At 36.7% G+C, this 57671-nt stretch carries 49 protein-coding genes (1 of these 49 running past the window's edge); 35 read left to right on the top strand and 14 right to left on the bottom strand.

The features are described 5' to 3' along the window. The first annotated feature begins 967 nt into the window (after positions 1–967). From Q5N69_RS15070 to Q5N69_RS15080, 3 genes are read left to right on the top strand one after another with little or no spacing between them, the layout of a single operon-like run. Positions 968–1231 carry an OadG family protein gene (locus Q5N69_RS15070; protein ID WP_304369916.1) on the top strand — a complete coding sequence of 88 codons (264 nt, stop codon included), beginning with the start codon at positions 968–970 and terminating at the stop codon, positions 1229–1231. Between the two features lie 21 nt (positions 1232–1252). Continuing rightward, on the top strand, positions 1253–3025 hold the full coding sequence (gene oadA / locus Q5N69_RS15075) for a sodium-extruding oxaloacetate decarboxylase subunit alpha (protein ID WP_304369917.1): 1773 nt from the start codon (positions 1253–1255) through the stop codon (positions 3023–3025). An 8-nt stretch (positions 3026–3033) separates the two neighbouring features. Continuing rightward, positions 3034–4164: a sodium ion-translocating decarboxylase subunit beta gene (locus Q5N69_RS15080; protein WP_304369918.1), complete on the top strand. Its 1131-nt coding sequence runs from the start codon at positions 3034–3036 to the stop codon at positions 4162–4164. Between the two features lie 167 nt (positions 4165–4331). Here Q5N69_RS15080 and pdxH read toward each other — a convergent pair whose 3' ends face one another. Both pdxH and Q5N69_RS15090 read right to left on the bottom strand, forming a co-directional pair. Next, positions 4332–4988, bottom strand: a complete 657-nt coding sequence (gene pdxH, locus Q5N69_RS15085) for a pyridoxamine 5'-phosphate oxidase (protein WP_304369919.1) — start codon at positions 4986–4988, stop codon at positions 4332–4334. Positions 4989–5108: 120 nt separating this feature from the next. Beyond that, positions 5109–5288 carry a PA3496 family putative envelope integrity protein gene (locus tag Q5N69_RS15090; protein WP_304369920.1) on the bottom strand — a complete coding sequence of 60 codons (180 nt, stop codon included), beginning with the start codon at positions 5286–5288 and terminating at the stop codon, positions 5109–5111. A 161-nt stretch (positions 5289–5449) separates the two neighbouring features. Here Q5N69_RS15090 and Q5N69_RS15095 point away from each other — a divergent pair, with 161 nt between their 5' ends. The 4 genes from Q5N69_RS15095 to Q5N69_RS15110 all read left to right on the top strand — a co-directional run bounded on the left by Q5N69_RS15095 (position 5450) and on the right by Q5N69_RS15110 (position 10230). Further along, positions 5450–7651 carry a GNAT family N-acetyltransferase gene (locus Q5N69_RS15095; protein WP_304369921.1) on the top strand — a complete coding sequence of 734 codons (2202 nt, stop codon included), beginning with the start codon at positions 5450–5452 and terminating at the stop codon, positions 7649–7651. A gap of 45 nt (positions 7652–7696) precedes the next feature. Further along, a complete protein-coding gene (locus Q5N69_RS15100; RefSeq protein WP_304369922.1) occupies positions 7697–8578 on the top strand; it encodes an ABC transporter ATP-binding protein in 882 nt (293 codons plus the stop codon). Positions 8579–8581: 3 nt separating this feature from the next. After that, the gene (locus Q5N69_RS15105) at positions 8582–9586 is read left to right on the top strand and encodes an ABC transporter permease (RefSeq protein ID WP_304369923.1); all 1005 of its coding nucleotides are present in this window, start codon (positions 8582–8584) and stop codon (positions 9584–9586) included. Between the two features lie 260 nt (positions 9587–9846). Continuing rightward, a complete protein-coding gene (locus Q5N69_RS15110) occupies positions 9847–10230 on the top strand; it encodes a YbaN family protein (protein ID WP_304369924.1) in 384 nt (127 codons plus the stop codon). Between the two features lie 38 nt (positions 10231–10268). On the opposite strand, the gene Q5N69_RS15115 is transcribed toward Q5N69_RS15110, so the two are convergent. Next, positions 10269–10853: a DUF4202 domain-containing protein gene (locus Q5N69_RS15115; RefSeq protein ID WP_304369925.1), complete on the bottom strand. Its 585-nt coding sequence runs from the start codon at positions 10851–10853 to the stop codon at positions 10269–10271. A gap of 454 nt (positions 10854–11307) precedes the next feature. Here Q5N69_RS15115 and Q5N69_RS15120 point away from each other — a divergent pair, with 454 nt between their 5' ends. Continuing rightward, positions 11308–12945 carry a CTP synthase gene (locus Q5N69_RS15120; RefSeq protein WP_304369926.1) on the top strand — a complete coding sequence of 546 codons (1638 nt, stop codon included), beginning with the start codon at positions 11308–11310 and terminating at the stop codon, positions 12943–12945. Between the two features lie 171 nt (positions 12946–13116). Then, positions 13117–14415 carry a phosphopyruvate hydratase gene (gene eno / locus Q5N69_RS15125; protein ID WP_304369927.1) on the top strand — a complete coding sequence of 433 codons (1299 nt, stop codon included), beginning with the start codon at positions 13117–13119 and terminating at the stop codon, positions 14413–14415. Between the two features lie 140 nt (positions 14416–14555). Here the strand turns inward: eno and Q5N69_RS15130 are convergent, their stop codons facing one another. Genes Q5N69_RS15130 through Q5N69_RS15145 form a run of 4 tightly spaced genes read right to left on the bottom strand, consistent with a single transcriptional unit; the run spans position 14556 to position 18198 of the window. Then, positions 14556–15296 carry a membrane integrity-associated transporter subunit PqiC gene (locus Q5N69_RS15130; RefSeq protein ID WP_304369928.1) on the bottom strand — a complete coding sequence of 247 codons (741 nt, stop codon included), beginning with the start codon at positions 15294–15296 and terminating at the stop codon, positions 14556–14558. A 25-nt stretch (positions 15297–15321) separates the two neighbouring features. Further along, a complete protein-coding gene (pqiB, locus tag Q5N69_RS15135) occupies positions 15322–16965 on the bottom strand; it encodes an intermembrane transport protein PqiB (protein ID WP_304369929.1) in 1644 nt (547 codons plus the stop codon). Continuing rightward, positions 16949–17572 (bottom strand): paraquat-inducible protein A, encoded by a 624-nt coding sequence (locus Q5N69_RS15140; RefSeq protein WP_304369930.1) that lies wholly within the window; start codon positions 17570–17572, stop codon positions 16949–16951. Before Q5N69_RS15140 ends, pqiB begins: the two co-directional genes overlap by 17 nt. Continuing rightward, positions 17569–18198 (bottom strand): paraquat-inducible protein A, encoded by a 630-nt coding sequence (locus Q5N69_RS15145; RefSeq protein ID WP_304369931.1) that lies wholly within the window; start codon positions 18196–18198, stop codon positions 17569–17571. Before Q5N69_RS15145 ends, Q5N69_RS15140 begins: the two co-directional genes overlap by 4 nt. Positions 18199–18467: 269 nt before the next feature. Here Q5N69_RS15145 and Q5N69_RS15150 point away from each other — a divergent pair, with 269 nt between their 5' ends. The 10 genes from Q5N69_RS15150 (at position 18468) to rpoS (ending at position 25812) form a co-directional block, all read left to right on the top strand. Further along, entirely contained in the window at positions 18468–19088 is a 621-nt protein-coding gene (locus Q5N69_RS15150) for a hypothetical protein (RefSeq protein ID WP_304369932.1), read from the top strand. A 192-nt stretch (positions 19089–19280) separates the two neighbouring features. Next, on the top strand, positions 19281–19565 hold the full coding sequence (gene ftsB, locus Q5N69_RS15155; protein WP_304369933.1) for a cell division protein FtsB: 285 nt from the start codon (positions 19281–19283) through the stop codon (positions 19563–19565). Between the two features lie 2 nt (positions 19566–19567). Next, positions 19568–20350 (top strand): 2-C-methyl-D-erythritol 4-phosphate cytidylyltransferase, encoded by a 783-nt coding sequence (ispD, locus tag Q5N69_RS15160; RefSeq protein ID WP_304369934.1) that lies wholly within the window; start codon positions 19568–19570, stop codon positions 20348–20350. Further along, entirely contained in the window at positions 20350–20832 is a 483-nt protein-coding gene (gene ispF / locus Q5N69_RS15165; protein ID WP_304369935.1) for a 2-C-methyl-D-erythritol 2,4-cyclodiphosphate synthase, read from the top strand. The genes ispD and ispF overlap by 1 nt, the downstream gene beginning before the upstream one ends. A gap of 29 nt (positions 20833–20861) precedes the next feature. Beyond that, the gene (gene truD, locus Q5N69_RS15170) at positions 20862–21920 is read left to right on the top strand and encodes a tRNA pseudouridine(13) synthase TruD (RefSeq protein ID WP_304369936.1); all 1059 of its coding nucleotides are present in this window, start codon (positions 20862–20864) and stop codon (positions 21918–21920) included. Further along, complete coding sequence (gene surE, locus Q5N69_RS15175) at positions 21920–22666, top strand: 5'/3'-nucleotidase SurE (RefSeq protein ID WP_304369937.1); 747 nt, start codon at positions 21920–21922, stop codon at positions 22664–22666. The genes truD and surE overlap by 1 nt, the downstream gene beginning before the upstream one ends. Positions 22667–22727: 61 nt before the next feature. Beyond that, complete coding sequence (locus Q5N69_RS15180) at positions 22728–23390, top strand: protein-L-isoaspartate(D-aspartate) O-methyltransferase (RefSeq protein WP_304369938.1); 663 nt, start codon at positions 22728–22730, stop codon at positions 23388–23390. After that, entirely contained in the window at positions 23390–23968 is a 579-nt protein-coding gene (locus Q5N69_RS15185; RefSeq protein ID WP_304369939.1) for a YqaA family protein, read from the top strand. Before Q5N69_RS15180 ends, Q5N69_RS15185 begins: the two co-directional genes overlap by 1 nt. A 54-nt stretch (positions 23969–24022) precedes the next feature. Next, complete coding sequence (locus tag Q5N69_RS15190; RefSeq protein ID WP_304369940.1) at positions 24023–24832, top strand: peptidoglycan DD-metalloendopeptidase family protein; 810 nt, start codon at positions 24023–24025, stop codon at positions 24830–24832. A 74-nt stretch (positions 24833–24906) separates the two neighbouring features. Then, positions 24907–25812, top strand: coding sequence for an RNA polymerase sigma factor RpoS (gene rpoS / locus Q5N69_RS15195; protein ID WP_304369941.1), 906 nt, complete (start codon positions 24907–24909; stop codon positions 25810–25812). 152 nt (positions 25813–25964) lie between these two features. Here rpoS and Q5N69_RS15200 read toward each other — a convergent pair whose 3' ends face one another. From Q5N69_RS15200 to mutS, 7 genes are all read right to left on the bottom strand, one after another. Next, positions 25965–27296 (bottom strand): NCS2 family permease, encoded by a 1332-nt coding sequence (locus Q5N69_RS15200; protein WP_304369942.1) that lies wholly within the window; start codon positions 27294–27296, stop codon positions 25965–25967. Between the two features lie 95 nt (positions 27297–27391). Further along, positions 27392–28483, bottom strand: a complete 1092-nt coding sequence (locus tag Q5N69_RS15205; protein WP_304369943.1) for a purine nucleoside permease — start codon at positions 28481–28483, stop codon at positions 27392–27394. Positions 28484–28599: 116 nt separating this feature from the next. Beyond that, on the bottom strand, positions 28600–31005 hold the full coding sequence (locus tag Q5N69_RS15210; protein WP_304369944.1) for a TonB-dependent siderophore receptor: 2406 nt from the start codon (positions 31003–31005) through the stop codon (positions 28600–28602). Between the two features lie 333 nt (positions 31006–31338). Next, positions 31339–32718: a uracil-xanthine permease family protein gene (locus Q5N69_RS15215; RefSeq protein WP_304369945.1), complete on the bottom strand. Its 1380-nt coding sequence runs from the start codon at positions 32716–32718 to the stop codon at positions 31339–31341. 16 nt (positions 32719–32734) lie between these two features. After that, positions 32735–33754 (bottom strand): hypothetical protein, encoded by a 1020-nt coding sequence (locus Q5N69_RS15220; protein WP_304369946.1) that lies wholly within the window; start codon positions 33752–33754, stop codon positions 32735–32737. Between the two features lies 1 nt (position 33755). Then, positions 33756–35243 (bottom strand): adenosine deaminase, encoded by a 1488-nt coding sequence (locus tag Q5N69_RS15225; protein ID WP_304369947.1) that lies wholly within the window; start codon positions 35241–35243, stop codon positions 33756–33758. Positions 35244–35783: 540 nt separating this feature from the next. Next, complete coding sequence (mutS, locus tag Q5N69_RS15230) at positions 35784–38408, bottom strand: DNA mismatch repair protein MutS (RefSeq protein WP_304369948.1); 2625 nt, start codon at positions 38406–38408, stop codon at positions 35784–35786. Positions 38409–38883: 475 nt separating this feature from the next. Between mutS and Q5N69_RS15235 the strand changes: the two genes are divergently transcribed. From Q5N69_RS15235 to puuE, 16 genes are all read left to right on the top strand, one after another. Then, entirely contained in the window at positions 38884–39525 is a 642-nt protein-coding gene (locus tag Q5N69_RS15235) for a TetR family transcriptional regulator C-terminal domain-containing protein (protein WP_304369949.1), read from the top strand. Positions 39526–39538: 13 nt separating this feature from the next. After that, a complete protein-coding gene (locus tag Q5N69_RS15240) occupies positions 39539–40021 on the top strand; it encodes a putative 4-hydroxy-4-methyl-2-oxoglutarate aldolase (RefSeq protein WP_304369950.1) in 483 nt (160 codons plus the stop codon). Between the two features lie 471 nt (positions 40022–40492). Further along, positions 40493–41698: an amidase gene (locus Q5N69_RS15245; RefSeq protein ID WP_304369951.1), complete on the top strand. Its 1206-nt coding sequence runs from the start codon at positions 40493–40495 to the stop codon at positions 41696–41698. Continuing rightward, positions 41691–43277 (top strand): gamma-glutamyltransferase family protein, encoded by a 1587-nt coding sequence (locus Q5N69_RS15250; RefSeq protein WP_304369952.1) that lies wholly within the window; start codon positions 41691–41693, stop codon positions 43275–43277. Before Q5N69_RS15245 ends, Q5N69_RS15250 begins: the two co-directional genes overlap by 8 nt. A 118-nt stretch (positions 43278–43395) precedes the next feature. Next, on the top strand, positions 43396–44220 hold the full coding sequence (locus tag Q5N69_RS15255; protein ID WP_304369953.1) for a sulfite exporter TauE/SafE family protein: 825 nt from the start codon (positions 43396–43398) through the stop codon (positions 44218–44220). A gap of 3 nt (positions 44221–44223) precedes the next feature. Beyond that, a complete protein-coding gene (locus Q5N69_RS15260) occupies positions 44224–45453 on the top strand; it encodes an alanine--glyoxylate aminotransferase family protein (RefSeq protein WP_304369954.1) in 1230 nt (409 codons plus the stop codon). Between the two features lie 9 nt (positions 45454–45462). Then, positions 45463–46722, top strand: coding sequence for an allantoate amidohydrolase (locus tag Q5N69_RS15265; RefSeq protein ID WP_304369955.1), 1260 nt, complete (start codon positions 45463–45465; stop codon positions 46720–46722). 149 nt (positions 46723–46871) lie between these two features. After that, positions 46872–48230: an 8-oxoguanine deaminase gene (locus Q5N69_RS15270; RefSeq protein WP_304369956.1), complete on the top strand. Its 1359-nt coding sequence runs from the start codon at positions 46872–46874 to the stop codon at positions 48228–48230. Between the two features lie 244 nt (positions 48231–48474). Further along, positions 48475–49977, top strand: coding sequence for a xanthine dehydrogenase small subunit (xdhA, locus tag Q5N69_RS15275; RefSeq protein ID WP_304369957.1), 1503 nt, complete (start codon positions 48475–48477; stop codon positions 49975–49977). Next, positions 49964–52339, top strand: coding sequence for a xanthine dehydrogenase molybdopterin binding subunit (xdhB, locus tag Q5N69_RS15280; RefSeq protein WP_304369958.1), 2376 nt, complete (start codon positions 49964–49966; stop codon positions 52337–52339). The genes xdhA and xdhB overlap by 14 nt, the downstream gene beginning before the upstream one ends. Then, positions 52332–53306 (top strand): xanthine dehydrogenase accessory protein XdhC, encoded by a 975-nt coding sequence (xdhC, locus tag Q5N69_RS15285; protein WP_304369959.1) that lies wholly within the window; start codon positions 52332–52334, stop codon positions 53304–53306. Before xdhB ends, xdhC begins: the two co-directional genes overlap by 8 nt. Next, on the top strand, positions 53303–53812 hold the full coding sequence (uraD, locus tag Q5N69_RS15290) for a 2-oxo-4-hydroxy-4-carboxy-5-ureidoimidazoline decarboxylase (protein WP_304369960.1): 510 nt from the start codon (positions 53303–53305) through the stop codon (positions 53810–53812). Before xdhC ends, uraD begins: the two co-directional genes overlap by 4 nt. After that, positions 53809–54153: a hydroxyisourate hydrolase gene (uraH, locus tag Q5N69_RS15295; protein ID WP_304369961.1), complete on the top strand. Its 345-nt coding sequence runs from the start codon at positions 53809–53811 to the stop codon at positions 54151–54153. The genes uraD and uraH overlap by 4 nt, the downstream gene beginning before the upstream one ends. Positions 54154–54155: 2 nt before the next feature. Then, positions 54156–55526 carry a guanine deaminase gene (gene guaD, locus Q5N69_RS15300; protein ID WP_304369962.1) on the top strand — a complete coding sequence of 457 codons (1371 nt, stop codon included), beginning with the start codon at positions 54156–54158 and terminating at the stop codon, positions 55524–55526. A 14-nt stretch (positions 55527–55540) separates the two neighbouring features. Continuing rightward, the gene (locus Q5N69_RS15305) at positions 55541–56758 is read left to right on the top strand and encodes a urate hydroxylase PuuD (RefSeq protein ID WP_304369963.1); all 1218 of its coding nucleotides are present in this window, start codon (positions 55541–55543) and stop codon (positions 56756–56758) included. Position 56759: 1 nt separating this feature from the next. After that, positions 56760–57671, top strand: partial view of an allantoinase PuuE gene (gene puuE / locus Q5N69_RS15310; protein WP_304369964.1) — the 5' portion only. 36 nt of this gene lie beyond the right edge of the window; only the first 912 of its 948 coding nucleotides appear in the window; its start codon is at positions 56760–56762; its stop codon lies off the right edge, out of view.

The following is a 57671-nucleotide window of genomic DNA, read 5'->3' on the forward strand; positions in this document are numbered from 1 at the left end:
GCGTAGCTCAGCTGGATAGAGTACCTGGCTACGAACCAGGCGGTCGCAGGTTCGACTCCTGCCGCGCCCACCACTTTAAAAAGAAAAACCAGTCTTCGGACTGGTTTTTTTTCGTCTAAAATTCTTCAATTATAATCTACAAAGGTTTAAAACCGTTTAATTTATTACACCTCACAAAAGTTTGTTTGATTTAACCTTAACTCGAGATATTGAATGTCACAACATTCAATAAAAATAGTTCATTGAGTTACTTTGCTTATCAAGAAATCAGGTTATTCACCAAGCTAAACAAAATCATCTAGTGCTCCTTCAATAAAAGACTTATTTCATATTTTATTTACAGAATATTTTTCTTTGCGGTAGATCTTAACCCGTGCTCAATGTGAAGGGACGCCCGTTGTTTTTAATTTAATTACAAGTACAAAAAGTTTTTTGATGCTATCTTGATTAAAAGTAATGATACTTTTATGCATTAATTGTGTTTCTTTGAATGGAACAAATTGTTCTAAGGTTATACATTGTAGTTCGTAGGCTAGGCTTGATTTTTTATTTGAGCTTATACAAATAACATTACTGAATTTGTGGTGTTAATGAATAAGTGTGAGTGTGGTTTATAGGGAGTTTATCTCAATAGTTATGAGAGTTATTTATAGAAGAAATTTTAGCTATTAATAATCAGTTTTCTACTTATCTTAATAATATGAATAATTATATTAAAAATACCTTTGTTTCGATATTGTATACAGTAATTTATTTAGGCCTCTAAATATAAGTCTTAATGACTTTAAGGATTGTATACAATTTTGTTTTTCTTATAATATGTTCTGAATAATTATTAATATAAGTGAATATAAATTGATATAAACTATTGACAAAAACTATTTTTCTGAAACGCACAAAAACAAATTGTTTTTAGTAATTGGAGTCTTTATTCTAATTACACTTTAGAGTGACCTGAGGTTCTAAAATGGAACATCTAAACGAGTTATTTATTGAAGCAGGCACATTGATGCTTGCGGGTATGGTTTTTGTTTTTGCATTTCTTGGCTTGTTAGTAATTTTTATTAACGCTGTATTAGCTAAGTTAGCTATCAGATATCCTGATGCTAAACCACAAACTAAATCGCCGAGAGCTGCAAAAGCCTCAACAAATTCTGCAGGTAGTGTTTCGCCAAGTGTAGTTGCCGCTATATCTTCAGCTGTTTCACAATACCGTAGCAAACATAATTAAAAAAAACATAGGAGCATTTCCATGTCAAAGCCATTAGGTATCACTGAGGTCGTCTTACGTGACGGTCATCAATCACTACTAGCAACAAGGTTACGCCTTGAAGATATGCTACCCATTGCATCAACATTAGATGATATTGGGTATTGGTCAATTGAATCATGGGGTGGAGCAACATTCGACTCGTGTATTCGTTATTTAGGTGAAGATCCTTGGGAACGTATCCGTGCTCTTAAGAAAGCTATGCCTAAAACGAAACAACAAATGTTATTTCGCGGACAAAACATTTTAGGCTACCGTCATTATGCTGATGACGTAGTAGAAAAGTTTGTAGAACGTGCTCATGTAAATGGTGTTGACGTTTTCCGTATTTTTGATGCAATGAATGATGTACGTAACTTAGAAACATCAATCAAAGCCGCTGTTAAAGTGGGTGCACATGCTCAAGGTACTTTAAGTTATACCGAAAGCCCTGTACATACTCTTGGAGGCTGGTTAACTATGGCTAAGCAACTTGAAGATATGGGCGCACATTCTTTATGTATTAAAGATATGTCTGGTTTACTTAAACCCTATTTTGCGGCTGAACTTATCGGCAAGTTAAAAGAAACGGTTGCTTTACCTATTGCATTGCATTGTCATGCTACAACAGGTTTAAGTGTTGCAACACATATGAAAGCGATTGATGCAGGTATCGATGTAATTGATACTTCAATCTCTTCAATGAGCCAAACATATGGTCACTCGCCAACAGAAACTATTGCTTCTATTGTTGATGGCACACCACGCGACTCTGGTTTAGACGTAGTTAAAATGGCTGAAGTTGCGGCTTACTTTAGAGATGTTCGTGAGAAATACGCTAAATTTGAAGGTAGTTTAAAAGGCGTTGATGCTCGTATTCTATTAGCTCAAGTTCCTGGTGGCATGTTAACTAACATGGAAAGCCAACTTAAAGAGCAGGGTGCTTCAGACAAATTTGATGAAGTATTAAAAGAGATCCCTCGTGTACGTAAAGAATTAGGTAATATTCCTCTAGTTACACCAACATCTCAAATTGTAGGTACGCAATCAGTATTAAACGTATTAACAGGCGAGCGTTACAAATCTATTACTAAAGAAACTGCTGGCATCCTAAAAGGTGAATATGGCGCTACAGCTTCTCCAGTTGATGCAGAACTTCAAGCAAGAGTGTTAGATGGCGCAGAAGCCATTACATGCCGTCCTGCTGATTTAATTGAACCTGAATTAGATAACTTATCAGTAGAGCTAACTGGTTTAGCTAAAGAAAAATCAATAACACTTGCTGACGATGTAATTGACGATGTATTAACGTATGCGTTATTCCCTCAAATTGGTTTGAAATTCTTAGAGAATCGTAATAATCCATCAGCATTTGAGCCTGTTCCAACTAAAGAGTCTGCTAAGTCAGCTCCTAAGTCGGAATCAAACACAGCCACTGAGAACTATGCAGTGAGTGTTGACGGTAAGGTTTATGATGTTGTTGTTGCTCCTGGTGGAAGTCTTGAAAGTGTTGCACATGCCCCAGGCGGTGAAGTACTTAAGCAATCAACTTCAGTAAGTGCTGCAGAAACATTGAATGCACCTTTAGCGGGTAACATTTTTAAAGTGTTAGTCAATGAAGGCGATACTGTAGAAGCTGGTGAAGTTGTAATTGTTATGGAAGCAATGAAAATGGAAACAGAAATTCGTGCAGTAAGCGCAGGCGAAATTGTTGCTATACATGTTAGAGAGGGTGACTCTGTAACAGTTGGTGACACCTTACTTAGCTTAGCATAGGTGAAATAATGGAAGCATTACATACATTATGGTTGTCTACTGGCTTAGCTAACTTTGAAGCTGGTCAAGTTGTAATGATGTTGGTTGGTTGTGGGTTATTGTATTTAGCAATAGCACGTAACTTTGAACCATTATTATTACTTCCTATGGGGTTTGGTGCGATATTAACCAATATTCCTGTTGCTGGTTTTTCTGAAGTAGGCGGACTATTACATTACATATATTACGCAGGTATCGATACTGGCATATTCCCATTAATTATATTTATGGGTGTAGGTGCTATGACAGATTTTGGGGCGCTTATCGCTAACCCTAAAATGTTGTTTTTAGGGGCCGCAGCTCAGTTTGGTATATTTGCTACTTTATTTGGCGCTATTGCTTTGAATGCAGTTCCAGGTATTGAATTTACTCTAAAAGATGCTTCAGCTATTGCGATTATTGGTGGTGCCGATGGCCCTACAGCAATATTTTTAGCCTCTAAGCTGGCTCCTGAATTATTAGGTGCTATCGCTGTTGCTGCATACTCATACATGGCACTTGTTCCTATTATCCAACCACCAATTATGCGTGCTTTAACAAGCGTTGATGAACGTAAAATTGAAATGGCACAGTTACGTCACGTTACTAAAATAGAAAAAATTATATTCCCATTAGGCGTATTGCTAATGACGATATTCTTTTTACCATCAGCCACTCCGCTAGTAGGTATGTTCTGTTTAGGTAACTTAATGCGTGAGTCTGGTGTTGTAGATCGTTTAAGTACAACAGCTCAAAACGAATTAATTAACATTACTACAATATTCTTAGGTTTAGGTGTAGGTTCTAAGTTGAGCTCTCATGCATTCTTAAATGTGGAAACTTTAGGTATTTTAGGCTTAGGAGCTGTTGCTTTCTCTATTGGTACCGCATCAGGTGTATTGATGGCTAAGTTTATGAATAAAGTGAGTAAAGACCCTATCAACCCATTAATTGGTGCTGCTGGTGTTTCTGCTGTACCTATGGCGGCTCGTGTAGCAAACAAGGTTGGCTTAGAAGCTAACCCGCATAACTTCTTGTTAATGCATGCTATGGGTCCTAATGTTGCCGGTGTATTAGGTTCAGCTGTTGCTGCAGGTATTTTGTTAGCCCTAGTTGGCTGATAATAATTTATAACACGTTAAAAGTTTATTAACGTGTTATGAAAAAAAAACGCAAACAGTAATGTTTGCGTTTTTTATTGTCCTAAGATTATTATCTTAGTTCTTGTTTAAGTATGTAAAAACTCAAAAAACTCAAAAAACTCAAAAAACTCAAAAAACTCAAATAACTATGGGTGACGTTTGAAGTGAGTCCATTCGTTGTCATGTTTTTCAAAACAGATTCTATCGTGTAATCTACTCGCTCTGCCTTGCCAGAATTCAATATAAGTCGGCTTAACATTCCAGCCACCCCAAAACTCAGGGTAAGGGATTTCAGCTAAACCAGCGAACTTCTTCTTGTAATAAGCTTCACGTTCTTTTAATTCATCAGATGATGTTAACTTAGTGCTTTGTTTAGAAGCCCAAGCACCAATTTGACTGCCTCTATCTCTACTATGAAAGTATCGTTTAGATTGTTCTGCTGAAGTTTTTGATACTTCACCTTCTATACGAATTTGACGTTGCAAAACATTCCAATGAAAAAGAATAGATATCTTGTTATTTGCTTCTAATTCTTGGCTTTTACTGCTGCCATAATTAGTGTAAAAAACAAAGCCATCAGCATTGTATTCTTTCAGTAAAACCATTCTAGAACGAGGCTGACCATTTTGGTTACATGTACTAATGGACATAGATTCAGGGAGTAAAATACCTGATTTTTTTGCATCATCAAACCATTGCTCAAATAGAGTTATAGGATCTGTTTCAGAAGAAATATCAGGTAAAGGTAGAGCAACTCCTTGACCAAATGTGAGTAAACATTTTATTTTTTCGATGAAGTTCATTAAATTGATTCAAGTGGAGTTTTTATTATTTTATCAGTTTTAATTGCTGAGGATAATAAAATAATGGGTGTATCTAAATTATGCTGTTAGATAGCGAATTAAAGTAAAGTTATCTAGTGACTATAACTCCCAATCATCGCTATCATCCAAAAGCTCTTTCAAACGCTTTCTTTCTAGCATATCTTCAATGCGTTGCCTTACTTGGCTGTTGCGTTCTGCCTTATCTCCTTTGGCCAGATCATCGTCGTAAGAAGTACTATCATCATTGATATCTTCAACGCTATTTATATCATCACTCATTTAACACCTATGTTTTCTTAAACCTGAGGAGACCTACTCTGAATATAGGAAAAAATTATAACTTTACCAATTTGTTTTTCAATATTTTATTTATGTTTGTTTCGATATTTTTCATTGCTTGGTAAACTCAGCTTTGATTTTATACATAAAACAGACAAAAAATGACTTCTGCCAACTTTCACCGATGCATAACCGAGCTTTCTAAAAATGCTTTAAAGCGTTTTCATCGACAGATAGTTATTCTGCAAGGAAGCCAATCTTGGGCAAATACCCTTTTTCAGGAAGTCACATCACATCCTTTTTCCGACAAAAAAATCCTAGATAGTGAAATTACGACTAGCTCGGCTTCAGATAAAAGTCAGTGGTATATCTATAGTGACGATATGGCTATCTGCGGAAATGTAAATAAACAAACCTTCAGGAATAAACTCGGAACAGAAAGTCAGTTTGTTGTTTTTTATCATGAGCAATTAAATATTGATGCTTTGGCGGCGTTGTCAGGTACTTTAGTTTCAGGTGGAATACTTTTTATTGTAATGCCTGAAAATATTGAAAGTTCAGATTTTTATCGAGGCAGTTTCTTTAACCAACGTTTAGCCGATAAAATTTTACATGATGAAGCCATTGCAATAATAAAGGAAGCTGATGGTGTTACTAACCCGAAAGTTTTTCATGGTTCGGTTGTTCGCTCAGGCTTAGATTTTGAAAGGTCTGCCAACAAAACATTACTCGAAATGAACTGTTTAACTCAAGAACAATTGAGGGCAGTAAAACAGGTTATTCAAGTGGTAAAAGGTCATCGCAATCGTCCTCTTGTATTAACAGCGGATAGAGGAAGAGGCAAGTCTTCTGCTTTAGCGATAGCCTGTGCAGAATTACTCAAAAATGCACAAACACAAATAAATATAGCCATAACCGCAACTCATAGAAAATCAATTGATGTGTTTTTTACGCAATTGACTCAAAGTTTAAAGGGAGAACAAACAGCTGCAGATATTAATATTTCTGCTAGTAACCGATTAGAACATAAAAATGGCTCAGTGCAGTTTATTGCCGTAGATGAACTCATTAAAACTAAAACCACTTTTAACTTATTGTTAGTGGATGAAGCTGCTTCGATACCTTTGTATTTTTTAAATCAATTATTAGCAAAACATCATCGAATGGTGTTTGCGAGTACGGTTCACGGATACGAAGGGGCTGGAAGAAGCTTTACCTTAAAATTTCAGAAGAACGTAGCGCAAAAATATCCAGAAAGTAAAACCTTAAATATTAGCCAGCCAATTAGATGGGCAGAAAATGATCCTGTAGAAGCTTTTATTTATGATCTTTGTTTGTTGAATGCAGAAACGCCTAAGTTACCTAAAGGTTTTTCATTATCTTCCTCATTACTTGAGTTTGAACAAGTAAACACTGAAGCTTTAATGTTGGATGAATTACTTTTACAGAAAGTTTTTGCTGTACTTGTTACTGCACATTATCAAACGTCACCGAATGATCTTAGGTTATTACTTGATAATCCAAACATAACACTTGTAACTTTGTCTTCTCAAAAGCAATTACTGGGTGTCGCCTTATTATTAAAAGAAGGTGCAACTGAAGATGAACAGTTAAAAGGCTTAATTCAGAGTAATCAGCGTCGCTTAAAAGATCAATTTATTCCACAATCGTTATTAACGCACTGTGGCGAAGAAAACAGTTTTAACTATTCTTATTTAAGAGTGATGCGTATTGCTATTCTTCCTGAGTTACAAGATAAGGGCTTAGGTAGTGTGTTCTTATCCTATATTGAGAGTTATGCTTCACAACTTGGTATTGATTTTATTGGAACAAGTTTTGGCGCAAATAAAACACTACTTAACTTTTGGCAGCAGCAAGCCTATAAAATTGCGCGAATAGGTTTTACTAAAGACAAAGCCAGTGGTGAACATTCCGCCTTATTATTAAAAGCGATAAATAAACAACATGAGCCGTATTTAGATAAAATAGAAGATAACTTTTATCAGAGCTTTGATTACTTATTAGCAGAACAATATAAAGATCTTTTACCCGAACTTGTTTGGCAAATTATGACTTATTGCCCAATAGATTCTTTGCCTATACTTAATAAATTCGACTTGAAAGCCATAGACGATTTTTATACGAAGAAACGTCAATATAGTGTTTGTGTTTATCATTTACATAAGTGGTTACAGCATCAAATGAAAAGGCCTTTTGACCCAGATATGGTACCTATTATTAATAAAATCTTTCAGCGACAAGAAGTTTCTAGCCTAACCGAAGCTTATGGGTTTGCAGGAAAGAAAGCCTTTAACAATCATTTAATTAAATTCATCGAAAGTTATTGTCAAAAAAATAAATAAGATATTTTTATATAAAACTTTTGTGGTTTGGTAACAGGAATAAATATGCAGGAAGTGATCACGGTTGAAAACTTAGTCAAAAAATACGGCAATTTAAATGCTGTAGATAATGTGAGTTTCTCAATAAAAAAAGGGCATTGTTTTGGCTTACTAGGCCCTAATGGGGCAGGGAAAACCACCACGATTGAAATAATGGAAGGTATTATTCCTGCCTCTCATGGCAATGTTTTATATAAAGGTAAGCCTGTTGATTCAACAATCTCTCAGCAAATAGGTATTCAATTTCAAAATACGGCATTACAAGATTTTTTAACGGTAAAAGAAACCTTAAATCTATTTGCTGCCTTTTACGATAAAACCGTGTCTCAAGATAAATTGATTCAGTTGTGTGACTTAAGTGAATTTTTAAATAAAAATAACCGCTTACTTTCAGGTGGTCAAAGACAACGTTTATTATTGGCGCTGGCTTTGATTAACGATCCTGAAATTATTTTTCTCGATGAGCCGACAACAGGATTAGATCCACAAGCACGTCGTAATTTCTGGCAGCTGATTAAGAATATTAAAGCAGAAGATAAAACGATTATTTTAACGACACATTACATGGACGAAGCGGAACAATTGTGTGATGAAGTGGTGATTATGGATCATGGTAAAATTATTGAATCGGGTACACCTGAGGCTTTACTAAATAAGCATTTCGAAAGTATTTTTATCTACCTACCTGCTATGCATTTAAATACAGAACTCATTGAAAAATTTCAAGGTGAAGTACAAGGCGATAGGGTAGAAATCACTACGCAACATGTGGAAAAAACCTTAACACAATTGATTGAGAATAAAGTCTCGCTAGAAGGTCTACATGTAAAGTCAGCTAACTTAGATGATTTGTTTTTAAAACTAACTGGCTACTCTTTGAGGGATTAATTGATGAATTTCAAACGCTTTTTTGCTGTAGTAAAAGCTCGTAATCTTGAGTTTTTTAGAGACAGATCTTCTTTAGGTTGGAACATATTATTTCCTGTTTTAATGTTAGCTGGCTTATCATTTGTTTTTTCAGGTGATGGTCGTGGAGTTTATAAAATTGGGGTTGTTAATTTACCTACGTCACAATCAAGTTTTATTGAAACTAAGTACATAGACTTTGTTGATTATAATGATGTGACACTAGCCACCACAAAGCTTGAACATCATGCTATAGACTTGCTAGTAGATTTTAACCTAAAGAAATATTGGGTAAATGAAGGCGCACCTAATAGTTATTTAGTTGAAAAAATCTTTCAAAATGACCATTCAGATTACCAACGAATAACCACACAAGGCAAACCCATCCGTTATGTTGATTGGGTTCTACCGGGTATTTTAGGTATGAATATGATGTTTAGCTGCTTGTTTGGTGTAGGCTACGTTATTGTTAGATATAGAAAAAATTCAGTGCTTAAGCGTTTAAAAGCAACGCCTTTATCTGCTTTTGAATTTGTTTCAGCTCAATTAGTATCACGCTTATTTATTGTTATGTTTATGTCGAGTACTGTTTATATTGGCTGTAACATTTTCTTCGATTTTTACATGTTAGGCAGTTATTTAGACTTATTTATTATTGGTGCTTTAGGTGCCTTTAGCTTAATTACTTTAGGGCTTTTAGTGGCGAGTCGAAGTAAAAGTGAAGAATTGATTGGTGGCTTATTAAATTTAACATCATGGCCGATGATGTTGTTATCAGGTGTTTGGTTTAGTTTAGAGGGTGCTCCAAGTGCAATTCAAACTTTTTCTAATTTCTTGCCATTAACGCATTTAGTATCGGGAGCACGTAAAATTATTACTGAAGGCGCAAGCTTAGCAGATATAAGTTTTCACTTATGGTGCTTAGTTGCTATGTGTTCGCTATTTCTAATTTTAGGCTCTGCTTTATTTAGTTGGAACACAGAACGATAAGTTATTGGTTGAGTTAGCTAAAATTACCTTTTTAGCTATACTTAAAGACATAAGATTTATTGTTTTTATTTTTTATGTATAGATTTATACCAATTTGATTAATGAAGTGATCTACTTTTTCATGAGGAAAAATGGATAATTACAAGGCATAAAATTTAGTAAGTAGTTATTCTACTTATAAATTTTATAACGCCGTTATTATTAATTTTAACCGTTAAAAATGAGCAGTTAATTAATGAACTTGGTATTATTGATCAGATATGAGGTTATCTATTCAAAATTTCCTTTTAAAAAGCACTGGCTGTTTGTTTGTTGTTTTAGCTATATTTGGTGCTGTTTTACCTTTGTTACCAACAACACCGTTTTTGTTGGTAGCAGCAGGGTGCTTCGCTAAATCGTCACCTTACTTTTACAACAAGTTATTAAACAGTAAATTATTTGGTCAGTTGATAATTGATTGGCAAGATTCACGATCTATATCGCAAAAGTCTAAAATGATTTCTTTATGTTCTATGGTGCTAGCAGGAGCGTGGTCGTGTTACATGCTTGAAAATATTTGGCTCAAAGTTTTAGTTATTTCTTTAATGATAGGACCGGCTATATTTGTGTATAGACTACCTATTGCGAAACGAACTAGCTCATAGGTAGTCTAAATTTTTATCTCAAATTCTTAATACAAATATTAAGCTAAAGCCTTGCCAACCAAAGCAGCTAAGTGATCTGGTAAGGTTAACTTAAGTGCAATTTCATGAGCTTGGTCTGACATTTTTCGCCACGTAAGCTGTAATATTCTAATGATTTTTTCTTCAGTATGTTTAGCCGCAAACGCATCAAAGTAATGCTGTAAAAATACTAAACAAGCAACATCTTCTAACGTTTGTGTATCAGGGTTCGATTTTAACTTTTCTTTACGCAATATCTTAGCTGTTGTTTCAGCATCTTCTTCTGAATAACCATTTTCTAACATCAAGCTTTTAGTAAGTTGAGCGTGAAATTTTCCTTGTTCAATACGCCATTTCAAATATCCAGCTTTACCTGCATCAAATTCAGTACGTAATAAATGCCAACGTTTAATATGTTGAGCTCGTACTGCTATTTGTAATAACTCATTTGCTTCAGGCCAGTATTTGTTTATACACGCTGTCATGTATTGCCCATATAATAATTCTTTAGGTTGCGGGCTGCCATCAACCATAGTGGTATTTGGGTCTTCACTGTTAATTGCATCAATAGCAGAAAGAACAGAGGTTAGTTGAGGGTTTGTCATGGTAAGTACCTAAATGATTTTGATAATTTATATTAACCTATTATACCAATTTAAATAATAAATTAACCAACTTAGAACTACATTAACAGACCTAGAACAAATAAAATTATTGAAATATAGTCATTTTGCTTATTCGTAGTTTTGTGATGTCACTGACATATTAATGAGCTCTAAAATACCATTTTTAAAGGCTTATATGCTTCGCTATTATGTTTGACAAGGGAGTAACTCTTCTCATCAATCAATTTGCTATCACATTTGATTTTGCAGTGACACTTATACAATATCATTTACTTTGTAATGACTTATATTTAATTACATATAGAGCATCTAATATATTGTCGTTTAATTGAGATTTAAGTATAATACTTTCCCGTCCTGTTAGATTGATTTGTGTAACAAATCACAAGCTTCAATTTAACGCAAAATTCTGCTTATCCGACTTTGGTATCACATGACAACTAGATATATTTTTGTAACAGGTGGCGTTGTATCGTCTCTTGGAAAAGGTATTGCTGCTGCATCTTTAGCTGCAATTCTTGAAGCCCGTGGCCTTAAGGTTACCATGCTTAAACTTGACCCTTATATTAATGTTGACCCAGGTACTATGAGTCCTATTCAGCATGGTGAAGTATTTGTTACAGAAGATGGCGCTGAAACCGATCTAGATTTAGGTCACTACGAGCGTTTTATTCGTACCAAAATGACTAAACGCAACAACTTTACAACAGGAAGAATCTATCAAGATATTCTTGCTCGTGAGCGTAAAGGTGAGTTTTTAGGTGCAACTATTCAAGTTATTCCTCATATTACTAACGACATTAAACGTCGAGTTATTGAAGGTGCTGAAGGTTACGATATCGCTATGGTTGAGATTGGCGGAACTGTTGGTGATATTGAATCACAACCGTTTTTAGAAGCTATTCGTCAGTTAGGTGTTGAGTTAGGTCGTGAACGCGCAATGTTCATGCATTTAACACTTGTTCCATACATTGCTGCTGCTGGTGAAATTAAAACTAAACCAACACAGCATTCTGTTAAAGAATTACGCTCAATTGGTATTTTCCCAGACATCTTAGTTTGTCGTAGCGAAAAAGCTATTCCAGCTAATGAGCGAGCAAAAATATCTTTGTTTACTAACGTTGAAGCGAAAGCAGTTGTTTCAATGCGTGATGTTGACAGCATTTATAAAGTGCCAGCGTTATTGAAAGCTCAAGGCACTGATGAATTAGTGGTTAAGCGTTTTGGCTTAGATGTCCCTGAAGCTGATTTAAGCGAATGGGAACAAGTTCTTTATCAAGAAGCTAACCCTAAAGGCGAAGTTGTTATAGGTATGGTAGGTAAATATATTGAATTACCTGACGCATACAAATCAGTAAACGAAGCTCTTAAACATGCAGGTTTAAAAAATCAAATAACCGTTAGAATTCAATATGTAGATTCTCAAAATGTAGAGAATAAAGGTGTTGAAATCCTTAAAGATCTTGATGCTATTCTTATTCCTGGCGGTTTTGGTGAACGTGGTGTTGAAGGTAAAATACTTACGGCGCAATATGCTCGTGAGAATAAAATACCTTTCTTAGGCATTTGTTTAGGTATGCAAGTTGCTTTAATTGACTTTGCGCGTAATGTTGCTGGTTTAACTGATGCTCACAGCACAGAATTTTCATCTGAAACATCAGCACCTGTTGTTGGCTTAATTAACGAATGGTTAGATGAAGAAGGCCAAGTTGAGTATCGTCATGAAGACTCAGACTTAGGTGGCACTATGCGTTTAGGCTCTCAATTATGTCATTTATTGCCAGGTACCAAAGTACGTGAAGTTTATGGAAGTGACACTATTTACGAAAGACACCGTCACCGTTATGAAGTAAATAACAATTATAGAGATCAACTGAGTAAAGCTGGTTTAGTATTTTCAGGACTTTCTACAGACAAAACATTAGTAGAAGTTATTGAACTGCCTGATCATCCTTGGTTTATTGCTGGGCAGTTCCATCCAGAGTTTAATTCAACTCCTCGTGATGGACACCCATTGTTTGAAAGTTTTGTTGCTGCAGCATTTGAGCATCAGAAAAACGATCAATCATAAAAATAAAGCCGTAGCCTAAAGCTGCGGTTTTTTATTTAGAGTATTTAACATAATTGAATGTTCTAAAAAATAAATTTGTTTTAGATATAATAAAATGTGAATGTTACCGTTAACTGTACTCTTTATCGCTGTAGGTGCAGATAACGATTTTTTAATAAAATAGGATAAGACATGTCGAATATTAGTAAAATCATTGCTCGTGAAATAATGGACTCTCGTGGTAACCCAACTGTTGAAGCTGATGTTTATTTAGAATCAGGTGCTTGGGGTAGAGCTGCAGCTCCTTCTGGCGCGTCTACAGGTTCACGCGAAGCATTAGAATTACGCGATGGTGATAAATCACGTTACTTAGGTAAAGGTGTTTTAAAAGCAGTTGCGGCAATAAACGATAACATTGCTCCTGCGTTAATGGGTAAAGACTCATTACAACAAGCTGAAATTGATCAAATCATGATTGATTTAGATGGCACAGAAAACAAAGAAAAATTTGGTGCTAATGCAATCCTAGCTGTTTCTTTAGCAGTAGCTAAAGCAGCAGCTAACGCTAAAAATGTACAATTATTCGAACACATTGCTGACTTAAATGGTACTCCAGGTGTTTACTCTTTACCTTTACCTATGATGAACATCATCAATGGTGGTGAGCATGCTGATAACAACGTTGATATTCAAGAATTTATGATCCAACCTGTTGGCGCTGACAGCTTTAAAGAAGCTTTACGCATGGGTGCTGAAATTTTCCATGCACTTAAGAAAGTATTATCAGCTAAAGGTTTAAATACTGCAGTTGGTGATGAAGGTGGTTTTGCCCCTGATTTAGCCTCTAATGCTGATGCATTAGCAGTAATCAAAGAAGCTGTTGCAGCTGCTGGTTACGAATTAGGTAAAGACGTTACTTTAGCTATGGATTGTGCTGCTTCTGAGTTTTACGATGCAGACAAAGGTATTTACGACCTTAAAGGTGAAGGTAAGCAATTCACTGCAAACGAATTCTCTGATTTCTTAGCAACGCTTTGTGAAGAATACCCAATTGTATCAATTGAAGATGGCTTAGATGAGTCAGATTGGGATGGTTTTGCATACCAAACTAAAATTCTTGGCGATAAAGTTCAAATCGTTGGTGATGATTTATTCGTTACAAACACTAAAATCTTAGCACGTGGTATCGAGCAAGGTATTGGTAACTCTATCTTAATTAAGTTTAACCAAATTGGTTCTTTAACCGAAACTCTAGCTGCAATTAAAATGGCTAAAGATGCTGGTTTTACTGCTGTTATTTCTCATCGTTCAGGTGAAACTGAAGATGCAACTATCGCTGATTTAGCTGTTGGTACTGCTGCAGGTCAAATTAAAACTGGTTCTTTATGTCGTTCTGACCGTGTTTCTAAGTACAACCAATTATTACGTATAGAAGAATTCTTAGGTGATAAAGCTATCTTTAACGGTTTGTCAGAAGTTAAAGGTCAGTAATTACTGTTAATAACCTAGTTTATATCCATTTAGATTAGCTTTAGTCTTTAAGACTGAGTAATTACAGATACAAAAAGCCACTTTTTAGTGGCTTTTTTTATGTATGTAATTGAGGTGAAATAAGTTTTTTATCGCTAAAGCTAATCTGTAACAATTAGATCTTTTTGTATTTGCCCACTTAAACGATTTAAAGACACTTTAAAGCTTTCTACCGCATGGTTGTAACCATCTTGAGTTAATGGCTGGCGAATATCGAAGAAGGCTTTTTTACTGTCCATCGCATTATTACGTTTGCGATGCTTTCTTTGTTGGTTTCTGTTTTGAAATTCAGTTTTTGTACTGACTTTCTCATCGATGTTTGTTTCGGCTTTTGTTTCGATAATGTAACTGCCTGAAATTACTGTTTCACTTGGTCTATCAGTGTTTTCGTTTGTTACTGTAAATTGTTCAAAGTATAAGGTTAGATGTTTGTCAGCTATTCGACTATTGCTTGAGTTTTTATGCTCAAGGTAAAGCATGCTTTCTTTATTTGATAAAGACGAAATTAAGTGTGTTTCAATAGCTTTTGGTAACTTATCTCCCCAAAGGTGTTGGTTTGATATATGTATTTGATGAGAATCTATCTGCATCACTAAACCGCCTGTATTTAGGAAGTCAGCCATCTCTACGTTATTAAGTACAACAAAGGTATTATCTTCATTGTTTGCTAATGAAGCTTCATTTGTTGGCTGTGATGAAATAGCATTGAGTGAATAATATTGCAGTCCAACTTCAGTGCTTGAACACCCTAAGCCTACTAAAGCAAATGTAAAAACTAGGGCTTTATTAAATGAACTTGATCTTATTTTTCTTCTACTAAAATGTTTAATATAAGTTCTCATTAAGTGTTCCATTTTTATGCCTTTATTAATTGCCTGCTGTCGGCTGAACTTCAGCATTGTCAGAGTTAAAAATTAAACGGTTAGGTTGCATATTTAACTTCATGATTAAAGGCGTTAAATTGTTTATGGTTTTATCTAAGCTTTGCAATACATCATTAAGTTGTTGGTTTGTTTTAGAACCATCAGAATAACTTTTAGTTAGGCTCTCAACCCCTTTTAATGTTGAGTTAATTTGCGCAATAAGTGTTTGGCTTTTTGGATCGTTTAATAAGTTTTCAAAGCGTTCGGAAGTAGAATCAAATTGATCCATTGATTCTGTTATCACTTTTAAAGCTTTGGATGTACTTTTGATTATGTCATTAAAAGGGATTTCTTCAATTGATTTAGTTATGTTGCTAACCCTAGTCATTACTTGTTCTAACTCATCGTCAGCGGTAGGGATTAATAACAAATCACCGAAAGTTTCGGGTGCTTCTAATGAACTATCAATGTACTTAAGTTCGATATATTTACTGCCTAGTAATAGGTTGTTATTACTTATAGCGCCATGTAAACCTGATGTTATCCATTGATTCATATCTCTTTGCATTTTATGTAAACCAATTTCGTCATCTTTTAAGCCAAGGCGACCAGGATAAATCTTTATCATAATAGGCAACAGCGTATTTTTATCTAAAACATTACTCATTTCAGGGTAATCGATATCAGTTCTAACCACTTCACCTATATGTAAACCTTTATATTCAACAGGCGAACCAGGCTTTAAGCCTCGTATTGATTGATTGAATAACAGCATGTAACTTTGAGCAGCATAAAATACACGCTCATTAACTTTTTGTTTATTAGGGAAAATAGAAAATTGTGCATGTTCTTTTATTGGTTCGCCTTTCGTTAAATAAGCAGGAACATCGAAAGATACACCACCACCGAGTAATGTTTCTATTGTGCCAGTATTTATTCGAACCCCTTGACCTGATAACTCAAAATCAATACCGGTTACTTCCCAAAAACGCGTATTGGTTGTAATTAATTTATCGTAAGGCGCTTCGATAAAAACGTTGTAGTACATTTTACCTTCTTCGGTATTTAAATGTGCGTACTCTATACGTCCTGCTTGGCTTCCTCTAAAGAGGACTGGCGCGCCAATATCAAATGCATTATCACTGCTGCTGTCTAAGGTGATATGTAAACCAGGTGTGCCGATAGGCGTAGAAGGTGGGTTTTCTAAACCAACAAAGTGGTATTTAGACGTCTTCTCTTCGCCGGGTGAAAATTCAATGAAATAGCCTGACAATATTGTTGATAAACCAGAAACACTGCTCAGACTTACACGAGGTTTAACTACCCAAAAGTTACTGTCTTTTGTGAGTAGTTCACTGGCTTTTCTATTCATTCTTGCGCTAACAATAACGCCATCTAACTTATCGTTAAGTTTAATATCAACAACTTTTCCGACAGTAATATTTCTAAGTTTGATTAAACTTTCTTTAGGGCTAATACCTTGTGCATTAGAAAACTCAATTGTGATTAATGGTCCTTGTTTTAACCATTGGTCAATAACCATCCAAGCACCAATCGTTAAGGCAATTAATGGAATAAGCCAAATAGTCGATATTCTGTTTACTGGTTTAACAACCGCTTCAGGAAGTTCGTTATTTTCTGGAGTCATTTGTAGCCTCAATGGGTTTAGATTGCCAAATAAGGCGGGGATCAAAAGTATTTGCCGCTAACATAGTCATTAATACAAAGCCTGTAAAAGCTGCGGCAGCAAAACCAGCTTCAATTTTAACAATTTCGCCCATATTCACAAGAGCGACTAAAATGGATACAACGTAAATATCAACCATAGACCATTTACCAATAAACTCAGTAATATGGTAAGAGCGATAAGCCATTTTTTTAGAGCTAAAGCCAGTGTAATTTGCCTGATAACATAGCCAGCTTAAAGCAAATAGTTTTCCTAAAGGAATAACGATACTGGCAAAAAATATAATTAAAGCAACAAGGTAGGATTGATGTTGCCACAATAAAACAACACCGCCCAATATTGTACTTTCGGTCTTACTGCCTAAAACCGTGGTTACCATCATAGGTAAAAAGTTTGCAGGAATAAAAAGCAAATAAGAAGTTAACAACAAAGACATGGTTTGCTGAATACACTTAGGATTGATATTCGTTAAGTGAGCATGACATTGTTCACAGTATACGTTTGAAGCAGCATTGAGCATCAAACAAATAGGGCATTGGCAGAGTTTTTCATTATTTGCTGTGATCATTCGGTAGCTCTTCGTTCGTGTTTACTTTTTAGTTGGTATAAAGACCATAGTTGATACTTATCAAAGTAAATAAAAGTAGCGGATAAGCTCATGATAAACAATAAATAAAAAGCAAGTGCATAACCAAATTCGATGGATGCCATGGTTTGTACTTTTATAAAACTTACTAAAATACTAATAATAAATATTTCTGCCATGTTCCAAGGTTTAAGCAATACAGTTAATTTCAGAATAAGATTTGTTAAAGGTAGTAGCCTTTTTTTTCTAAACGACCAGGAAATATAAATAATACAGAGCAAAAAGCATAGAGGAATAATAAACGCAGTAAAAGCTAAAAGTGCCGATATAAGTAGATAAGTCAGGTTTTCAATATTTTGAATAGATTGCAGTAAGGTTAGTGTTTTTTCATTGCCATGAATACTAAAAATAATGAAGGGAAAGTTTAAAGAAAAGCCTAAAAAGATTAAAGCCACTAAGCTACTTACAAATAACTTTAATTGTGAATGTTGATAAAAACGCGTTAATACATAACCACAGCGAGGACACTGAGCTTTCTGCCTATGCTTTAAAGGTGGAATTAGCATAAGTAAATCACAATCATGGCATGCAATTTTACGTTTTTTCATTTCAATTAAAGACTTGAGTTTCGTGATGGATAGCTGTGTTGTAGCTTAGCTATAAATCATATTATTTACCAGTATTTCAACTGCTTACTTATAATTAAATCGTTACTAAAAATTACATTTATTCATCATTAGATAAATATTTAAGTTATATTATTTTATTACCGATTAATTTAATCCTATGGTTATTTAGCTAATAAGTCGATTTATCTTTTGTGATCAATGAAGTATGCTTAAATATTATCCACAAACCTTATAACCTCTAAGTATTTATGACCGAGCAAGTTTCTCTTTGGAAAGGCGAACAACAAACTTCAGATTTTGCTGAATTTTGTAATGCTTTGTACGAACGAGAATTACAAACGCTTGCTAATACCGATAATATTTCAATTGAGTCATTACAAGGGCGTTTAAAAAGTTTACCTTATTATGTAAATCGAACGGCGCGAGCTATGATGCAATGTTCAACGCCTTTAATGATAGACGTTCAAAATGCTAGTTGGTCTGCAAAGCAGGTCGCTCGTATGCCTATATCAAATCAAGATAAAACAACGGTTAATCAATGGTATGAAAAAATAGAGTTAAAGCATGGTTTAGTGGTTCCAATTGTTCATGATAACCATATTGCCCTAGACTGTATTGACAGAATAGATATAGAAAAATACCGCTTTAGAACCAATGTACATGGCTGGTTTTCTTTTAATGAAAACACATCAGAAGAAAATAGTAGGTATCAGCTTTTAAAACCTAATAAACGCGTAATGACAGCTGCATGTTCTGGACATTCTTGGGTTAACGATCATAAATCCATTCCTGTGATGCCAAGCCTAAGAGAGCTTTTGATCTCTTGTAGTATTAATTGGAGTAACTTCAAAAAGCCAATTTTTTTATAATATTACACAGTGCCGCGTTTTTTATTCAATCAACACATCCATTTACATTCTTAATCAATTACCAAAATTTAGTTTGAATTTTTGCTTCATTAACCAACAAATTATAAGGTTTACTCGTAATTATAGTTTACACAGGCAGCTCGACTCTTATAATGGGGCAACGCTTTAGGACTTGTGTATCAGCCAGCTTTTATGAGAGTAATTATTATCATCCTGCTAGTATTTTTAGCCTTACTACAACATCGTTTGTGGTTTGGGAAGAATAGTGTGCCTGACTACATAGCATTAGAAAATGATGTAGACAGACAACGTGCAGACAACGATAAACTTATTCAACGTAACAAAGTATTGTATGCCGACACTGATGACTTAAAGTCAGGTGTTGAAGGTATAGAAGAAAGAGCAAGAAATGAATTAGGCATGATCAAAGATAACGAAACGTTTTATCGTATTGTCTCCCAAAAGGATACTCAGTAAATATGAGTCCAATCTGTGAAAAATTTGTTGTTGTTGTACCTGCTGCTGGCGTAGGTAAAAGAATGAAGGCGCAATGTCCAAAACAATATTTAAGTATTGATCAGCAAACTATTTTAGAGCATACGGTTTTTAGGTTGCTCTCTCATCCATTAATTGCCCACGTGGTTATTGCGATTAGTGAAGGCGATGAGTATTTTAAAGATACTGCTTTAAATGTTAATTCTAATATATCGGTTGTGCATGGTGGTGCAGAACGTGTCGATTCCGTGTTAGCTGGTCTACACTCTATAAATAGCGAAGATTTTCCTTGGGTGATGGTGCACGATGCGGCTCGTCCTTGTGTGAGTTTAGATGATATATCAGCGCTGATAGATCAAACACAAAGAAATAACTGCGGTGGTTTATTGGCATATCCTGTTCGCGATACTATGAAAAAAGCTCGCTCTGTTCACTCGCACCAAAAAAATATTGCATCAACAAATAAAGAAATGGTTGAAAAAACTATTGAGCGTGAAGACTTATGGCATGCGTTAACACCTCAGTTATATAAAACGAATGAATTAATTTCAGCTATTTCACAAGCATTACAGAGCAACATCACTATAACTGATGAATCATCTGCCATAGAATATGCAGGGTTTGGCAGTTTGTTGGTTGAAGGTAATGGTAATAATATAAAAATTACTCGACCTGATGATTTAACCCTAGCCAGCTTTATTATTTCTCAGCAAAATGCTGAACAAACAACAAGCACAATTCATAAAATTTCCCAAAAGGTAAAATAATGCGCATAGGACATGGTTTTGATGTACATAAATTTGGTGGTAAAGGTCCTTTAGTATTAGCCGGTATTAGTATTCCTTATGAGTATGGCTTTGTAGCGCACTCTGATGGTGATGTAGCTATTCATGCTTTATGTGACGCTATTTTAGGGGCTTTGTGTTTAGCTGATATTGGCAATCACTTTCCTGATACCGATGGTCAATACGAAAATATCTCAAGCCGAATTTTATTACGTCATGTTGTCGGTTTAATGGATGAACAAGGTTTTGAATTAGGTAATGCAGATATAACTATTGTTGCACAAGCACCTAAAATTGCACCGCATTTATTGGATATGAGAACGTGTTTATCTGAAGATTTAAATGCTCAAATTTCTCAAGTGAATGTTAAAGCTACAACCACTGAAAAATTAGGTTATGCAGGACGTAAAGAGGGCGTAGCTGTTCATGCCGTTGTTTTACTTATGCCTAAAAGCGCACTTTAATATTTACCTACAAATATAGAGAAATCAACTTGAATACTGCATTGCCAAAATTTACATACTTATACGGACAACCAACATCTACAGGCTTTCTACGTAGCGAAATGGCTGACTTTAAAGTGTTTGAAAACTTACCATTTCAACCTTGCGGTGAAGGTGAACACCTATTTATTCATGTAAGAAAAACAGGTGAAAACACGGCTTTTATCGCAAAACAACTAGCAAAGCATTTTGGCGTTAAAGAAAACTTAGTATCTTATGCTGGCTTAAAAGATCGCTTTGCTGTGACCGAACAATGGTTTGGTATTCATGTTCCTGGTAAAACTGTTTTCGACTTATCTGAGTTATCAATTGAAGGTGTTGAGGTGCTATCGAGTGCTCGTCATAACAAAAAACTTCGCATTGGTGCACTAACGGGTAATCGTTTTCAAATCACCTTAAAAAAAGTGACTGAAGTTGAAGAGCTTGTTAGACGCTGGCACGCTATTGTTGCGCATGGTGTTCCTAATTACTTTGGCGAACAGCGTTTTGGTATTGAAGGCGGTAACATTGAAAAAGCCCTTTCGTTATTTTCAGGCACAAAAGTAAAAGATAAAAAGAAAAGAGGTATTTATCTCTCAGCAGCGCGTTCATTAATATTTAATACCATGATTGATGAGAGAATTAAAAACAATCAATTTGACCAATTAACTGATGGCGATGTATGTATGCTGGCCGGCACCCAATCTGTATTTATTGCCGACGAAGTTGATGACAGCATAAGAAAACGTTTTTCTGAAAAAGACATAGATATAACAGCACCCATGTGGGGCGCTGGCGATTTAATGTCGACAAAACAAATTCAAGTATTCGAACAAAGCATAGGTAGTCAGTTCCAGGACTTTTGTGATGGTTTGGCGAAGTTTGGATTAAAACAAGAACGTCGTAGAATTCGCCTCTGTGTCGATAACGCAAACATAACGGTTACTAAAGATGGTGAAAACAACACTGTTGTTTTAGATTTTTCATTGCCTGCTGGTTCTTATGCAACAACAGTTATACGTGAATTATTGGATTATACCGATCTTACTCAACGACAAGGGCACGCTTAATGAGAATATTGCTCAGTAACGACGATGGTGTTCATGCATTAGGTATCAAAGTATTATTTGAACATCTAGCTAAAGAGTTTGATGTGACACTTGTTGCACCAGATAGAAACTGCAGTGGTGCAAGTAACTCACTAACTTTAGTTAATCCGCTACGTACTCACACTTTAGAAAATGGTTTTATTGCCGTTAATGGTACACCAACCGACTCTGTTCATTTAGGTATTAGTCAGCTTATGGAGTCGCATCCAGACTTAGTTGTGGCTGGAATAAATCATGGTGCAAATTTAGGCGACGATACTTTATATTCAGGAACAGTAGCAGCAGCCACAGAAGGCCGACATATGGGGATGCCAGCCATTGCTGTATCTTTAGTGGGTAATGAACATTTTGATACTGCAGCTGCGGTTGTCGTTAAGTTAATAAAACGTCTAAAAGACTTCCCATTACCTAAAGATCAAATATTGAATGTTAATGTACCTGACGTACCTTTAACCGAGCTGAAAGGCATTAAAGTTACGCGCTTGGGCAATAGGCATCAAGCTGAAGCTATGCAAAAGCAGAAAGATCCATGGGGAAGAAATATATATTGGTATGGACAACTTGGTCCTGAACTAGACGCAGGAGAAGGAACTGATTTTCATGCAATAGCAAACAAGTTTGCTTCAATTACTCCGTTAACTGTGGATATGACGGCTTATAAAAGTATAGACAGCATGGCTAAATGGGTGAACGAACTTTCATTGTAAGTCGTTTGCAATAGCCTTTTAAGAATCAAAATAAAACTAAAAAAATAAAAATGAGTAGAATATGAATGTCAGAGTAGGAAGTCGTATTGGTGGTAAATCAAGTCGAAGTGGAGAAATACTCGCACAAAAATTACATGCTGAAGGGATTAAAAGTGTTGACGTTTTACAAGCGATAGCTCGTTCTCCAAGACATATTTTTGTGCCAGAAATACTAGCCCATAAAGCTTACGATAATACCGCATTGCCTATTGGACAAGGTCAAACTATTTCACAGCCCTACATAGTAGCTAAAATGTCAGAGTTACTATTAGCTAACGGTACACCTGAAAGTATCTTAGAGATAGGGACTGGATCTGGTTATCAAACATCAATTTTAGCGCAACTTACACCTAAAGTGTTTTCTGTAGAGCGTATTAAATCTTTACAGTGGCAAGCTAAAAGGCGCTTACAAGCAATGGACTTACATAATGTTTCAATGAAGCATGGTGATGGCTGGAAAGGCTGGAGTAGTAAAGCACCTTTTCAAGCGATTATAGTAACTGCTGCGCCATCATCTGTGCCGCAAGCACTATTAGATCAACTAGCTGATGGTGGGCGTTTAATTATCCCTGTTGGCGAACAAACACAAATCTTAAAAATTATTACACGTCAAGGTGATCAATTCACAGAACAGCAAGTTGAAGCTGTTCGTTTTGTTCCCCTTGTCCCAGGAGCTTTATCTTAATGAAAATATTTTCTGCTCTTTATGATTGGACGCTAAAATGGGCAAAACATAAATTTGCGCCTTATATACTTGCTGTTTTATCTTTCACTGAATCCGTTATATTTCCTATTCCCCCTGATGTTTTATTGGCTCCTATGGTGTTATCAAAGCCTGAAAAAGCATGGCGATTTGCAAGCTTAACAACTGTAGCATCAGTACTTGGAGGTGTTTGTGGTTATATTTTAGGTTATTTAATGTTTGAACCTTGGATACAACCTATTATTACCGAATTAGGTTATCAGCATCGCTTTGATCAAGTTATGGCTTGGTTTGCTCAGTATGGTATTTGGGTGGTTTTTTTAGCTGGTTTCTCGCCAGTACCTTACAAACTATTTACCGTTAGTGCGGGTTTATTGCAAATGGCATTTATTCCATTCTTAATCGCTTCAGCTATTGGCCGAGGCATGCGTTTCTTCTTGGTTGCAGGTTTGATTAAGTGGGGCGGAGTAGCAATGGAAGAAAAATTAAGACAATGGGCTGACCGACTTGGTTGGGCGCTTGTTGCTATTATTGCTATCGCTTATCTGATTTTACGCTAACTTAAATTATGATCATTAATTTTTTTACATTGGAATTGGTTTACTAATTTAACTATGAATTGTAGCAAAGCGATAAATTTCGTCTTTTATGTATTATTTATTTTATTAGTAGCGAGTTGTTCATCTCGAAAAACACCAGCACCTGTTGTAGAAGTTCAAGGTGCAATTCCTTTAAGTAAAAAAATTAAAAACAGTATAAAAGCAACTCAGTACATAGTTAAAAAAGGTGAAACTTTATATTCAATAGCATGGCGATCTGGCATCGATGTGAGAGACATCGCTAAGCTAAATAATATTCATTCACCATATCATATTTACCCTGGCCAAAAGCTTGATTTGGTTAACCAATTGGTTGCTAGTGTTAAAAAACCGTTACAAAAGGGTAAAGGTAATATAGACAATGTTAAAGTAGTAAAAAAACCTATTGCACAGAAAAAAAATCAAGCGTATGGTGGATTTGTAGACAAGAAAAGTAACGATGTAAATCAAAAGGTTCGTAAATGGAAGTGGCCTACAGAAGGTAAAGTTATTACCTACTTTTCTTCAACACAACAAATAAGTAAAGGGATAAATATTGCAGGCCGTAGAGGACAACCTGTTTTGTCAACAGCAGATGGTATTGTTGTATATGCTGGAGACGCGCTTACTGGGTATGGCAAGTTAATCATAGTTAAACACAACGAAGATTATCTTAGCGCTTATGCCCACAATGACCTTATATTGGTTAAAGAGCAACAAACGGTTAAAGCCGGCGATAAAATAGCCAAGATGGGAAGTACAGATGCTGATAAAGTTATGCTTCATTTTGAAGTTCGCTTTAGAGGAAAATCTGTAGACCCTATGAAGTACTTGTCGAAAAAATAATAATAATAAAAAAATGGAGCATATGTTAATAATTAATCAGTGAGTTTAGCTAAGCTAAACATTGGAGACAAGACATGAGCATTGATGCGAAACATGAAGTAAAATCAGAAGACAATAATACAAAAACAATTGAAGAGAAATCATCTAACTTAGATCCAACGCAAATATATTTAGGTGAGATTGGAGCTTCTCCGCTATTAACCGCAGAAGAAGAAGTCTATTTCTCCCGCTTAGCCTTAAAAGGTGATGAGCCTTCACGTAAACGCATGATTGAGAGTAACCTCCGTTTAGTTGTAAAAATTTCCCGTCGATATAATAACCGTGGCTTACCACTTCTAGATTTAATTGAAGAAGGTAATTTGGGTTTAATACGCGCAGTCGAAAAATTTGATCCAGAACGTGGCTTTAGATTTTCAACTTACGCTACATGGTGGATTCGTCAAACTATTGAACGCGCTATCATGAACCAAACACGCACAATACGCTTACCTATTCACGTAGTTAAAGAATTAAATATCTATCTACGTACAGCTCGTGAGCTTATTCAAAAGCTTGATCATGAACCAACGGCTGAAGACATTGCAAAAGAATTAGATGTACCCGTAGCCGATGTAACTAAAATGTTACGCTTAAACGAACGTATTACTTCAGTTGATACTCCTTTCACAGGTGATGCAGAAAAAGCATTGTTAGATATTATTCCTGATGAGAAGGGTGGAAACCCAGAAAGTAAATTACAAACATCTGATATTAAAAATAATATTGTTACTTGGTTAGGTGAGCTAAATTCGAAACAGCGAGAAGTGTTAGCTAGACGATTTGGTTTACTAGGTCACGAACCAGCAACATTAGAAGATGTTGGTTCTGAAATTGGTTTAACACGTGAACGTGTTCGTCAAATTCAGGTAGAAGCATTAAAGCGCTTACGTGATATTTTAAGTCAGCAAAACTTATCGATTGAAGCTATCTTTCAAAGCTAATAGTACTTATTAGTCTGATTACTATAATCAGTCGATGAAATAAAAAACCAGCTAATTGCTGGTTTTTTGTTTGTTATACTTTGTTTTATCCAGTCTTAAGTATCTTAAGCATGTTATACGAATAACTCATAAAGATGGTTTTTAACTTCAAATTACTTTAAGTCAAAAACATAACGCAGTAAGAATATAGCGGTAATAAAATAAGTAATGCCTGATACTTCTTTCATTCTTCCTGTTCCCATCATTATCCCTACATAAGTAATAAATCCTAGTGCAATGCCTTCACTGATACTAAAGGTAAGAGGCATAACCATAAGTGCAACTGTAGCTGTAGCTAATGATGTCATATCCGAAGTATCTAACTGTCGAAATGATTCCATCATAAATATTCCAACCATTATAAGTGCAGGTGTAGTTGCCATTAACGGAATAACTTTCATTAAAGGTGTTAGAAATAAAGCGAGGATAAAGCACACGCCTACCACAATTGCCGTTAAGCCTGTTCTTCCGCCAGCTGAAACACCAGCGGCCGATTCAATATATGAAGTGACCGGAGATGTACCTAATGAAGCACCAATAACACTAGCGCCAGCATCAGCTGTTAATGCAGCTCCCATTTTTGGGAGTTTTCCATCTTTGTCGACTAAATTAGCTTTACGTGTAACGCCAATGAGAGTGCCTATGGTGTCAAACATATTAACGAATACTAGAGCAAAAATAAGATCCCATGTTTCGGCTATATTAATTATTGGATACATAATATCCATCGCGAAAAAGGTATTGCTGATACTGTCTGGCGCACCTAATATTGATTCAGGATGAGAGGTTAAATACCCATTTTCTGTTGGAACCATTGCACCGATTACAGTTAATACAACGACAGAAATTAAAATTGCACCTGTAACTTTTTTAATCATTAATACGATAGTGAGTAAAATACCAAACAGGGCAAGTAGGGTAACAGGTTGTGATAAATCACCTATTGAAACAAATGTTGCTGGATTACTTACTACTATCCCTGCATTTTTAAGACCGATAAACGCTATAAATAATCCAATACCACATTGCACGCCAATCTTAAGCGCTTCGGGCACTGCTTCTGCTATTTTCGTTCTTATACCTGTTAATGACAGTAAGAGAAATAATATTCCGTTCCAAAATACGATACCGAGTGCTGCTTCCCATGGTAATTCGCGGGTTAAACAAATAGTAAAAGCGAAAAAGGCGTTTAACCCCATACCAGGAGCCATTGCAATAGGATAATTTGTCATTAGCCCCATCATAATAGACGCAATACAGGCTGCTAAGGCTGTTACTGTAATTAAGCCTTCAATTGGCATTCCTCCAGCAGCAAGAATACTTGGGTTAACAACAAGTACATAAGACATCGCGGCAAAGGTAGTTAAACCAGCGATAAGTTCTTTTTTGAACGTTGTGCCATGCTCTTGTAGTTTAAATAGTTTTTCTAGTAGTTGGAGTGTCATAAATTTGCTCGGTGTTAAAAGTGTAGATAATTTAACCACCTGATTTTTGTTTTAAAAATTAGGTGATTATGATCTTGGTAATAATGTATTGTTATTTACTTTTTATCATAAGGCATTGTGTTTTTATAGGTACTCCAATCACTTACCAATGTATCAATAACTTTACTTCCAACAGCATATGCTGATTCCAGAGCTGATTGCATACCTGCGTAACCTTCAGAGCCACTTTCCTGTGCTAAATTCTCTGCAGCGGTTAAACCATAAGGTTGAGTGGTATAGTTACTTGCTGTTCGTAAAACCATAAAGCGATTTTTATTAACTTTACCGGCATTATGTAAAAAGCTCATGGCTTGGTATGCTCCTGTATCTTCCATACCTGAGCTGACAAAATTACCTTCTCCATTAGTCCAATACTTAGTCCAGTCGTTTGCCCAGTCATTAAGTAACTTTCCGTGCCAAAATGTTGAAGATGAAAGGTGTTCACCTTTTAAAACAAACGGAGGTTTTTGTGCATTTGGATATTGGCTGTACTGGTCACGTAACTTTTTCATTTTAGGGTAATCGTTAAGCTTTGTGTCTTTGGTTAACTCATACGCCCAATCTGTAAGTTTGTTGTTCAGCTTAAAGGCCTCACCACTCTTTGATTGTTGGTGATCTTCAGCACTTGGTGGCTCTGTATAAAAAAGTGGAAAATAACCTGTTTTCCAATCTTTAGGCATTTCTCTAGCATCAATTTGATGAGCCAATCCACCATCTACTAACCATGTGGTCCAAGCTGCAGAACCTATAGAAGCATCTTCAGGATCAATACCTGCTATACCTGCAACTAACCAATAGCTATGAGTTAGATCAAAGCGTTCATCAAGACCTAATGCCATAATAGCGGCTGATGCTTTTGCTATTCCCATACCTGTAACCATACCTAAAACACCTGTTTTTTCATTATAAAACAAGTCGTGGTGTCCTTGTGGGAAGTCAAACTTAGTGGAAAGGTTTTGCCCTGTTTTCCATAATTGAAATTCACCAGGTTTATCACCACTGTCTTCACCTATTTCAAACATAGTAACAACTACAGCCTTAACTTCGATAGGCTGTGGTGAAACACTTTTTGTGGTACTTGATTGTGTACAAGCGCTTACAACTATTACAGTCGTTAGTACTGATAATAGTTTTTTTATGTTAGTCATTCAGACTCCTAGGAGATTTTAAAATGGTAAATAACGATATTGTGCAATAACCACTTAACAAAGAGGGAACAATTAAGTTCCCATCGTATTGTTAAATTATTTTGAAAATTCCTCGCTTAAAATTTGTAGCTAAATTTAGCTTGGAAGTGTCGTGGCAGCTCAGGCAATACTATTTGTCCTCCAAACAAGTCAGGGAAGTTAGCGCGGTAGTAATCTTCATTGGTTATATTTTTCAGGTTAATACTCGCAGTCCAAGTTTCAGCATCATAAAATACACCGGCATTAATTAAGGTATAAGCTGGTAATTCTACTGATTGAGAAAATCCTGAATATGTTGAGTCAGCTCTTACAACACTTGCATTGGCTGCAAACCCGTTAAGAAAGTCATAAGTTGCTGTTGCTGTATAGATATTTTCAGGCATGCCTGCTTTGCGAGACTCTTCTTTATTGTTAACAAAGGTTAAACCTATAACGTTACCACCATAAATTAACGATGGATCAGTAAGTGATGTTAGGTCTTCTGCACCTAAGAAACCAAACTGTGAACCTTCTTCTAGGGCTGTTAGGTTATATACTTTTAAGTTGGTATAACCTGCACTAATAACAAGTTGCTCGTTAACTACCCAGCGTAGTTCAAATTCTACACCTTCGTTTTGAGTTGTTGCATTGGTAATGATGGCTTGTGCATTAAAGTCTGTACGTTTTTGTTCGTATGACGAAAGTGCAAAGTATAAACTGTCATCTAAAAAGCTACCTTTAATACCAAATTCAGTTAATTCTGATGTATCAAATGCACCACCAGACGCCACTGTACCTGCGTCTATTTCAGCACCTTGACCTGCAATCAATGTGGCTTGTTCAGCTACGGTAATATAAGGAATTAGTCCGAATTCAGTTTTGAATGAAATACTAGCGTTCCATGATACGCCGTCTACTGTATCTTCTTCAGTGGTTATAGGTGCTTCTACAAGCAGTTTATCGCCTCTACTGGTAGATTTTATATCAATGCTATCGTAACGAACGCCTAATACTGCATTTAAGCCAAAGTCCCATGTTAAGTCCGTCATTGCTGCTATACCATAATCAGTATAGTGACCTGTACTATAAGTGGTGTAATCAGTATCAATACGTGTAGATAGTAATCGTCTATCTAATGCCGATGACGGCAGGGTTAAATCTCGACGATCAAAGTATTCGTTAGTAAAATCATCACCATGTTTAAAGTTTGTATGGCGAATAGAGGGTGAAATTTGAACTTGTGCTATTAATGAATCCGTTTCAAATTCGTTAGAAATAATAACTTTATCTTCAACAACATAACTGTCATGGAATTGAGAAAAACCGTAAGCATTTTCATTTAAATTTTCGTAGGCTTCATAAAATAATTGGTTTTTAACTTCCCAATTATTGTCAGCATAATAAGTGACATCAAAATATAGTGTATCAACGGTGTTCGATAAGATGTCATCAGGTGCTACAAGTACGCTACTTTTACTTAAAGTTGCTGTGCCTGCATTATCAAGCATCATTTCTGGTGTTGCATCGGCATTAGTAAATAATGACGGAACTGCGTAGAAAAAACCTGCACCAGCAAGATTAACATCATCTGCACCATATTCTTGATGTGAAATTGAGCCATCACCATCAGTATCTAGTGGTCTTGCTGTACCTGTGGTGTAAGTATTGTTGTCAATTAAGTCTTGTGTTAAACGGTTCCAACCTGCTACTTGGTTACCATCGTATTTGTGATGCATACCACCTAATTCAATTTTAAGGTTGTCGCTAATGTCGATGTCGAACGAGCCTTGTAAAATAGTTTGGTCTGTATTGGTGTTATCATAAAAACTACCTGAATTTTCTATTTCACCATATAAATAGAAACCAGCAGTTTTACCTGCAACAGTTGCAGGCCCACCAATTTCAGCAGTCATTACACTTTTGTCCCAACTACCTGTGGTATATGAAAAAACACCTTTGTTTTCTTCTAAATAGCTACCGCCACTTGCACGTGCAGATTTTGGTGTGAAATTTAAATACCCACCAATTTTTGAAGGTCCATAAATGGGAGATGCTGGCCCGCGAACAATGTCTACTCGGCTTGAAGCTCCTATCGGTGTAGGGTAATTACCTGGATTGTCTAAGCGTTTTACGCCTCTAAAATAAGTTTCGCCGGGTGTTCCACGTACATCTAAAGACCCTGCAACGCCAAAAAATGATTGTGTAAATGTACCTGGAGAGAATGCTACCAATTCATCAATATCGCTAATACTAAAGCGTTCAATTTGTGCATCTGATATAGAAGAGGCAGAACGAGGGGTTTCTAATATTGATTTCCCAAAACCAAATACAGATTCAACGTCTTGACCCGGTAAGCTTCCAAGGGAGCCTCTGACTTCAATTTTTTCAATATTCTTATCGGTGCTGTCAGTTTCTTCGGCAAATACATTAGTAGAAAGCGATAAACTTAATGCTATTGCTGTAGCTAATGATGATGTTTTATATTTTATTATTGGCATGTGCATCCCTTGATAGTTTATAAATTTTAGCGATATTTTTTATTAGTTATTTTTGTTTTGTGTTACTAATTATAGTTAGAGCAGAATCTATGCCACAAAGTTGACTCTAGTGTCAGGAATGTTAATTGTTATTGGCTTTTTGTTTTTAATTTACTGTTTATAAAGATATTGTTTGTATTTGTATATTTTAATTTTTGCTGTTCGGTATGAAAGTATTGGTGTTTTTTTTAGTTGATTAGCACCTGATTGGTGCTTGTGCACCAATCAGGTAACAATTTGTAACTAAATTTATTATTTAAGGATAAGAGGTGATTGTAAGTGCATGTGAGCATTTTTTAGTTATGCATTATCTGTAACTTTATCACTAGTTAAACTCTGACTTTCTATCTTTTGATGATCTTTTGGTAGCACTAAGGTTAATAGTATTGCAGTGAAGCCGGCTGATGTTACTGATGACGATAAGATATTTTTTAACCAAATAGGTAATTGTGCTAATACTTCAGGAACAAACATGGTTCCTAAACCAACCCCTAAGGAGGTAGAAATGATCAGGCTATTTCGGCGATTAATAGGCTCTGTAGACATTATTTTTATACCAGCAACGGCAATCGTAGCAAACATAATTAACGTTGCACCACCTAGTACCGGTTTTGGCATCGCTTGTAAAATGCCACCAAGTATAGGAAATAGTCCTAATATAATGAGAATAGCTGCAATAAAGAAAGCAACATAGCGGCTTGCTACACCTGTTAATTGAATTACAGCATTATTTTGTCCGAATGTTGTATTGGGGAAAGTATTAAAGATCCCAGCAATAATAGAGTTTACACCATCAGCGAAAATACCACCTTTTATTCGGCTTATATACTGTTGTCCTTTAATCGGTAAACCAGAAAATAAGCTATTAGCGGTAAGATCTCCTGCAGTTTCTAAAGCACTTAAAAAGTAAACGAGTGCCACAGGTAGAAAAATTTGCCAGTCGAAAGCAAATCCATATTTAAAAGGTATAGGAACAGATATCAATGGTAGTTGAGACAAATGGTCAAAAGAAAGTAAACCTAAAGGGTAGGCGATTAATGCTCCAGCAAAAATACCAATAAATATAGATGACAGTCTTAACCAAGCATATTTACTGGCATTTAAGCAGATTATAATAATTAATACTGAAACGCCTAATAATAGATTACTTGGTGAGCCAAATGATTCGCTACCAAAGCCTCCCGCTAAGTCTGTCATACCAACTTTTATCAATGATAAACTGATGGTTAAAATAACAATACCTGTAGTTAATGGAGTGATAATATGCTTTATTTTATCGATAAAAAAGCTAAGGAAAACTTCAATAAAGGCGCCTGTTAATGTTACACCAAACATCATAGCCAACATATCGTCTTCACTTCCGCCACGCATTTTTACTAATGTAGCACCTGTAATCAATGCAGTCATAAAGGCAAAACTCGTGCCTTGCACTGCGATTAGCCCACAACCAATACGACCAAACCTTTTTGCTTGTACAAAAGTTCCGACGCCAGAAATCATTAAAGCCATACTGATCAAGTAAGGAATATGATGAGTTAAACCTAATGTTGAACCTATAATGAGGGTAGGAGTAACAATACCTACAAAGCTTGCTAGCACATGTTGAAAAGCAGCTGTTAAACTTTGAATAAATGGTGGTTTATCATTTAATTCGTATAAAATATCATTGTTTCTAGACATGGTTGTTAACCTTTTATTATTGATATTTACCGTTTAAGTAACGATAGAAAGCAGGATTCACCCAAATATATTCAGTGCTAATAGTAAACCTAGTTGAATGCTCATCTAGTAAGCTTTTGATCTGTGCAAGCACCTTTTCTTTACCATCGTTCAATGTAAGTGTTGAGGCTGTGTGCGTTTCGCTAATCATGTTAATGCGAGTAACTTGTTTGTAGTTTTCTTCATCAATAAATGAGCGATAAAAAGGTTGCCACCACGCGTCGATAATAAGTGTTTGCTTGTCTTGTTCACTGCTTTGCTCATTGCGTTTTGCATATTGGCTAACAAGAGGCATGAATTTAAGTTTGTTTTGATGATCTTCAAACGTTAATAGCAAATCGTACTCTTGGGCGTAGCGAATTTTCTCCACTTTTTCTACTTCAGTTGTATCATTCCAGCCATCACGAATATTAAATGCTGACGTTTTCTCTATTAACTGCCAAGTAAAGTTAACGTTGTGGAGTTTCAATAACGCGACTAGTTGTTTGGCGTGGATTAATGAAGAATGGCCATAAAGCAAAGTATTGTTTTGTGCTTGAATGCTATTGCGTTTAATGTTGTAACCTTGAATAAGGTTATTGCGTAATAACGAATTGAGTGGGGAGGTTATTTCTTGTGCAATGTCACTATGAAGTAAAGTTGAAGGTGGTAAATCAATACATGTAGATAGTGATTTACTCTTTAAAGGCTCAGCCCCATCTATACAGTCGAGTTGTTTTAATAATGTAGCAGACTGTAATTCAATTATTGGATTTTCAGGAAATGCAGCAACTATTTGTTTTACAGTATCAGATAATAATACTTGTTGAATTTGAGCTTCTGTTAACGTACTCGCAACTTCAGACAACTGTGCTTGGTTAACCATTTCAGCGTAGCTTTGTATAAAAGAATTGCTCGAATCTTTTGTTGTTTTATGGCTCGCTGCGTTTGCGTTAAACGTTCCCCATAAGACACTACATAAAATAAAGTAGTATTTATTCATTTGGTTATATTTCATATTAATTAGCGACTCTAGGGTAGTGAGTTAAAATGAATTGATTAAATTTAGGCTTGTGAACGAGTGATTTTTCATGGTGTTTAATAAAGTTATTTTCAAATTCTGAGATGTTTTTATCAAACCTTGAAAGTAATTCTTGTTTAGTATTTTGATCGAGAAAACCAAAAGATAGAGAGTTTTTACTTAGCTGAGTTATTTCATCCCAAGACAGATTAAAGTGTTTAACAGCGACAAAAAATTCATCAGTCATATTTGAATGCCACATGCCTCGATCATCAGTTGAAAGTGCAATAGGGATCCCCAAGCGCATAAACTCAGGAAATGGATGTTCTTTAAAGTCATTTACATAACCAAGTTTTAAATTACTGATCAAATTGACTTCAATTAAATATTGGCTGTGGCGCATCAAGAGTAATGTTTGAGGATCATCTAGCAGGTTTACCCCATGACCAATTCTTTTTGCACCGAGTAATAATGAATCTCTAATATTAAAATTTGGCGCTTCAGACTCCCCAGCGTGTATCGATAAATCAATAGCTGGGTACACGTTTCTTAGCTTTCTTAAAGTCGGTAAAAAGCGAAGAGGATGACCTTGAGGATTATCTTCACGACCAACCATATTAATGCCTACATAAATATCTCGATGTTGATCTACAAATTTATAAATTGAAACAAGTTGCTCTTCTGCATTAGGTGTAAAACGCAACAATGCATATTGCAGCCTTACCGTTACTCCTGTGTTGATAGCATCGGCTTGATTCAAGCGGTCAGTTACAATTTTTAAAGCTTCTTCTTGAGAGTATGGAGTACCATCTACTTTGCTTTTGTAGTTAACATTAACTTGTGCTTCTAAATAAAGCATTCCCTCATTACTAAAAGCTTTCATATTTTTAACAAGCATTTCTGCGGCAATATAAGGATTTGCTGTTAAATCATTAAGGCGTTGCCAATGAGTTTGAAAAAATTCATCACGTCCTTCATGAGGTTTATCTAACCAAATGCTATTTTTCCATGCTTTTATTTCTGCTTTATTTAGCTTATTCAGTGCCTTGTAGTTTCCTTGTTCACATTCACTTAACTTCTGATAATTGCTCAGACTAATAGTGTGGAAGGTCAGTAATTGAGGTGAAAAACCAAACTCATTTTGGCCATAACCATTACAAAGTGCTGTTTTGGTTCGAGTAAAGTAGGTATATCCACCGTTCTTTGTTTTATCTAACGCAAGTTCATACCACCATGATGGTAAATTACTACCACTTGAGTGATGGTGTAAATCTCCACCTTTAGGCATGTTATATAGAAATTGGTAGAGTTGTTTATCGGTTGCGGTATTTTTAAAATCTTCAAACCAACTATTGTTATCATTTAAGCTAGGTTTTTGTACTGTATTTTTAACTTCTTTGTAAACGGGTTCGGCAACAGATGTATGGGTAATAAAAACCATTAAAAACAGAAGTGAGTAACGCGCGCTTTTTATCGAGATTAACATTTGATTTTCCCAAATAGACACTTTAATAAGAAATAATAAGCTGAAATATCAAGAGGATTATTTGTTGAACATTGATTTCTTTCATCTCTTTATAATAAAACAAGCAAGAAGTTAACCAATCGGTTGGCTTTTCTGTATGTGTTTTATTATCTTGTTGTATTTATGAGGTAAATTGTCCTTATCTTTGCTATCAGTAAAGACAGCTTCTGTATTGAAGATTGATGGTAATAGTATTTAATGCACCAAATTAATACATTTTTATAAACTATGGTGTTTGATTTTGTGTGTGAAATTTAAAATAGCTGATCTTTCGCTAATGGGGGAGGGCAAGTTTAAAGATTTGTATGTGTTGTTATTGATTTTGACAAGATCACCACATAGATGCAGAGGCTTAAGTTTAGCTTGGGAATATGGGCATATGCCTATAAGCCTTTTAATTCTCATTGAGAGAGATGGTATTTAGCGAATAGACTGACAGCATTTAAAAATACCAGTTAGCTATAAACTAACTGGTATTAAATGTTTTTTAATTAGGATGGCTTAAAGTTTAGCTTTTAATGTAAACAATAAATCGAGGGCTTGCCTTGGAGTTAAATCATCTAAATCAGTTTCTTTCAAGGTATCAATAATAGGGTGATCAGCTTCATCAATGAACGAGAGCTGTTCAAAGCTAGCTGTTTCTTTTGGATGTTTAACGGCACTTGATTCTATAGATTTCGATGAAGTCTTATTAGTTGCTAACGATGATGAAACAATTTGATTTTGCTCTAACTCAATAAGTCGTTGCTTTGCTCTACTGATAACTGATTTGGGTACACCAGCAAGTTGCGCAACTTGAATACCAAAACTTTTACTTGCAGCACCTTGTTGTACTTTATGCATAAAGGCAATCGTGTCTTCATGTTCAATGGCATCTAAATGTACGTTATCTAATAATTCAAACTCTTCAGATAACAGAGTTAGCTCAAAATAGTGAGTAGCAAATAACGTATAAGCTTTAATATTGCTCGCTAACATTTCAGCACATGCCCAGGCTAGTGATAAACCGTCATAGGTACTTGTTCCACGGCCTATTTCATCTAATAAAACTAAACTCTTATCTGTTGCATTATGAAGAATATTTGCGGTTTCAGTCATTTCAACCATGAAAGTAGAGCGGCCACTTGCTAGATCGTCTGAAGCACCTATACGGGTGAATATTCTATCAACCATACCTATTTCTGCAGAGCTTGCAGGTACATAACAACCAATATGAGCAAGTAACACAATTAACGCTGTTTGTCGCATGTAGGTAGATTTACCACCCATATTTGGACCAGTGATAATCAGCATCTTATGCTTTTCTGATAAATGTACAGGATTGGCAATAAAAGCATCTGTTGTCATTTGTTCAACAACAGGATGACGACCATCATCAATTAAAATCCCCGACTCTTCAGTTAAAGTCGGTTTTACGTAATTCAGTGTTTGTGCACGTTCAGCAAATGTTGTTAAAACATCTAACTCTGAAATAGCATCTGAAAGCTCTTGTAATGCAACTAATTCAGGTAAAACTAAATCGAACAACTCATCGTATAGCTTTTTCTCTAAGGCTAAAAACTTGCTTTGTGCGCCTAATACTTTTTCTTCGTGCTGTTTTAACTCATTGGTAATAAAGCGTTCGTTATTTTTTAAAGTTTGGCGTCTAATATAATCGTCAGGCACATCGTTAGAAGCACTTCTGCTTATTTCAATATAAAAACCATGAACCTTGTTATAACCGACTTTTAAAGACTGAATGCCAGTACGTTCTTTTTCACGCTGCTCAAGCTGAGATAAAAACTCAGTTGCACCATCACTTAAGTCTCTTAGTACATCTAATTCTTCATGATAACCAGGTGCAATAACGCCACCATCACGAATAAGTACAGGAGGATTTTCAACAACGGCTTTTTCTAACAAAGATTGAATGTTAGGCAGAGGTTTACTTTTTAGCGCTAAATCGTGCATGTAACCCGAGTTTTTAATACTCAAAATATCTTGTAGCTCAGGTAACCTTTGTAAAGAATCTCGAAGACGGGCAAAGTCACGTGGGCGAGCAGAGCGCAAAGCAATTCGTGAAACAATACGTTCAATATCACCAAATGATTTTAAAGTAGCAAATAAATCAAAATATAGATCATGAGTTAATACATCTTCAATTACTTCATGTCTGCGGTTTAATACCGATAAATTACGTAATGGGAAATGGATCCAACGTTTAAGTAAACGCGATCCCATAGGCGTAGCGCTATTATCTAAAATGTCTGCTAACGTGCAGTCAGTACCACCTTTTAGATTATGCGTTAGCTCTAAATTTCGTCTTGTTGCAGCATCTAAAATAACGCCAGTTGCGGCTGATTCAAAAACGACAGATCTTATATGAGGCAACTCAGATCGTTGACATTCTTTTACGTATTGAAATAAACAGCCAGCCGCAGCTAAACCATAAACTTTGTCAGCTACACCAAAACCTGTCAGTTCTTTTGTATTAAACTGTTTATTTAAAAGACTATTTGCTGTGCTTAAATCAAATTCCCATTCAGAGCGACGACGTAAACCTTTGTGATTAGAAATTAACGAAAAGTCAGAAAAATACTCAGGATATAATAATTCAGCAGGATTAAGGCGTTGCAACTCAGCTTGTAATTGTTCTTTCGAACTAGGCTCCGTGATAACAAATCGACCGCTGGTAATATCTAAATAAGCTAAGCCGAAATGATGTTTGTTTTTTTCAACCGTTTCGCTAATCGCTACAATTAAGTTGTCTTGTTTATCTGTTAATAAAGCTTCATCACTTACCGTACCAGGGGTTACTACGCGAACTACTTTACGTTCAACGGGACCTTTACTTGTTGCTGGATCGCCTATTTGTTCGCATATCGCGACAGATTCACCTAACTGCACTAACTTAGCTAAATAACCTTCAACAGCATGATACGGAACACCCGCCATAGGAATGGCATTACCACCTGTTTTGCCACGCGCGGTAAGTGATATATCTAATAAGTCCGATGCTTTTTTAGCATCATCAAAAAATAATTCGTAAAAATCACCCATACGATAAAAAATCAGAATATTCGGAAATTCCGCTTTAATTGTGAGGTACTGGCGCATCATAGGTGTGTGTTGTGATAAATCTGTCATGTGTTATTTCGTTTATTACTTTATTTATAATGGGTTATGTAGCTTTTTAATATTTGAAAAGCTATTTAAATATTGGGTAACTTCATTATTTTTAATGTCGTTACCGTATTAAGTGTAGGTGAAAAGGTAGTTTTAATTGGTATCAACTACTCGCGGAGAAACCTACACCAAATCGCATATTTATAATTTGTTTATAATGATACTTTGCTTACTTGTATAGGGCTAGCAATGAATCTTTAAAATAAAGGACTTAATTGTTAGCTTTGCAATTCAGGTTGTTTTCATAAATGAAATGTTATCAATAAATTATGAATGAATATCTACTTATAGAAACTTATTTATTAGAATGAGAAAAATTACTTAACTATTTTAATCGATGATTTTAATATTTATAATACAAGTTAAATTAGCACACATTGACCTTTTGGTCAGTATGCGTAAAAATGAGTAATATAAATTCATCAAATTGAATCTTATGACTGAAGAAATAAAACAAAACAAAAAAGAAGCGACTCGAGAGAAAAATCAACAGCTTATTCTAGCGGCAGCTGAAAAAATATTTGCTCAACTTGGCTATGATGGCGCAAGTATGAGTATGATCGCGAAGGAAGCTGGTGTCGCTAAAGCTAATGTTCATTATTACTTTACTAGCAAGGAAGGACTTTACGAAACGGTACTCGAAAACATTGTAAGCTCATGGAATTTAGGGCTAGAGGAAGTAACTGTTGAAGATGATCCCGCTGTTGTTTTATATAAATATATCCAATACAAAGTCATTTTATCGATAGAAAAACCAATGCAATCGCGCTTGTTTGCTATTGAAATGATCCGTGGTGCGCCTTTTCTGCAAGATTATATTCGTAAAAATTCACGGCCATGGTTCAGAGAAAAATATGAATTGTTACAAGCTTGGATGGATGCAGGAAAGATGGATCAAGTAGACCCTAATCATCTGCTATTTACTATTTGGTCCACTACGCAATATTATGCTGATTTTGAAACAGAAGCATTATTATTATTGAACAAGTACGAATATGAAGAAAGTGATGTAAAAGCGATTACTCAGTCTATTGCCCAAATTATTTTGAAAGGCGTTGGTCTTTCTATTCCTAAGTAAGGTATTTAATATTATGCAAGATTTCACAACGCCAGATTTGTTTGACGATCATAGAGATACCGTGAGAACAGCTGAAGCTGGTTTGAATTCATACGGTGGAAAAGATAAATTTTTTGGTCAAGCTGTTACCGTTACATGCCCAGAAGATAACTCTTACGCCGTTGAAGTATTAAAGCAGTCAGGTAAAGGCAAAGTGTTGGTTATTGATGGTTTTGCCAGTAAAAAACATGCATTTATTGGCGACATTATGGCAACTACTGCAATTGAAAATGGTTGGGAAGGCGTTATTATCAATGGTTGTTGTCGAGATATTGAAATATTAAAAACTATGGATATTGCGGTAATGGCATTAGGTGTTACCCCAAGAAGTACACTTAAGCGTGGTTTTGGTGATAAAAATCAAACAGTTAATTTATTAGGGACAAGTATTTCACCTAACGATTGGGTTTACGCCGATGTAAACGGTTTGATCATTAGTGAGTCGCCACTTAATTAATTTAAACTACCATCAATAATTAGGTATAAATTTTTATACCTAATTTATTCTCTTTAGATTTTCTTTTCTTCTATTTTTAAACATGTAAAAGCACTACTCTGGTGATTTTTAGCACCATGCTGGTGATCATAAACTATCATTTTACAGTATATTTATTTTTCATTTTAAGCACATCTTTGATATCATTGACCGATCGGACAGGAATGTTGTTTTGGCATTGTAATTGCTCTTTAATTATTTTTACATATAGTCGAGCTAACAGAATACGTATTTTTGTTATTCATAAGCACTCGAATATAAATGCAGATTCACTCAGTTAATACCTTAAGTGTCTCGATGATTTCTAATGAAGGCTTTGTTGGGTATCTGCTAGGGCTAGCGTCAGAGTTAACTAAAGTTAGAGATAGTATTACCGATTTTAACGTCATTTTTAAATTCTAAACATGAACAACTAAAAACTGTTGGGTAATTATGAACAATAATTCACATACAAATAAAAACGCTATTTTTTGCGATCATGGGCCAACACAATGGCAAACATCTCAGCAGGGCAATTTGCTTAATCAACGCCTTGCCGTTAAAGATTTATTCGCTGTTAAAGGTGAAAAGAATAGCGCTGGTAATCCTGATTGGTTTGCAAAGGCAACTACTGCCCAACAGAGTGCTTCTTCAATAGATAAGCTGATGGCGCAAGGATGTGAATTTGTTGGTTTTACCCATACCGATGAAATTGCTTACAGCTTAGAAGGTAATAACTTTCATTATGGTGCGGCTGAAAACCCTAAAGTACCAAACCATGCCTGTGGAGGTTCAAGTATGGGCTCTGCAGCTGCGGTTGCTGCTAATTTAGCTGATATTGGTTTAGGTACAGATACAGGCGGTTCGGTTCGTATTCCAGCAAGTTATTGTGGCTTGTATGGAATTCGTCCTAGTCACGATGTTATTGCTAAAGATGGTCTTATTCCTTTAGCTCCGCCATTCGATACTATTGGTTGGTTTACAAATACGGCTGAGTTATTACAGCAAACGGGCGATGTATTATTACCTGAGCAAGTTATCAACTCAGTAGATACACTTGTTATTCATGAAGGTTTATTTGAATTAATTGATCCTAAGCTGCTTCCTGTAATACAACGTTTACTTGAGCAAACAAAAGCTCAATTTACTCATCATAAGAAACTGGTATTACCGCAAACAAACATCTTAACTGAATTAGCCGATGCATTTCGAATTTTACAAGGCAGAGCTATCGCTAAACAGCACGGTAAATGGATAAATGAAGAACAACCGAGTTTCTCTCCAGCTATTACATCGCGTTTTGAAATGGCGATGGCACTAACCCAAGCAGAAGAAAAAGAAGCGCTAGCAATACAGCAAACTTGGCAGAAAGTTATTGCTGATAATTTAGATGAGAAAAGTTGTTTATTTCTTCCTACAACGCCAACAACTGCACCTAAACTAGGTGAAGACACTAGCGAGTTGCGTATGCGAATTATCACGCTTTCAGCTATTGCGGGATTAAGTGGTTCTGCTCAGGTGCATTTGCCAGCAGCTACTTCAGAACAAGGTCATCCGTATGGATTTTCATTAATGATGGCTCATGGTAATGATAAAAGTTTACTAACAAAAATAACTAAAATATCGAACGAGTATAACAAGGGGATGGTTAATGAGTGATCACAATATAGCGTTTACGGCTCCACACTGGGCTGCATCAGAAGCTGGTGTTGAAATTTTAAAAGAAGGTGGAACCGCTACTGAAGCTATGGTGGCAGCAGCAGCTGTTATCAGTGTAGTTTATCCCCATATGAACTCTATCGGTGGTGATGGTTTTTGGTTAATAGATAACCCTAACGATAAAACACCTATAGCTATCGATGCTTGTGGGCGTTCTGCTAGTAATATTGATGCTTATGAAAATCATACTCAAATGCCATCTCGTGGCGGTTTAAGCGCAGTAACGCAAGCGGGAACAGTCAGAGGTTGGCAACAAGCGTTAGCCAGCGATAAAAATGCAAAACTACCATTAAGCCGTATTCTTCAACCTGCAATTAGCTGGGCTCGTAATGGCTTTGTAGTTTCAGCAAGTTTACAAGCAGGTTGCGAAAAATTAGCGAGTGTAGAAGAAACCAACCAAGCCTTTAAGTCTCTTTATTTGAACAGCAATAATCAAGGTAAACCTTTACAGGCTGGCGACAACTATTTTAACCATAAATTAGCTACTACCTTTGAATATTTAGCGACTCATGGTTTAGATGCTTTTTATCAAGGTGAGTTAGCTGACTCATTCGTGCAAGATTTAGCAGCAGCAGGTAGCCAATTAACGCGTGAAGATTTAGCTAACACGGCAGCAGATGTTGTTACGCCTTTAATTTTATCTATCAATGGAGCAACTTGTTTTAACTTGCCAGCGCCGACACAGGGCATACATTCATTACAAATTATTGGTGTATTAGACAAATTAAAACAGCAACACAATATAGCTACCGAAGCCGATTGGTTACATTTAATTGTTGAAGCAACAAAACAAAGCTTTAGTCAAAGAGGAACTTTGTGGGCAGATAAAACTTCAGTTGTCTCTAATGCTTACAACAATGCACTTACTGAAAATACGTTAAACACTTTAGCTAATGGCGTTGATATAAAACAAGCCAAAACTTGGCCTTATAGCGCTGAACCGGGTGATACCGTTTGGATGGGAGCTAAAGACAAATACGGACAACTAGTAAGCTTTATTCAAAGTGTTTACTGGGAGTTTGGTAGCGGTGTTGCTATGTCTGAAGGTGGGTTTTCTTGGAACAACAGAGGTTTAAGTTTCAGCTTACAAGATAGTGATATTAATGTGTTAGCTGTTAATAAAAAACCAGCACATACATTAAACCCAGCTATGGCTAAGTTCGACGATGGCAGACGTTTATCTTACGGCACTATGGGCGGAGAAGGGCAACCACAAACTCAAGCAGCTATTTTTACTGGTTATGCTTGGCGAGATAAATCTATAGAGAAAGCAGTAGCAGATCCTCGTTGGTTATTAGGTCGTACTTGGGGTGAAGACAGCACAAACCTCAAAATAGAAAAAGCCTTAGCAGACCAAGTGAGTGATGAATTAAATGCTCGCGGACATGATTGGCAATCGGTTGATAATAACAATGAAATGATGGGACATGCTGGCGCTATTTTAGATGCATCAAATACACTTGAAGCCGCTACAGATCCTCGTTCAGATGGTCGTGCAATCGTTGCTAAAACTGTTTAGTTGTGAGATCTAATAAAGAATGAACACAATAGCGTTAAGCACAAATAAATTAAACTAAATTAGTTAAAGTTAAATTAAGTTAAGTAAACAAAATAAAAACAATTAATTAGGAAAATAAATGTCAGAATTATTAAATCAATGGCCAATAGCAATCGCTCTAATTGGAACAGGTGTTTTTGCAGGGCTTCTTGCTGGGTTATTTGGTGTCGGTGGGGGTATTGTTATCGTGCCTGTTATGTACTTTTTACTACAAGGCTTTGGCGTAAGTGCTGAATCCGCGATGATGATCGCAACAGCAACGTCGTTAGCTACTATTGTGCCTACCTCTATCTCATCTATCCGTTCACATCATGCGAAAGGTAATGTTGATGTCGCTCTATTAAAATACTGGGCAGTATTCATCTTAATTATGGCGATTGTGGGCAGTTTATTCGCACAATATGTTCGTGGTAATGGGCTAACTTTTATGTTTGCTGTTATTGCCATTTTAGTGAGTTTAAATATGCTATTTCGCGCTAATGCTCCAGCACTAAGAGAAGAGCTTCCAGGTAAGTTTGGTCAAGGTATTATGGCTTCAATTGTTGGGTGTTTATCAGTAATGATAGGTATTGGCGGCGGCACCATAGGCGTACCTATGCTAACGGCTTTTAATGTACGTGCTCATGTTGCTGTAGGTACTGCTGCGGTATTTGGTTTATTAATCGCTTTACCTGGCGTACTCACCTTATTAACAGTAGGTCAAACACCTAGCGATGCTCCTATTGGTACGTTTGGTTTAGTTAACGTACCTGCATTTCTATTAATTATTCCGCTAACTATTTTATTCGCTCCTTTAGGTGTGAAATTAGGTAGCAAACTTAATCCTAAACAATTAAAACGTGCATTTGCCGTCGTGCTTATGTTCACCGGTATCCGTATGTTAACTCAAGCGATGGGAGTGTAATTCATGTCAAACAACACACAAGTTCAAACGTTAAATCCACCACAACGTTTATTAATGGGGCCTGGTCCTATTAATGCTGACCCTCGCGTTTTACGAGCAATGTCAGCGCAGTTAATTGGTCAATATGATCCTGTTATGACAGGTTTTATGAATGAAACTATGGCGAGATATCGTGAAGTATTTAAAACCCAAAACGAATGGACCATGCTGATAGATGGTACATCACGTGCGGGTATTGAAGCTGTTTTAGTTTCAATGTTACGTCCTGGCGACAAAGTCTTAGTTCCTATCATGGGCCGATTTGGTCATTTATTAGTTGAAATTGCTGAGCGCGCTCGTGCTGAAGTTCACACAATTGAAGTACCTTGGGGCGAAGTATTTAAGCCTGAACAAATAGAGGAAGCCATTAAACGTGTACAACCTAGAGTACTTGCTATGGTTCAAGGTGATACATCAACCACTATGAACCAACCGCTCGAATTTATTGGTGATATTTGTCAAAAGCATGATGTTCTTTTTTATTGTGACGCAACCGCTTCAATTGTAGGTAATCATTTACCTGTAGACGAGTGGAAACTTGATGCTTTATCAGTTGGTTTACAAAAATGTTTAGGTGGTCCGTCAGGCTCAGCGCCTATCACGCTAAGTGATAAATGTGTTGATTGGATCCGCCAACGTAAAAAAGTTGAAGCAGGTATCCGTACCGCAGATCATAAAGATGGCGTTGAACCTTTCATTGGCTCGAATTATTTCGATCTGGGTATGATCATGGATTACTGGGGTGAAGAACGACTTAACCACCACACTGAAGCTACAAGCATGCTGTTCTGTGCATCAGAATGTGCGCGAATTGTTATTGAAGAAGGCGTTGATAATAGCGTTGCTCGTCACAAATTACATGGTGATGCGATGCTGTTTGGTCTGCAAGCTTTAGGTTTGAAGATTTTTGGTGATATCAAAAATAAAATGAATAACGTTGTTGGTGTTTATATTCCTGATGAAGTTGATGGCGATACAGTACGTAACCAAATGTTAAATGATTTTGGTATTGAAATTGGTACATCATTTGGACCATTACACGGAAAAATCTGGCGTATAGGAACCATGGGTTACAACGCGAGAAAAGACACTGTGTTGCAAACCTTAGCTTGTTTAGAAGCTTGTTTACATGCCAATGGTTATAAAGGGCCTAAAGGCGAAGCAACCTTAGCTGCATTAGCACATTATAAATAGGGATTTAAAATGGAGTTGTTAAATAACACACTTGCCGCTAAATATTCAGAACGCGCTTTATCTCGTTGTAAAATCTTAAGTGAAATCAGCGAGATGGAAGGTGGAATATTGCGCCAATACCTATCCAAAGAGCATAAAGCATGTAATCTTACGGTAAGTGATTGGATGACAGAAGCGGGTATGACTACCTGGCAAGATAGTGTTGGCAACCAATGGGGACGTATAGTTTCTGCTAATCCTAATGCCAAACGCCTGATCATAGGTTCGCATTTAGATACAGTGCCTAATGCTGGTGCTTATGATGGTATTTTAGGTGTATTACTGGCAGTTGAACTTGCAGCTTTAGTAACAGAGTTGCAAATAGAACTGCCTTTTCATCTCGATGTTGTTGGTTTTTGTGATGAAGAAGGTACACGCTTTGCCACCACCTTAATTGGCTCTAAAGCATTAGCTGGTGAATTCTCTCCTGATTGGTTAGCCCTTACCGATGTTAATGGTGTTTCTATGGAACAAGCCATGACAGAGTTTGGTTTAACACCTAATGATTATTCGTCATCAGCCCTTAAACCTGAAGAACTAATCGCTTATTGGGAAGCGCATATTGAGCAAGGCCCTGTTCTAGAATCTGTAGATCAAGCACTCGGTGTTGTTACGGCAATTGCTGGTGCTAAACGCGCAATTATTTCGTTTATTGGTCATAGCGGACACGCAGGTACAACACCTATGCATTTGCGTAAAGATTCTCTTGCTGCAGCAGCTGAGTTTATTGTGTCTATAGAGCAGTTGGCGAAAAACTCTAAAAATGGTGAAGTGGCAACGGTTGGTCAAATTGAAGCTAAACCTGGAGCAACGAACGTTATTCCAGGTAAAACCTTAATGAGTTTAGATATAAGAGCGCAAAACGCTCCAGACTTAGATGCTTTACTTAGTGATATTAGAAGCTCTGTTGAAAAGATTGTTGAAGAAAGAAATCTAGCATTCGATTGGCAGTGGACACATCAAGCGGGAGCGGTAGATTGCGATGAAGAAATTCAGCAACTCTTCAAATCTGCTTGTGTTGCTAATTCAGAAGATTCACCCTTTTTACCTTCAGGTGCTGGGCATGATGCGATGGCAATAGCTAAAGTATGCCCAATTGGAATGTTGTTTTTACGCAGCCCTAAAGGTATTAGTCATCATCCAAGTGAATCTGTGATTGATGGCGATGTTACTAAAGCTTTGTCTGTTTTATACACAGCACTTATTAAACAGAAGAATGCAAGTTTGTAGTTCTTTTGCTAAAGTACAAAAAGAATAACAGTTAACTGATAAAAGCGGCAGATTAACACGCAAGTCACTGCCATAACTCTAACGAGCTATGGCAGGGATCTATCTAAAAATCCTACCTAGCTTATTTATTCCTCAAATAGGAAAGTGAAATGAGCAAAAATAATCTCTGGATCAAGCAGCCTCTAGCTGTTTACACCGCTAACGATGAAAATGCTGACAATGGTATTGTCGTTGATCAAATAACAGGAAAAATTGTTGAACTTGTTGCTAAAGGTGAAATGCCTTTAAGTGATATTCAACAAGTGTTTGATGCCTCGCAGCATGTACTTATTCCTGGTTTAATAAATACCCATCATCACCTGTATCAAACTTTAACTCGTGCATTACCCCAAGCCATTAACAAAGCCTTGTTTCCTTGGTTGAAAAGCTTATATCCCATTTGGGCTAAATTGATGCCTGAAATGATCACAGCTTCAACAAAGTTAGGGCTAGCAGAGCTTATCCTATCGGGTTGTACCACAGTTACTGATCATCATTACTTGTTTCCTAAAGCCATTGAAGATGCAATAGATTTACAAGTGCAGGCTGCTAAAAGTATGGGCTGTCGGGTTATGTTAACGCGTGGTTCAATGAGCTTAGGTGAAAAAGATGGCGGTTTACCTCCTCAACAAACGGTGCAAACAGACTCGCAAATATTAACCGACTCAGCACGATTAATTAATCTCTACCATGATAAAGAAGAGGGCAGTATGGTGAATATTGCTTTAGCACCTTGCTCTCCTTTTTCAGTGACTCAAGACTTAATGATAGAAACCGCAAAGTTGGCGCGTAGTCATAACGTTATGCTACATACCCATTTAGCAGAAACAGAAGACGAAAATGCCTTTTGTTTACAAATGTTTGGGATGCGACCGTTAGACTATTTAGAGTCAGTTGGCTGGTTAGCAAGCGATGTATGGCTAGCTCATGGTATCTATTTTAACGATGAAGAAATAAAACGTTTAGGCCAAGCTCAAGTAGGTATTTGTCACTGTCCGTCGTCTAATATGATCTTAGCCTCAGGTATTTGTCGCACCAAAGAGCTTGAAGCCGCAGGCGTTAAAATAGGTTTAGGTGTTGATGGCTCAGCTTCAAATGATGGATCAAATATGATCCAAGAAGTCAGACAAGCATTAATGATTAACCGCTTAAGATACCCCGCTAACCAAGTAACTCATCTAGACGCACTTTATTGGGCTACAAAAGGTTCAGCAAAAGTTATCGGACGTGATGACATTGGAGAACTTGCTGTGGGCAAACAAGCTGACTTAGCGCTCTTTAAAACAGATGAATTACGCTTTTCAGGAAGCCATGATCCTTTAGCCGCTTTGATATTGTGTGGAGCTCACTCAGCTGATGCTGTTATGTGTAAAGGTAATTGGTTAGTTAAAGAGGGCGAGTTAATCAATCAAGACATCGTGGCGATAAAACAACAACATCATAATTTGGCTAGGCAACTTGTTAGCTAAATTCTTGGTTATAGCTATCATTAAAAGTCTATTCGTATTTTTTATTATCGAGTCTTGGTAGCGAATCTTCTTTAATAAATGACTAAATTAATTTATTATTGACCGATCGGTCAGTATTGGTATGTTGTATGCTATAACTTGACTACAACGAATAATCTATATTTTAAAATAATATAAAAAATCTAAAGCTAGCCTTTTTAATATGTTGATAACAAAAGGCTGGCTAAGAGTAGAGAGGTAAGTAGTGATAAAGTTTTTGCTAAACGACACAGTAACTGAAGTTCAGAGTTCTTCGCCGAGTCTCACCATTTTGGAGTGGTTACGCACCACAACAGGGAAAAAAGGCACCAAAGAAGGATGTGCAACAGGAGATTGTGGCGCATGTACTTTATTAATTGGTGAAGAAATCACAAATAATAAAGGTGAAACCCATTGGCATTATAAAACACTGAATAGTTGTTTAATGTTATTAGGTAACGCACATGGTAAGCATATTATTACTGTAGAAGCGGTTGCTTTAACTAAGTATCCAGAATTAGGAGACTTACACCCAGTGCAAAGAGCCATGGTTGAATGTCATGGTTCGCAATGTGGTTTTTGTACACCTGGTATTATCATGAGTTTGTTAGCTTTATATATCAACAACGAAACTTATCCAGGTAAAACAGCTGCCATTCACGCCTTAGGTGGAAATCTATGTCGCTGTACTGGTTACAATCCTATATTAAAAGCAGCTGAAAAAGCTTTTGAATATGATCGAGCTGAAGAGCCTTGGTCTGCAATGGCAATTAAGTTTAAAGAAAGCTTGCTAAGCGAACCTCAAGAGAACGCTTTACCTTATTTAGAAGACAATCAACGCAAATTCTATTTACCACAAACAGTAAGTCAGTTAGTTGAGCTTACAGCAACTTACCCTGAAGCTAGCATTGTAGCTGGCGGAACCGACTTTGCTATTGAGTTGAGCCAACATTTATTAAAACCAGAAGTGGTTATTTCTGTTAGCCAAACCAGTGAACTTACACAATTTAGTGAAAAAGATGGGCAGTTTGAAATTGGTGCAGCAGTACCTTACTGCGACTTTGTTGATGCACTTTGCACAACGTATCCTGAATCTAAAGAATTGTTTGAACGTTTAGGTTCGACTCAAGTACGTAACAGCGGAACTTTAGGTGGAAGCTTAGGTAATGCTTCACCTATTGGAGATCCTGCTCCTTTACTTATCGCGTTAAATGCCACTATGGATCTGCAATCTGTAAAAGGTACTCGCACCATTAAAGTTGAAGACTTCTTTACTGGCTATCGCCAAACGGTATTAGCTGCCGATGAAGTTATCGCTAAAATCAGTATTCCAAAACGTAGCGAATCTTTAAAACTAGCATGTCATAAAGTATCAAAACGTTTTGAAGATGACATCTCGACAGTGTGTTTAATATTAGCTGTAGAGCATGCAAACAATGTTATTACCTCAGCACGTTTTGCTTTAGGTGGCATGGCAGCTATTCCTGCTAGAGCGCCTAAGATGGAAGCGCAATTAATTGGTGGTCGATTAGACACCAAAACCTTTATGAAAGCAGGAGCAGTGGTTGAAAAAGACTTCTCTCCTATGTCAGATGTGCGAGCTAGCGCCAACTATCGTTTAATCACGACTCAAAATTTAATGCAACGAATAGGCTATGAATTTTCTCAAGCGATTCCTGTAAACAATATTACAACACCATCAGCGAGGATTTCTCATGCGTCACTTTGAAATGGATAAACTACAAGCGCGTGGTGGTAGTGTTGGTAAATCAAAACATCATGAAAGTGCAATCAAACAAGTGTGTGGTAAAGCAAATTATGTAGACGACTTTGCTGAGCCAGCAGGCTGTTTGCACGGTTACCCTGTTTTAGCGCCAGTCGCAGCAGGTTTCATCACCTCTATAGATACGAAAGAAGCCGAAAGCCTAAAAGGTGTAGTACGTATTTTTTCAGCGAAAGATGTACCAGGTAAAATTGATATTGGCCCTGTATTTCCTGGCGATATTTTATTAACAGATCACGAAATTGAATACTTTCATCAGCCGGTATTGTTTGTCGTTGCCGACTCATACGATACGGCTCGTAAAGCCGCACGTTTAGTTAAAATTAACTGCGAAGAAACCGAAGCTGTTTTAGATATTCACGAAGCCATTGAAAAGCAAAATTGGGTTCGTCCACCACATTCACTACAACGTGGTGATGCTGACAGTGCGATTAAAAGTGCTAAACACCAAATAAGCGGTGAATTATCGGTAGGCGGGCAAGAGCATTTTTATTTAGAAGGGCAGGTTGCTATGACCCAGCTAAATGAAGATGGTGGGATTTTTGTGCAATCTTCGTCGCAACATCCAACAGAAGTTCAGCATTTAGTAGCCAAAATATTAAAGAAACCTTTTAACTTCGTTACTGTAGAAATGCGTCGTATGGGCGGCGGTTTTGGTGGTAAAGAAACACAAGCAGCACCTTGGGCATGTTTAGCAGCCTTAGCTACTTATCATTTAGAAAGCCCTGTTAAAGTAAGGTTAGCTCGTGCTGACGATTTTCGTTTAACGGGTAAGCGTCATCCATTCTATAACCATTACACCGCTGGCTTTGATGAGAACGGTTTAATTGAAGGTGTGCACATTGAAGTAAACGGTAACTGTGGATATTCACCTGATTTATCCGATGCTATTGTTGATAGAGCTATGTTCCATGCCGACAATGCTTATTATTATCCAGCGGCAAAAATAGTGGGTAATCGCTGTAAGTTAAATACCGTAAGTCATACAGCATTTCGCGGTTTTGGTGGACCACAAGGTATGATCATGGCTGAATTGATCATGGACGATGTTGCTGCCAAGTTAGGACAAGATCCGCTCACTATTCGTAAAGCTAATTTATATCGTCCCGGTCGAGATGTTACGCCATATCACCAAAAAGTAGAGCAACATGTGCTTGCTGGAATGATAGAAACATTAGAAAAAGATGCGCAATACTGGGAACGTAAAGAAGCCATAAAAGCCTTCAACAAAACCTCGCCTTTTGTTAAAAAAGGTTTAGCTATGACGCCAGTTAAATTCGGTATTTCGTTTACCGTGCAGCATTTAAATCAAGCGGGTGCGTTAATTCATATTTATTCTGATGGTTCTATTCACCTTAATCATGGTGGTACCGAAATGGGGCAAGGCCTTAATACTAAGGTTGCGCAAATTGTTGCCCATGCTTTTGGTGTTGATTTCGAAACCGTTGGTGTAACAGCTACTCGTACCGATAAAGTCCCTAATACATCGCCTACAGCAGCATCTAGTGGTACCGACTTAAATGGTATGGCGGCACTTAATGCGGCAAATACCATAAAAGACAGATTAATTGAATTTGTAGCGTCACACTTTGAGGTTGAAGCTGAAAGTGTCGAATTCAACGATAACAAAATTATTCATGCTAAAGGCGAAATGAGCTTTGCTGAGTTAGCTGAATTAGCTTATATGAAGCGTATTTCACTTTCATCTACAGGTTATTACGCAACACCTAAAATTCATTACGATCGTGCGAAAGCCGAAGGTCGACCATTCTTCTATTATTCTCATGGTGTGGCATTAAGTGAAGTTGAAATTGACATTTTAACAGGTGAAAACACAGTAACTCGTGCTGACATATTGCATGACGTAGGTAATTCACTAAATCCAGCATTAGATATTGGCCAAATTGAAGGCGCCTTTATTCAAGGCATGGGTTGGTTAACTACTGAAGAATTACAATGGAAAGACAGTGGTGAGCTAGCGAGTTCAGGTCCTGCTACTTATAAAATTCCAGCGATTGGCGATACGCCAACAGAATTTAACGTTTCGTTATTTGATTCAGCAAACCCTGAAACCTCAGTGTTTCGTTCTAAAGCTGTGGGTGAACCACCGTTTATGCTGGGCTTTAGTGTTTGGAGCGCAATTAGAAACGCCATTAGTAGTTTAGCTGATTATAAATACGCACCAGATTTAAATACACCAGCAACACCTGAAACTGTTCTCAATGCTGTTGTAGCGACCAAACAATGGGCTGCCGATAACCTAGGCGCTAATGAAGATACGCAGGACGAAGGTGTTTCACATGTCTAAAACAAGCGGTCTGAATGATTCCTTTCAAGGCTTTCATACGCAAACTTGGTCACAAAGTATTGCTCAGCTAGAAGAAGCGGGTACTAACTATGTTATCGCTACTGTTTTAGGTACTTCAGGCTCTACGCCAAGAGCTTCAGGTACCAAAATGGTGATTTGTGGTGATCATATTTACGATACTTTAGGTGGCGGTCATCTTGAGTTTGTTGTTATTGAAAAGGCCCGAGAGCTTATTGCTCAAGGTAAATCAGCACAAGTTATTGAGCAGTTTCATTTAGCCGCAAACTTAGGTCAATGTTGTGGCGGTGGTGCCGTTATATTATTTGAAGTTATCGCTAGCGAACATATGAAGCTAGACGTTTATGGTGCAGGCCATGTGGCTCAAGCACTTATCCCTATTTTAGCTAAATTACCAGTGCAAGTGCGTTGGATTGATAACCGAGAAGATGTTTTCCCTGAGTACATTCCAAGTAATGTAACTAAAGTGGTTGACGAATTTCCTGTTGAACAAGCCAAGCAAGCAATGGCTAACAGCGCATTTTTAATTTTAACCCATAACCATCAATTAGATTTTGAATTAACCGAAGCTATTTTAAAACGTAACGATTCGCTTTGGTTAGGCGTTATTGGTTCAGACACAAAAGCTAAACGTTTTAAACATCGTTTAATGCACCGTGAATTTGCTGAATCTGACATCGAAAAAATGATTTGCCCAGTTGGTGTTTCAAGCATTAACGGCAAGCTCCCGATGGAAGTTGCGGTATCTATTTCAGGTCAAATAATCCAGTTATATCAGCAGTATAATCTTGATAAAGGTTATCCTGCTAAGCAAGGAAGTCGCGAAGGCTTGCAATGGAAAACCTTAAAAAATGCGTTGGTTTTAGGTAATGCTGAAGGTGAGTCAGTAATACAAGAATCAACAAGCGAGCAAGAGCAAACAATTAAAGCACAGGTTATTAGCGAATGAATTTAACACAACTTACACAACTGAATGAACAATCAAAGAGCGATGCTTACCAAGCATTAGAAAGCTGTTGCGTTGCGCCACGTTGGGTCGAAGCTATGGTAGCTGCTCGTCCTTTTTCATCACATGAAGAAGTTTATCAAACGGCCCAGAAAATATGGGACAAACTTAACGAAGACGATTATTTAGCGGCATTTGAAGGACATCCACAAATTGGTGATGTATCAACACTACGCGCTAAATTTGCTGCAACTGCTGAAAAAGCAGGTCACGAACAATCAGGTATGTCAGCGGCAGACGAAAACGTTTTACAAGACATGATGGCAACGAATAAAGCGTATTTAGAAAATTTTGGTTTTATCTTTATTGTGTGTGCAACAGGTAAAAGCGCAGAGCAAATGTTAGCTCTGATTAAAGAACGAATTAATAACGATCGCGATACAGAACTTGCGATTGCTGCAAATGAACAAGCTAAGATCACTAAAATTAGACTGGAGAAATTACTATGAGCCGAAGCCCAATAACCACACACATATTAGATACAGCAAAAGGCTTACCTGCAGCTAATGTTCCAGTAAAAATGTTTAAATTAGTAGACGACCAATGGTTGTTTTTAACTGATGGATTAACCGATGCAGATGGACGTATTGCCAACTGGTTAACGCCACTTACCGAAGTAGAATTTGCTACTTATAAGTTAACTTTTGATTTAGATGCTTATTTTACCGATAGCGATAAACCAGCATTCTATCCTTTAGCTGAAATCTGCTTTCGTGTGCAAGACACTAAACATCATCATATTCCTTTATTGTTGTCGCCTTTCGGCTATTCAACTTACAGAGGTAGCTAGCTTTGACAAATATTTCTAACCAAGAAAATGTAGTTATTTGTGGTGACATTTTTGATTTTGTTGATGATCCAGCTATTGCTGGCGACAACGCACACCGTTATTTTGAAAAAGGTGCGCTTGTTATTGAAAACGGCAAGGTAGCACAAATTGGCTACGAGAAAGACATACTGCCAACTCTAGATAAAAGCATTGAAGTTAAACGCTACGATAACCGCTTTATTATTCCAGGTATGATCGATACCCACATACATTTACCACAAACAGAAATGGTAGGTGCTTATGGCGAGCAATTATTAACTTGGCTAACCGAATACGCTTTCCCAACGGAAAAGAAATTTGCTGATGAAGCATACGCAAAAGACATTTCTAAACGCTTTTTAGATGAACTGTTACGTAATGGTACAACTACCGCTTTAGTGTTTGGTACTGTGCATCCTGAATCTGTTAATGCTTTTTTCAGCGAAGCTCAAGCGCGTCATTTACGTATGATCGCAGGTAAGGTGATGATGGATGTAAATTGTCCTGACGACTTATCTGATTGTGCACAGTCAAGCTACGAGCAATCAAAAGCATTAATTAACAAATGGCACAATGTTGACCGTTTAAGTTATGCAGTAACACCTCGTTTTGCGCCTACTTCAACACCTGAGCAATTAGCTAAATGTGGTGAGTTGTTGAAGGAGTTTCCTGATACTTATCTTCATACCCATTTGTCTGAAAACAAAGACGAATGTGCTTGGGTAAAAAGCTTATTTCCTGAATCTACCGATTATTTAGGTGTTTATGAAGATGCTGGGCTTGTTCGAAAACGTTCGGTGTTTGCACATAGCATTCATTTGTCTGAGCGCGAACTTTGTTGTTTAGCCGATAACGATGCGGCTATTTCTCACTGTTCTACCTCTAACTTGTTTTTAGGCTCTGGTCTGTTTGATTTAAAGAGTTGTGAAAAGCATGGCATCAACGTAGGTATGGGCACCGATATTGGCGCAGGCACAAGTTTTTCAATGTTACAAACGGCGAATGAAGCTTACAAAATTCAACAGTTACAAAGTGAGAAATTCTCAGCCTTTAAAGGCTTGTATTTAGCCACGCTTGGTGGTGCTAGAGCATTAGATTTGGAAGGTGTAATAGGTAACTTTAACCAAGGTTGTGAAGCTGATTTTGTGGTACTTGATCCTAAACCAACACCTTTTATGGAGTTTCGTTTGAAGTTTGCTAAAACACTCCACGAAAAGCTGTTTGCCATTATGATGCTAGGTGACGATCGTTGTATTGAAGAAACCTTTATTCTCGGTAAAAGTGCTTATCAACGTGATGCTGAGGTTCAGTTTAGTTCTACGTTTTCTTCTGAACAATCGACTAAAAACTTATAGGAAGTGAGTGAATAATGGAAAGTTATTTTTTTGAGTTGATACATTTAGTATTAAGATATTTCCATGTTATCGCAGGTATAGCATGGATTGGCGCGTCGTTTTATTTTGCGTGGTTAGATAACAATTTAGAAGAACCACCACAGTGGAAAAAAGACAAAGGTATTCGTGGTGACTTGTGGGCAGTACATGGTGGTGGATTTTACGAAATAGCTAAGTATCAACATGGCCCTGAAAAAATGCCATCAACTTTACATTGGTTTAAGTGGGAAGCTTACACAACGTGGATCACAGGTACGTTACTGTTTACCTTACTTTACTATGTTGGTGCTGATATTTACTTGTTAGATAACAGCAAAATGACTTTAGATAAAGTAACAGCAATCGCAACATCAATAGGTGTTATTGCTTTAGGTTACGTTGTTTACCGAGCTTTATGTAATAGTGTTATCGCCGAAAAAGGACTGGTTTTCGCCGTTGTTAGTGTTATTTTATTAGCACTTTGGACATGGGGATTAGATCAACTATTTACCGATCGTGCTGTATATATTCATATTGGTGCTTTAATTGGTACTTGTATGGCGGGTAATGTTTATCACGTGATCATGCCAAGTCAGCGTTATATGGTTAAAGAAGTTGAAGAAGGTAGAATTCCTGATTCAGCCCCTGGCTTAAAAGCTAAGCTTTGCTCAATACACAATAACTACGCAACGTTACCGATTATTTTTATTATGACGAGTAATCACTTTCCTTACACTTACAGCCACGATTACGGTTGGTTAGTGTTAGTGTCGTTATTTGTTATTGGTATGTGGATCCGTCATTTCTTTAACTTAAAACATCAAGGTGTTTATAAACCTCAAGTATTAGTGAGTGGTATTGCTGCCTTTTTCGTTTTAATGCTAGCGATTGCGCCTTGGCACACACTAAATTTACAAGCTTCAAACGCTAGTTCTACAGAGCATAGCGCTGTGATCAGCGATGCAGAAGCTTGGACAATCATTAATACACGTTGTACTGAATGTCATAGTAAAACACCGACCTCTGAAATGTTTAAAACAGCACCGTCAGGCTTTGTAATTGACTCTATTGATGAAGCTAAAAAATTCAGCCAATCCATTTATACACGTGCCATTATCAGTAAAGATATGCCGCTAGCTAACTTAACTCACATGACTGATGAAGAGCGCGAGTTATTATCTAGTTGGTTATTAGCCGCAAATAAGGAGCAGTAAAATGTCGAGTGATTCAAATAGCCAAGATACTTATCAGAATTATCCGCGAGACCTTGTTGGATATGGCGCTAAGCCTCCACATGCTAACTGGCCTAATAAAGCGCGTATTGCTGTGCAAGTGGTAATGAATTATGAAGAGGGCGGTGAAAACTGTGTTCTTCATGGCGACGCTGCTGCTGAAACCTTTTTGTCTGAAATTGTAAGTGCTCCGCATGTAGAAGATCGTCATATGAGTATGGAATCTATCTACGAATATGGCAGCCGTTCAGGTGTTTGGCGCTTGTTACGCTTATTCGAAAAATACGATGTGCCTGTTACTGTGTTTGCTGTAGCAATGGCGTTAAAACGTTACCCTGAAGTGGCTAAAGCTTTTAAAGAAGCAGGGCATGAAATTTGTAGCCATGGATTGCGTTGGATTAACTATCAAAATGTCGATATTGAAACCGAACGCCAACACATGGAAGAAGCTGTCGCTATCATCGAAGAAATTACGGGTGAGAAACCTAAAGGTTGGTACACAGGCAGAACCAGCCCAAATACTGCAAGCTTAGTAGCTGAGAATGGTAACTTTCTTTACGATGCAGACGACTACAGTGACGATCTACCTTTTTGGCGTGAACACCAAGGTAAACCTCAGTTAATTGTGCCTTACACTTTAGACACCAACGACATGCGTTTTGCTGCTGTTCAAGGCTTTAATGCTGGCGACCAATTTTTTAATTATTTAAAAGATGCATTCGATGCTTTATATGAAGAGGGTGATCCTGATGGTTTAGATAGCCCGAAAATGCTTTCTATTGGCTTACATTGTCGCTTAATTGGACGCCCGGGAAGAATTAAAGCCTTAGAAAAGTTTTTTCAATATGTGCAATCATTTGATGATGTGTGGTTTGCTCGAAGAGTCGACATCGCA

It is taken from the genome of Pseudocolwellia sp. AS88 (assembly GCF_030551755.1).
In the GTDB taxonomy this organism is placed as follows: domain Bacteria; phylum Pseudomonadota; class Gammaproteobacteria; order Enterobacterales; family Alteromonadaceae; genus Pseudocolwellia.

Bases quoted from the DNA above. Each gene is read 5' to 3' on its own strand.
- Q5N69_RS15070 (WP_304369916.1), top strand. From the start codon at position 968: ATGGAACATCTAAACGAGTTATTTATTGAAGCAGGCACATTGATGCTT.
- oadA (WP_304369917.1), top strand. From the start codon at position 1,253: ATGTCAAAGCCATTAGGTATCACTGAGGTCGTCTTACGTGACGGTCAT.
- Q5N69_RS15080 (WP_304369918.1), top strand. From the start codon at position 3,034: ATGGAAGCATTACATACATTATGGTTGTCTACTGGCTTAGCTAACTTT.
- pdxH (WP_304369919.1), bottom strand. From the start codon at position 4,988: ATGAACTTCATCGAAAAAATAAAATGTTTACTCACATTTGGTCAAGGA.
- Q5N69_RS15090 (WP_304369920.1), bottom strand. From the start codon at position 5,288: ATGAGTGATGATATAAATAGCGTTGAAGATATCAATGATGATAGTACT.
- Q5N69_RS15095 (WP_304369921.1), top strand. From the start codon at position 5,450: ATGACTTCTGCCAACTTTCACCGATGCATAACCGAGCTTTCTAAAAAT.
- Q5N69_RS15100 (WP_304369922.1), top strand. From the start codon at position 7,697: ATGCAGGAAGTGATCACGGTTGAAAACTTAGTCAAAAAATACGGCAAT.
- Q5N69_RS15105 (WP_304369923.1), top strand. From the start codon at position 8,582: ATGAATTTCAAACGCTTTTTTGCTGTAGTAAAAGCTCGTAATCTTGAG.
- Q5N69_RS15110 (WP_304369924.1), top strand. From the start codon at position 9,847: ATGAGGTTATCTATTCAAAATTTCCTTTTAAAAAGCACTGGCTGTTTG.
- Q5N69_RS15115 (WP_304369925.1), bottom strand. From the start codon at position 10,853: ATGACAAACCCTCAACTAACCTCTGTTCTTTCTGCTATTGATGCAATT.
- Q5N69_RS15120 (WP_304369926.1), top strand. From the start codon at position 11,308: ATGACAACTAGATATATTTTTGTAACAGGTGGCGTTGTATCGTCTCTT.
- eno (WP_304369927.1), top strand. From the start codon at position 13,117: ATGTCGAATATTAGTAAAATCATTGCTCGTGAAATAATGGACTCTCGT.
- Q5N69_RS15130 (WP_304369928.1), bottom strand. From the start codon at position 15,296: ATGAGAACTTATATTAAACATTTTAGTAGAAGAAAAATAAGATCAAGT.
- pqiB (WP_304369929.1), bottom strand. From the start codon at position 16,965: ATGACTCCAGAAAATAACGAACTTCCTGAAGCGGTTGTTAAACCAGTA.
- Q5N69_RS15140 (WP_304369930.1), bottom strand. From the start codon at position 17,572: ATGATCACAGCAAATAATGAAAAACTCTGCCAATGCCCTATTTGTTTG.
- Q5N69_RS15145 (WP_304369931.1), bottom strand. From the start codon at position 18,198: ATGAAAAAACGTAAAATTGCATGCCATGATTGTGATTTACTTATGCTA.
- Q5N69_RS15150 (WP_304369932.1), top strand. From the start codon at position 18,468: ATGACCGAGCAAGTTTCTCTTTGGAAAGGCGAACAACAAACTTCAGAT.
- ftsB (WP_304369933.1), top strand. From the start codon at position 19,281: ATGAGAGTAATTATTATCATCCTGCTAGTATTTTTAGCCTTACTACAA.
- ispD (WP_304369934.1), top strand. From the start codon at position 19,568: ATGAGTCCAATCTGTGAAAAATTTGTTGTTGTTGTACCTGCTGCTGGC.
- ispF (WP_304369935.1), top strand. From the start codon at position 20,350: ATGCGCATAGGACATGGTTTTGATGTACATAAATTTGGTGGTAAAGGT.
- surE (WP_304369937.1), top strand. From the start codon at position 21,920: ATGAGAATATTGCTCAGTAACGACGATGGTGTTCATGCATTAGGTATC.
- Q5N69_RS15180 (WP_304369938.1), top strand. From the start codon at position 22,728: ATGAATGTCAGAGTAGGAAGTCGTATTGGTGGTAAATCAAGTCGAAGT.
- Q5N69_RS15185 (WP_304369939.1), top strand. From the start codon at position 23,390: ATGAAAATATTTTCTGCTCTTTATGATTGGACGCTAAAATGGGCAAAA.
- Q5N69_RS15190 (WP_304369940.1), top strand. From the start codon at position 24,023: ATGAATTGTAGCAAAGCGATAAATTTCGTCTTTTATGTATTATTTATT.
- rpoS (WP_304369941.1), top strand. From the start codon at position 24,907: ATGAGCATTGATGCGAAACATGAAGTAAAATCAGAAGACAATAATACA.
- Q5N69_RS15200 (WP_304369942.1), bottom strand. From the start codon at position 27,296: ATGACACTCCAACTACTAGAAAAACTATTTAAACTACAAGAGCATGGC.
- Q5N69_RS15205 (WP_304369943.1), bottom strand. From the start codon at position 28,483: ATGACTAACATAAAAAAACTATTATCAGTACTAACGACTGTAATAGTT.
- Q5N69_RS15210 (WP_304369944.1), bottom strand. From the start codon at position 31,005: ATGCACATGCCAATAATAAAATATAAAACATCATCATTAGCTACAGCA.
- Q5N69_RS15215 (WP_304369945.1), bottom strand. From the start codon at position 32,718: ATGTCTAGAAACAATGATATTTTATACGAATTAAATGATAAACCACCA.
- Q5N69_RS15220 (WP_304369946.1), bottom strand. From the start codon at position 33,754: ATGAAATATAACCAAATGAATAAATACTACTTTATTTTATGTAGTGTC.
- Q5N69_RS15225 (WP_304369947.1), bottom strand. From the start codon at position 35,243: ATGTTAATCTCGATAAAAAGCGCGCGTTACTCACTTCTGTTTTTAATG.
- mutS (WP_304369948.1), bottom strand. From the start codon at position 38,408: ATGACAGATTTATCACAACACACACCTATGATGCGCCAGTACCTCACA.
- Q5N69_RS15235 (WP_304369949.1), top strand. From the start codon at position 38,884: ATGACTGAAGAAATAAAACAAAACAAAAAAGAAGCGACTCGAGAGAAA.
- Q5N69_RS15240 (WP_304369950.1), top strand. From the start codon at position 39,539: ATGCAAGATTTCACAACGCCAGATTTGTTTGACGATCATAGAGATACC.
- Q5N69_RS15245 (WP_304369951.1), top strand. From the start codon at position 40,493: ATGAACAATAATTCACATACAAATAAAAACGCTATTTTTTGCGATCAT.
- Q5N69_RS15250 (WP_304369952.1), top strand. From the start codon at position 41,691: ATGAGTGATCACAATATAGCGTTTACGGCTCCACACTGGGCTGCATCA.
- Q5N69_RS15255 (WP_304369953.1), top strand. From the start codon at position 43,396: ATGTCAGAATTATTAAATCAATGGCCAATAGCAATCGCTCTAATTGGA.
- Q5N69_RS15260 (WP_304369954.1), top strand. From the start codon at position 44,224: ATGTCAAACAACACACAAGTTCAAACGTTAAATCCACCACAACGTTTA.
- Q5N69_RS15265 (WP_304369955.1), top strand. From the start codon at position 45,463: ATGGAGTTGTTAAATAACACACTTGCCGCTAAATATTCAGAACGCGCT.
- Q5N69_RS15270 (WP_304369956.1), top strand. From the start codon at position 46,872: ATGAGCAAAAATAATCTCTGGATCAAGCAGCCTCTAGCTGTTTACACC.
- xdhB (WP_304369958.1), top strand. From the start codon at position 49,964: ATGCGTCACTTTGAAATGGATAAACTACAAGCGCGTGGTGGTAGTGTT.
- xdhC (WP_304369959.1), top strand. From the start codon at position 52,332: ATGTCTAAAACAAGCGGTCTGAATGATTCCTTTCAAGGCTTTCATACG.
- uraD (WP_304369960.1), top strand. From the start codon at position 53,303: ATGAATTTAACACAACTTACACAACTGAATGAACAATCAAAGAGCGAT.
- uraH (WP_304369961.1), top strand. From the start codon at position 53,809: ATGAGCCGAAGCCCAATAACCACACACATATTAGATACAGCAAAAGGC.
- Q5N69_RS15305 (WP_304369963.1), top strand. From the start codon at position 55,541: ATGGAAAGTTATTTTTTTGAGTTGATACATTTAGTATTAAGATATTTC.